General features: G+C 67.3%; 43 protein-coding genes and 1 riboswitch (1 of these 44 running past the window's edge). Of the genes, 24 read left to right on the forward strand and 19 right to left on the reverse strand.

The window, feature by feature from the left end; all coding sequences use genetic code 11:
* Positions 1-897 precede the first annotated feature (897 nt).
* The gene (def, locus tag BDW41_RS12665; RefSeq protein ID WP_074552298.1) at positions 898-1,437 is read right to left on the reverse strand and encodes a peptide deformylase; all 540 of its coding nucleotides are present in this window, start codon (positions 1,435-1,437) and stop codon (positions 898-900) included.
* Between the two features lie 294 nt (positions 1,438-1,731).
* Here def and BDW41_RS12670 point away from each other — a divergent pair, with 294 nt between their 5' ends.
* The 4 genes from BDW41_RS12670 to BDW41_RS12685 all read left to right on the forward strand — a co-directional run bounded on the left by BDW41_RS12670 (position 1,732) and on the right by BDW41_RS12685 (position 8,534).
* Positions 1,732-5,241: a hybrid sensor histidine kinase/response regulator gene (locus tag BDW41_RS12670; RefSeq protein WP_074552297.1), complete on the forward strand. Its 3,510-nt coding sequence runs from the start codon at positions 1,732-1,734 to the stop codon at positions 5,239-5,241.
* A 141-nt stretch (positions 5,242-5,382) separates the two neighbouring features.
* Positions 5,383-7,458 (forward strand): carbon starvation CstA family protein, encoded by a 2,076-nt coding sequence (locus BDW41_RS12675; protein ID WP_074552296.1) that lies wholly within the window; start codon positions 5,383-5,385, stop codon positions 7,456-7,458.
* A 10-nt stretch (positions 7,459-7,468) separates the two neighbouring features.
* Entirely contained in the window at positions 7,469-7,663 is a 195-nt protein-coding gene (locus BDW41_RS12680) for a YbdD/YjiX family protein (RefSeq protein WP_074552301.1), read from the forward strand.
* Between the two features lie 355 nt (positions 7,664-8,018).
* Positions 8,019-8,534: a DUF2127 domain-containing protein gene (locus BDW41_RS12685; protein WP_199535334.1), complete on the forward strand. Its 516-nt coding sequence runs from the start codon at positions 8,019-8,021 to the stop codon at positions 8,532-8,534.
* A 3-nt stretch (positions 8,535-8,537) separates the two neighbouring features.
* Here the strand turns inward: BDW41_RS12685 and BDW41_RS12690 are convergent, their stop codons facing one another.
* From BDW41_RS12690 to xerD, 6 genes are all read right to left on the reverse strand, one after another.
* Positions 8,538-9,431 (reverse strand): DMT family transporter, encoded by an 894-nt coding sequence (locus BDW41_RS12690; protein WP_074552295.1) that lies wholly within the window; start codon positions 9,429-9,431, stop codon positions 8,538-8,540.
* On the reverse strand, positions 9,428-10,336 hold the full coding sequence (locus BDW41_RS12695) for a glycosyltransferase family 2 protein (RefSeq protein ID WP_233496864.1): 909 nt from the start codon (positions 10,334-10,336) through the stop codon (positions 9,428-9,430). The genes BDW41_RS12690 and BDW41_RS12695 overlap by 4 nt, the downstream gene beginning before the upstream one ends.
* Positions 10,337-10,383: 47 nt before the next feature.
* Entirely contained in the window at positions 10,384-11,118 is a 735-nt protein-coding gene (locus BDW41_RS12700; RefSeq protein ID WP_074552293.1) for a hypothetical protein, read from the reverse strand.
* 33 nt (positions 11,119-11,151) lie between these two features.
* Complete coding sequence (gene purL, locus BDW41_RS12705; RefSeq protein ID WP_074552292.1) at positions 11,152-15,012, reverse strand: phosphoribosylformylglycinamidine synthase; 3,861 nt, start codon at positions 15,010-15,012, stop codon at positions 11,152-11,154.
* Between the two features lie 179 nt (positions 15,013-15,191).
* On the reverse strand, positions 15,192-15,941 hold the full coding sequence (locus tag BDW41_RS12710) for a DsbC family protein (protein WP_074552291.1): 750 nt from the start codon (positions 15,939-15,941) through the stop codon (positions 15,192-15,194).
* A 106-nt stretch (positions 15,942-16,047) separates the two neighbouring features.
* Positions 16,048-16,959, reverse strand: a complete 912-nt coding sequence (gene xerD / locus BDW41_RS12715; RefSeq protein ID WP_074552290.1) for a site-specific tyrosine recombinase XerD — start codon at positions 16,957-16,959, stop codon at positions 16,048-16,050.
* Between xerD and BDW41_RS12720 the strand changes: the two genes are divergently transcribed.
* From BDW41_RS12720 to phaZ, 3 genes are all read left to right on the forward strand, one after another.
* Positions 16,958-17,524 carry an RDD family protein gene (locus tag BDW41_RS12720; protein ID WP_199535335.1) on the forward strand — a complete coding sequence of 189 codons (567 nt, stop codon included), beginning with the start codon at positions 16,958-16,960 and terminating at the stop codon, positions 17,522-17,524. The two genes, xerD and BDW41_RS12720, sit on opposite strands and share 2 nt — an antisense overlap.
* Positions 17,525-17,567: 43 nt before the next feature.
* Positions 17,568-18,311, forward strand: a complete 744-nt coding sequence (locus tag BDW41_RS12725) for a class I SAM-dependent methyltransferase (RefSeq protein ID WP_074552289.1) — start codon at positions 17,568-17,570, stop codon at positions 18,309-18,311.
* A 95-nt stretch (positions 18,312-18,406) separates the two neighbouring features.
* Positions 18,407-19,660, forward strand: a complete 1,254-nt coding sequence (gene phaZ, locus BDW41_RS12730; protein WP_074552288.1) for a polyhydroxyalkanoate depolymerase — start codon at positions 18,407-18,409, stop codon at positions 19,658-19,660.
* 1,270 nt (positions 19,661-20,930) lie between these two features.
* Here the strand turns inward: phaZ and ltaE are convergent.
* Entirely contained in the window at positions 20,931-21,947 is a 1,017-nt protein-coding gene (ltaE, locus tag BDW41_RS12735) for a low-specificity L-threonine aldolase (RefSeq protein WP_083337632.1), read from the reverse strand.
* A gap of 148 nt (positions 21,948-22,095) precedes the next feature.
* Between ltaE and BDW41_RS12740 the strand changes: the two genes are divergently transcribed.
* A complete protein-coding gene (locus BDW41_RS12740; protein ID WP_074548537.1) occupies positions 22,096-23,862 on the forward strand; it encodes a glucan ABC transporter ATP-binding protein/ permease in 1,767 nt (588 codons plus the stop codon).
* On the opposite strand, the gene BDW41_RS12745 is transcribed toward BDW41_RS12740, so the two are convergent.
* The 3 genes from BDW41_RS12745 to lptF all read right to left on the reverse strand — a co-directional run bounded on the left by BDW41_RS12745 (position 23,848) and on the right by lptF (position 26,531).
* Positions 23,848-24,207 carry a hypothetical protein gene (locus BDW41_RS12745; RefSeq protein WP_074548539.1) on the reverse strand — a complete coding sequence of 120 codons (360 nt, stop codon included), beginning with the start codon at positions 24,205-24,207 and terminating at the stop codon, positions 23,848-23,850. The genes BDW41_RS12740 and BDW41_RS12745 overlap by 15 nt on opposite strands.
* A 126-nt stretch (positions 24,208-24,333) precedes the next feature.
* Entirely contained in the window at positions 24,334-25,434 is a 1,101-nt protein-coding gene (lptG, locus tag BDW41_RS12750; RefSeq protein ID WP_074548541.1) for an LPS export ABC transporter permease LptG, read from the reverse strand.
* Complete coding sequence (gene lptF / locus BDW41_RS12755; protein WP_074548542.1) at positions 25,434-26,531, reverse strand: LPS export ABC transporter permease LptF; 1,098 nt, start codon at positions 26,529-26,531, stop codon at positions 25,434-25,436. Before lptF ends, lptG begins: the two co-directional genes overlap by 1 nt.
* Positions 26,532-26,741: 210 nt before the next feature.
* On the opposite strand from lptF, the gene BDW41_RS12760 reads away from it, so the two are divergent.
* A complete protein-coding gene (locus BDW41_RS12760) occupies positions 26,742-28,238 on the forward strand; it encodes a leucyl aminopeptidase (protein WP_074548543.1) in 1,497 nt (498 codons plus the stop codon).
* A gap of 108 nt (positions 28,239-28,346) precedes the next feature.
* On the forward strand, positions 28,347-28,769 hold the full coding sequence (locus BDW41_RS12765; RefSeq protein WP_074548544.1) for a DNA polymerase III subunit chi: 423 nt from the start codon (positions 28,347-28,349) through the stop codon (positions 28,767-28,769).
* A gap of 220 nt (positions 28,770-28,989) precedes the next feature.
* Here BDW41_RS12765 and BDW41_RS12770 read toward each other — a convergent pair whose 3' ends face one another.
* Positions 28,990-32,571 (reverse strand): hybrid sensor histidine kinase/response regulator, encoded by a 3,582-nt coding sequence (locus BDW41_RS12770; protein WP_074548545.1) that lies wholly within the window; start codon positions 32,569-32,571, stop codon positions 28,990-28,992.
* A gap of 171 nt (positions 32,572-32,742) precedes the next feature.
* On the opposite strand from BDW41_RS12770, the gene BDW41_RS12775 reads away from it, so the two are divergent.
* Genes BDW41_RS12775 through BDW41_RS12785 form a run of 3 tightly spaced genes read left to right on the forward strand, consistent with a single transcriptional unit; the run spans position 32,743 to position 34,492 of the window.
* Positions 32,743-33,363 (forward strand): YceI family protein, encoded by a 621-nt coding sequence (locus BDW41_RS12775; protein WP_074548546.1) that lies wholly within the window; start codon positions 32,743-32,745, stop codon positions 33,361-33,363.
* Entirely contained in the window at positions 33,360-33,932 is a 573-nt protein-coding gene (locus BDW41_RS12780) for a cytochrome b (protein ID WP_074548547.1), read from the forward strand. Before BDW41_RS12775 ends, BDW41_RS12780 begins: the two co-directional genes overlap by 4 nt.
* 11 nt (positions 33,933-33,943) lie before the next feature.
* Entirely contained in the window at positions 33,944-34,492 is a 549-nt protein-coding gene (locus BDW41_RS12785; RefSeq protein ID WP_074548941.1) for a YceI family protein, read from the forward strand.
* Between the two features lie 36 nt (positions 34,493-34,528).
* On the opposite strand, the gene BDW41_RS12790 is transcribed toward BDW41_RS12785, so the two are convergent.
* Positions 34,529-34,768 (reverse strand): glutaredoxin family protein, encoded by a 240-nt coding sequence (locus BDW41_RS12790; RefSeq protein WP_074548548.1) that lies wholly within the window; start codon positions 34,766-34,768, stop codon positions 34,529-34,531.
* 298 nt (positions 34,769-35,066) lie between these two features.
* On the opposite strand from BDW41_RS12790, the gene BDW41_RS12795 reads away from it, so the two are divergent.
* Positions 35,067-37,151: a TonB-dependent siderophore receptor gene (locus tag BDW41_RS12795; protein ID WP_233496865.1), complete on the forward strand. Its 2,085-nt coding sequence runs from the start codon at positions 35,067-35,069 to the stop codon at positions 37,149-37,151.
* 187 nt (positions 37,152-37,338) lie between these two features.
* Positions 37,339-38,721, forward strand: coding sequence for an L-serine ammonia-lyase (locus tag BDW41_RS12800; protein WP_074548550.1), 1,383 nt, complete (start codon positions 37,339-37,341; stop codon positions 38,719-38,721).
* Positions 38,722-38,926: 205 nt separating this feature from the next.
* On the opposite strand, the gene BDW41_RS12805 is transcribed toward BDW41_RS12800, so the two are convergent.
* Positions 38,927-39,925, reverse strand: a complete 999-nt coding sequence (locus BDW41_RS12805) for an SEL1-like repeat protein (RefSeq protein ID WP_074548551.1) — start codon at positions 39,923-39,925, stop codon at positions 38,927-38,929.
* 263 nt (positions 39,926-40,188) lie between these two features.
* Here BDW41_RS12805 and BDW41_RS12810 point away from each other — a divergent pair, with 263 nt between their 5' ends.
* Positions 40,189-41,796: an APC family permease gene (locus BDW41_RS12810; protein WP_074548553.1), complete on the forward strand. Its 1,608-nt coding sequence runs from the start codon at positions 40,189-40,191 to the stop codon at positions 41,794-41,796.
* A gap of 275 nt (positions 41,797-42,071) precedes the next feature.
* Here BDW41_RS12810 and BDW41_RS12815 read toward each other — a convergent pair whose 3' ends face one another.
* Genes BDW41_RS12815 through BDW41_RS12825 form a run of 3 tightly spaced genes read right to left on the reverse strand, consistent with a single transcriptional unit; the run spans position 42,072 to position 45,407 of the window.
* Entirely contained in the window at positions 42,072-43,154 is a 1,083-nt protein-coding gene (locus BDW41_RS12815) for a homoserine dehydrogenase (protein ID WP_074548555.1), read from the reverse strand.
* On the reverse strand, positions 43,151-44,341 hold the full coding sequence (gene metB / locus BDW41_RS12820; RefSeq protein WP_074548557.1) for a cystathionine gamma-synthase: 1,191 nt from the start codon (positions 44,339-44,341) through the stop codon (positions 43,151-43,153). Before metB ends, BDW41_RS12815 begins: the two co-directional genes overlap by 4 nt.
* Positions 44,342-44,378: 37 nt before the next feature.
* A complete protein-coding gene (locus tag BDW41_RS12825) occupies positions 44,379-45,407 on the reverse strand; it encodes a homoserine O-succinyltransferase (RefSeq protein ID WP_074548559.1) in 1,029 nt (342 codons plus the stop codon).
* An 86-nt stretch (positions 45,408-45,493) separates the two neighbouring features.
* Positions 45,494-45,611: riboswitch (SAM riboswitch) on the reverse strand.
* 245 nt (positions 45,612-45,856) lie between these two features.
* Here BDW41_RS12825 and BDW41_RS12830 point away from each other — a divergent pair.
* The 8 genes from BDW41_RS12830 (at position 45,857) to BDW41_RS12865 (ending at position 55,832) form a co-directional block, all read left to right on the forward strand.
* On the forward strand, positions 45,857-46,213 hold the full coding sequence (locus BDW41_RS12830; protein WP_074548561.1) for a DUF1304 domain-containing protein: 357 nt from the start codon (positions 45,857-45,859) through the stop codon (positions 46,211-46,213).
* A gap of 69 nt (positions 46,214-46,282) precedes the next feature.
* Positions 46,283-46,945: a M24 family metallopeptidase gene (locus tag BDW41_RS12835; RefSeq protein WP_074548563.1), complete on the forward strand. Its 663-nt coding sequence runs from the start codon at positions 46,283-46,285 to the stop codon at positions 46,943-46,945.
* Between the two features lie 63 nt (positions 46,946-47,008).
* Positions 47,009-48,610: a peptide chain release factor 3 gene (locus tag BDW41_RS12840; RefSeq protein ID WP_074548565.1), complete on the forward strand. Its 1,602-nt coding sequence runs from the start codon at positions 47,009-47,011 to the stop codon at positions 48,608-48,610.
* A 120-nt stretch (positions 48,611-48,730) separates the two neighbouring features.
* Entirely contained in the window at positions 48,731-49,645 is a 915-nt protein-coding gene (locus tag BDW41_RS12845) for a CPBP family intramembrane glutamic endopeptidase (protein WP_074548567.1), read from the forward strand.
* A 92-nt stretch (positions 49,646-49,737) separates the two neighbouring features.
* Positions 49,738-53,403 (forward strand): response regulator, encoded by a 3,666-nt coding sequence (locus BDW41_RS12850; protein WP_074548569.1) that lies wholly within the window; start codon positions 49,738-49,740, stop codon positions 53,401-53,403.
* Positions 53,400-54,269: a CheR family methyltransferase gene (locus BDW41_RS12855; RefSeq protein ID WP_074548571.1), complete on the forward strand. Its 870-nt coding sequence runs from the start codon at positions 53,400-53,402 to the stop codon at positions 54,267-54,269. The genes BDW41_RS12850 and BDW41_RS12855 overlap by 4 nt, the downstream gene beginning before the upstream one ends.
* Position 54,270: 1 nt before the next feature.
* Positions 54,271-54,840 carry a chemotaxis protein CheB gene (locus tag BDW41_RS12860; RefSeq protein WP_074548574.1) on the forward strand — a complete coding sequence of 190 codons (570 nt, stop codon included), beginning with the start codon at positions 54,271-54,273 and terminating at the stop codon, positions 54,838-54,840.
* Entirely contained in the window at positions 54,837-55,832 is a 996-nt protein-coding gene (locus tag BDW41_RS12865) for a diguanylate cyclase (RefSeq protein WP_074548578.1), read from the forward strand. Before BDW41_RS12860 ends, BDW41_RS12865 begins: the two co-directional genes overlap by 4 nt.
* A gap of 10 nt (positions 55,833-55,842) precedes the next feature.
* Here the strand turns inward: BDW41_RS12865 and BDW41_RS12870 are convergent, their stop codons facing one another.
* On the reverse strand, positions 55,843-56,307 hold the full coding sequence (locus tag BDW41_RS12870; RefSeq protein WP_074548580.1) for a hotdog fold domain-containing protein: 465 nt from the start codon (positions 56,305-56,307) through the stop codon (positions 55,843-55,845).
* Positions 56,308-56,404: 97 nt separating this feature from the next.
* On the reverse strand, positions 56,405-57,671 hold the 3' portion of the coding sequence (locus BDW41_RS12875) for an acyl-CoA dehydrogenase (RefSeq protein WP_074548583.1). Its footprint extends 1,205 nt past the window's final position; the window shows 1,267 of its 2,472 coding nt (coding positions 1,206-2,472); its start codon lies beyond the right edge, outside the window; the stop codon is at positions 56,405-56,407.

Genomic DNA, 57,671 nt, shown 5'->3' on the forward strand with positions numbered 1-57,671 from the left:
TCCAACACGGAACCTCATTCCTGCCTTTGGAGCTGATTCAAATCTCGCGCGTGTGCACATTTCGCCTCACCGTCATCCCCGCGAAAGCGGGGATCCAGCGACTTTACGCGCTGCGAGAAGGTGCAAAGACACTGGATCCCCGCTTTCGCGGGGATGACGGTGAGGGAGCCGGTGTCGCACCGGAGATTTTGAACAGGCTCCAGGACAGACGCTCCGCGCCTGCCACGACGCAATGTGCCGCGCAGCGGCACGAGCCGTCGGCTCTCGCTCTTGATCTTCCGGGTCCCCGTATGAGGCGGCGGGCGGGTGGAGATCAGGCCCCGCAGGGGTGCCTGGCATGGATGCCAGGCACTTTTCGTCGGGGCAGAATGCCCCGTCGAAAAGCCCGGAACCCGTCCGCGTACCTATCGGGCTTCAGCCCGATAGGCGCCGATTCCGGGGGGCCCTTCTCTTTGGTTACTTTCTCTTGGGCAAACAAGAGAAAGTGACCCGGACCGCGGCAGCGGTTCGGAACGCCCGCCGCGTAGGCGGCCAAATCGCGGGAGCGCCAAAAAGTGCCGATGACCTCTATGCGATAACCGACCACTACCGAAACTGGATCCCGGCCTACGCCGGGATGACGGCTCTTTTGAAGTGGCGAGGCAAGAGCGCCCCCTCACCCCAACCCTCTCCCCAGCGGGGAGAGGGAGTCGGCTCGTGGCAAGGTTGCGATAGCCGATCACTCACGAAACTGGATGACCAACTCTTCAGCTATTGAAAAGCGCTCGGCGCCCTTGCCCCTTTTGCGGGGTTCGCAGGAATGACGACTCTTTTGAAGTGATGAGGAAGGACTCATCTCCTCGCCTCTCAAGCCTCAACGACTCACCACCTGCCCCGAAGAAACCAAGACAAAAAGCGCTACTCATCCGCCCCCGGATCCATCCCCGGAAACAACACCTCGGTATACCCAAACTTGCTGAAGTCCGTGATCCGCGACGGATACAGCCGCCCGATCAGGTGATCGCACTCATGCTGCACCACGCGGGCATGAAAACCCTCCGCCGTGCGGTCGATCAGTGCGCCCTTCGGGTCCACGCCCTGATAGCGGATCAAGGTGTAGCGGTTCACCGCGCCGCGCAGGCCTGGCACGGAGAGGCAGCCCTCCCAGCCCTCCTCCATGTCCTGCGAGAGCGGAGTGATCACCGGATTGAGCAGGATGGTGCGCGGCACGGCGGGTGCGTCCGGGTAGCGCTCGGAGCGGTCGAAGCCGAAGATCACCAGTTGCAGGTCCACGCCGATCTGCGGGGCCGCCAGGCCCACGCCGCCGGCGTCGTGCATGGTGTCGAACATGTCGGCGATCAGCGCGTCGAGCTCGACGCTGCCGATCATGGCGTCGGGTACGGGCGGGGCCACGCGCAGCAGGCGCGGGTCGCCCATCTTCAGGATTTCGCGGATCATGCCAACCTCGTCAGGAGCGGGGTGCCGGACGGGCGAATATTCCCGTCCGGCAGATCGGGCGACTTATACCAGCAACGCCGCACATCGCCGGTTAAGCCGCCGGATGATTCCATCGGCGCCCTTGCGCGACGCTGTTCACATCCTGACTGCCGCCCTCTGGGAGAATCCTCCCATTCGCTCCTGCACCGCCCCTGGGGAAATCGACGTGCCGCCATCCACGCCGCCAGCCGCCTTTTTGCGCACGGCCCTGCCGTTTGCGCGGGGCCTTGGCCATGCCAGCCGCGAGGCCGCGCGGTGCTGACGGCTTGGCTGCTGCAGGCGGCGCTGGCCGTGTCCACGCCGGCCACGGCGTGGGCGGAGCCGGGCTTCCGCAACTACGACATGCCCGAAGGGCTGCCCAGCAGCAATATCGACGGGCTGGCGATCGACCACGACGGCTACCTGTGGATTTCCACCGAATCAGGGCTGGTGCGCTACGGCAGCGGCAGCTTCAAGGTCTGGCGGCACGATCCGCGCGATCCGGCCTCGATGTCGTCCGTCGCCCTCGCCACGCTGTACGTGGACCCGATGGGCCGGCTGTGGGGCGGCGGCCAGGAGGGCCTGCTGCGCTACGACCCGGTGCATGACAACTTCCAGCATTGGCGCCACGACCCGGCCGACCCCGCCTCGCCCGGCAGCGACGACGTCACGGCGATCGCACAGAGCCCGAACGGTGGCCCCTTGTGGGTTGGCCATTTCGATGTGGGCGTCGACCGCCTGCACAAGGACGGCCGCGGCTTCGATCACATCCGCAGCAACCCGGCCGACCCCGATAGCCTAGTCTCGGACGTCGTCTATTCGCTGCTGGCCGACCCTGACGGCAGCGTGTGGGTGGGCGCGCGCGGCGGCGTGGATCACATCCTGCCGGACGGCCGCATCCAGCACGTGCCGATCGAGCGGCCCGACGATGCCTATCGCGACAAGCCGCTGCGTCCGTTCCGGCTGCGGCGCGAGGGCGACATGCTGATGATGTCCACGAACTTCGGGCTCTATGGCCTGGGTTCCAGCGGCGTGGCGAGGCTGGTGGCGCCGGATCAGCTGCCGCGGCAGAGCGTGTTCGCCACCGCCACCGACCACAAGGGTCAATTGTGGGTGGCGACCAATATCGGGCTGTACCTGCGCCATGCGGATGGCCGCTTCCAGCACGTGCAGTCGCAGCCGCTGCTGCGGCACGGGCTGCCCGATACCGACGTCAACGACATGGTGGTCGACCACGAGGGCGGCCTGTGGGCCGGCACCCTGAACGGGCTGAGCTATCTGCCGCCGGACTGGAGCGATATGCGCTTCTTCACGCATATTCCGGAGAGTCCCGACAGCCTCGGCCCCGGCTACTACAGCGCCGTGGCCGCCAGCGGCGACGACCACCTGTGGGTGGGCGTGAAGAACGGCGCGCTGGACCGGCTGGACCTCGCCACCGGTAAGGCCGAGCACATCCCCTTCAGCATGCCGCTGGGCCGCGACATCTACAGCATGGCCGAGGACGCGCGGGGCCGCCTGTGGTTCGGCTCGATGGACGGCACCTACATCTACGACCACGGCAAGCTCACCGAAGTCCCCGTGCATCGGCCCGAGCGCATCGAGTTCGGCGACGACGGCACGGCGTATTTCCAGAACGAGGACGGCGTGATCGTGCTGGACCCCAACGGCAAGCCCGTGCGGCCGCTGCTGTTCGAGGCCAAGGCCGGCGAGGCCGGCGTCAACGACATGCGCTGGTACGACCACGCCCTGTGGATCGCCACCAACCTGGGCATGCTGCGCTGGGTGCCGGGCGATGCGCAGGCGCGCTTTGTCGAGGGCGTGCAGCGGGGCGCGGCGACCCAGGTCGACCTGCGCGATCGCCAGCTGTGGGTGCTCGACGGCGAGAACCTCAACCACTACCAGCTGGACGGTGGCCAGGCGAAGCGCCTGGGCAACTACCCGCTGTACCTGCAGCACCCGGTCTCCGACATGCTCAGCATCCGCGGGGACAAGGCGGGCCGCGTGTGGTTCTTCGCGCGCAGCGGCTTGTGGCGTTACGACACGCGCACCGGCAAGGTGCGCGAGTTCGGGCTGGACCAGGGCCTGGTCGAGGGGCAGTTCACCAACGTCCGCATTGCCGACACGCCGGACGGCCACGTCTACGCGGCCACCAAGGGCGGCGTGGTCGGCTTCGCGCCCGACGACATCAACGAATCGGCGCGCACGCCGCACGTGATCCTCGAAAGCGTGACCGTGCGGCGCGGCGACCGCGTGGAGAATCTCGGCGAAACCGGCGGCACCTGGAACCTGGCCTGGGACGATCGCGAGTTCACCGTCACCGCGCGCGCGATCTCCTACATCGCCCCCGAGCGCAACACCTATCGCTTCCGCCTCGACGACCTCGACAAGGGCTGGGTCAACACCGGCCACCGCGCCGATCGCAGCTTCACCCAGCTGCCCAGCGGTGATTACGAACTGCGCGTACAGGCGGCGGGCCCGGATGGCCTCTGGGGCGAGCTGCCCGAACCGCTGCATGTGCATGTCGATACGGCGCCGTGGCTGCGCTGGTGGGCGTGGCTGACCTATGCGCTGCTGATCGGCCTGGTCCTCACCGCCGTGCTGCTCGCGCTGCGTCGCCGCCAGCGCCAGCGCATGCAGCTGGAACTGGTCACGCAGCAACATCGCCTGGCGCAGACCGCGAGCGAAGCGAAGACGCGCTTCCTCGCCGAGCTGGGCCACGAGATCCGCACGCCGATGACCGGCGTGCTCGGCATGGCGGAGTTGTTGCTGAGCCGTCCGCTGGGCTCGACCGAAAAGCACTACGTGCAGACCATCCAGCGCTCCGGCGAAGTGCTGCTGACCCTGGTCAACGATGCGCTGGACCTGGCGCGCATCGAAGCCGGCCGCCTGCAGCTCACGCCGGCGCCGTTCGATCCGCGCTCGCTGCTGCGCGACGTGGCCGAACTGCAGCGCGGCCGCGCCGTGAACAAGGGGCTGGCGCTGCGCGTGGAGGTCGCCGACGACGTGCCATCGCAAGTGCTGGGCGACGCGGTGCGCATCAAGCAGATTCTGCTCAACCTGAGCGGCAACGCGCTGAAGTTCACCGAACACGGCGAAGTGCGGCTGGCCCTGGACATGTCCTCAGGGATGCTGCGCTACACCGTGAGCGATACCGGCCCCGGCATCTCGGCCGCCGACCAGGCGCGCCTGTTCAAGCGCTTCGAGCAGCTGGACAGCCCGCAGCGCGGCTCCGGCAGCGGCCTGGGCCTGGCCATCTGCCGCGAGCTCACCGCCCTCATGGGTGGCCAGATCAGCCTGGAGTCCACCCTGGGCAAGGGCAGCACGTTCCGGGTGGAACTGCCCTTGCCGGCCGTGGAGGGCCACGTGGACATGCCATCGGCCGACGCCACGGCGGTGAGCGGCCCCAGCCTGCAGCTGTTGCTGCTGGAAGACGACCTGACGGTGGCGGCCGTGATCACCGGCCTGCTCGAAGCCCAGGGCCACCGGATCGACCACGTGCCCAACGGCCTGCGCGCGCTGCAGGCGATGGAACACCAGTTGTACGACGCCGCCCTGGTGGACCTGGACCTGCCCGGCGTCGACGGCTTCAAGTGGGCGCGCCTGGTGCGCTCGCGCGAGCAGGAGGGCGAGCATCTGCCGATGATCGCCATCACCGCGCGCTCCGGCGGCGACGAAGAAGCGCGGGCGCGCGAGGCCGGCATGGACGGCTTCCTGCGCAAGCCCTTGCATGGCGACCAGCTGGCCAAGGCGCTGGCCGCGGCCGTACGCCCGCCGCAACCGGCCTGAGCGGCGCGCATCGCCGCATTGCAGCACGGGCGCGCGCCACGCGCATTCGACCAATAGCTAATGCGCGCGGGTCCACAATGGCGTTGACCCCCGCCGCGGGGCGGACGACTCTTGAGAGGGATCTCCCAGGAGCCAACGCGAATGTCTACTGTCGTCGTCAAACCAAGCCCCGCGGGAAAGATCCTGTGGGCCGCCATCGCCATCGTCGGCGCCTGGTGTCTGGGCGTGGTCGCGCTGCGCCGTGGTGAACCGATCAACGCCATCTGGCTGGTGGCCGCGGCCATCGCGGTGTTCGTGATCGGCTATCGCTTCTACGGCAAGTTCATCAACGACAGAGTGCTGCGCATGGACCCCAGCCGGGCCACGCCGGCCGTGTTGCGCAACGACGGCCTGGACTACGTGCCGACCGACAAGTGGGTGGTGTTCGGCCACCACTTCGCCGCCATCGCCGGCGCAGGCCCGCTGGTGGGCCCCGTGCTCGCGGCGCAGATGGGTTATCTGCCCGGCACCTTGTGGATCCTGTTCGGCGTGGTGTTCGCCGGCGCGGTGCAGGACTTCATGATTCTTGGCCTCTCGGTGCGCCGCGACGGCCGCTCGCTCGGCAACATGCTGCGCGACGAGCTGGGCCCGGTGGCCGGCGTGGTCGCCATGTTCGGCGTGCTGGTGCTGATGATGATCGTGCTGGCGGTGCTCGCGCTGGTGGTGGTCAAGGCACTGACGCACAGCCCCTGGGGCACCTTCACCGTGGCGGCGACGATCCCGATCGCGCTGCTGATGGGCGTCTATCTGCGCTGGCTGCGGCCGGGGCGGATTCTGGAGGTGTCGATCATCGGCCTGATCCTGCTGCTCGCCTCGATCTGGTTCGGCTCGCACGTCGCCGCCTCGCCGACGTGGTCCGCGGTGTTCGACTTTGATGCCAAGGCGTTGGCCTGGCTGCTGATCGCCTACGGTTTCTGCGCCTCGGTGCTGCCGGTGTGGCTGCTGCTCGCGCCGCGCGATTACCTCAGCACCTTCCTCAAGATCGGCACCATCCTGCTGCTGGCGCTGGCCATCTTCCTCGCCGCGCCGACGCTGCAGATGCCGGCGGTGACCAAGTTCATCGACGGCACCGGCCCGGTGTTCCAGGGCAACCTGTTCCCGTTCCTGTTCATCACCATCGCCTGCGGCGCGGTGTCGGGCTGGCATTCGATCATCGCCTCGGGCACCACGCCCAAGCTCATCGCCAATGAAGGCGAGGCGCGCATGATCGGCTACGGCGGCATGCTGATGGAGGCCTTCGTGGCCATCATGGCGCTGGTCGCGGCGGCCTCGCTGCATCCGGGCGTGTACTTCGCGATGAATTCGCCCGGCGCGCTGATCGGCACCACGGCGGAACATGCCGCCACCGTCATCAGCCAATGGGGCTTCGTGGTGACGCCGGACGAACTGCTCAACACCGCGCAGAACATCGGCGAGAAGAGCATCCTCAGCCGCGCCGGTGGCGCGCCGACGCTGGCGGTAGGCATGGCCCAGCTGCTGCACGGCATCATCCCGGGCGAAGGCATGATGGCGTTCTGGTACCACTACGCCATCCTGTTCGAAGCGCTGTTCATCCTGACCACGGTGGATGCCGGCACGCGCGTGGGTCGCTTCATGATCCAGGAGATCGCCGGCCTCATCCACAAGCCGCTGCAGCACACCGAGTCGTGGACAGGCAATCTGCTCGCCACCGCGATCTGCGTGGGGCTGTGGGGCTACTTCCTGTACCAGGGCGCGGTCGATCCGCTCGGCGGCATCAATACCTTGTGGCCGCTGTTCGGCATCGCCAACCAGATGCTGGCGGCCGTGGCGCTGATGCTGGCCACCGTGGTCACGGTGAAGCTCAAGCGCGAACGCTACGTGCTGGTACCGGGCATTCCGGCGATCTGGCTGGTGGTGTGCACACTCACCGCGGGCTGGGAAAAGCTCACCGGCCCGATCAGCTTCACCGCCGCCGCGCAGAAGTACGCGCAGGCCGCTGCCGACGGCAAGCTGCTGGCGCCGGCCAAGTCGGTGGAGGAGATGCAGCGCATCGTCACCAACAACTATGTCGACGCCGCGCTGACCGGCATCTTCATGCTGCTGATCCTGACCATGCTGGGCTTCGCCATCCGCGCGATCGTCAAGGCATGGGGCATCAACCATCCCACCGCGCACGAAGAGCCGTACGTGGCGCTGGGCACCGTGAGCACCCACTGAGGGCATGAGCATGAACGCAAGGCTGCAGGCGATCCGGAAGTGGGCGGTGCAGACCGCCCGCCTCTGCTGCGGCGTTCCCGATTACGACGTGTACGTGAAGCATCTGCGCGAGCACCACCCCGAGCGCCCGGTGCCCAGCTACAAGGAGTTCTTCAGGGAACGCCAGATCGCCCGCTACAAGGGGACGGGTGGGCGCTGCTGCTGAAAAGCTGCTGCCGAAACCCTCTATGGTCCCTCACCGTCGTCCCCGCGAAGGCGGGAGGCGCTTCATCAACAGCCGAAGGCTGGTCATCCAGTGCCTTTCTGGGTCCCCTCGGCCAGAGCCTTAAAGTCGCTGGATCCCCGCTTTCGCGGGGATGACGGTGAGGGGAATTGAAGCGTTACGGCGGACTCCCGCCCCTGGGCGGTGGCATCGGCTTAATAGCCGAACTGCCCAAAGGTCATGCCCCACGGCATGGCCTTTGTTGTTTCTGAACAACGTGCCATGCCTTAGGCTGTGGGTTCCCCAGGGCTTCATCATCCCGCGGCGATCATGGCCGCTCGTCACCCCGCGACTTCCGATGACCGAACACCATCACCACCCGCACTTGCAGCCCTCCTCGGAGATCGAGGCCCAGCACAGCCTGGGCTTGCGCATCATCGCCATCTACAAGGCGGTGAAGACGGTCTGCCTGATCCTGGTGGCGGCGTTCGCCTTCCATCTGGACCGCGAGCAGAACTTCGAAAAGCTGGTGCACTGGCTGGAACACCTGTCGCTGACCGACAGCAACGGCCTGCGCTGGCGACTGGTGGAACTGCTGCAATCGCTGGGCCCGAGCAAGTTCGTCGCCATCGGCCTAGTGGCGCTCGCGTATGCGGCCATCTTCGCCACCGAAGGCACGGGCCTGTGGCTGCGCAAGCACTGGGCCGAATGGTTCACGGTGATCGCCACCGGCTCGCTGATTCCGCTGGAGCTCTACGAGACCGTGCACAAGTTTGGATGGCTCAAGCTGGGCGCGCTGGTCGCCAACGTGGCCATCGTGATCTACCTGGTACGCATCGCGATGCAGCCGCATCCACCCAAGCGCAAGGACTGAACCTCAGACCTCGTGGTGCAGCCCTTCCGCCTGCACCGCGCTGCTGCGTGGCGCCAGCTCCACCAGGTACATCGCCGCCAGCACCAGCGCGCCGCCCGCCAGCATGCGCCAGGTCAGCGCGTCATGCCCGAAGGTGACGGCGAAGCCGGCGGCGAACACGGGCTCCAGCGTCATCACGATGGCGGCGCGCGTGGGCGACAGGTGCGCCTGCGCCCAGGTTTGCACCAGCATGGCGCCCGCGCCCGCCACCAGCGCCATATAGACCACGGCGGCCCAGGCGCCTGCGTCAGGCGGCAGTGAGGGGCCTTTGGGCAAGGTCGCCAGCAGGCAGGTGATGGCGATCACCATCATCTGCACGGTGGAGAGGGCAAACGCGCTGCCCGGGCGCGACCACGCGCCCAGGCCCACGATATGCAGGCCGTACAACGCGGCCGACGCCAGCGTGAGCCACACGCCGTAGCCGATGCTGAAACCGTGCAGCGCCAGCAAACCAAGACCGCCCACCGCCAGCAGCACGGCGATCCACGTCACCGGCGGCAGGCGCTGGCGCAGCAGCACGGTGCCGAGCAGGGGCGTGACCACGACATACATGCCGGTGACAAAGCCGCTGATGCTGGCCGAGGTGTGCTCCAGGCCCGAGGTCTGCAGCAATTGCGCAATGCCATACACCGCGCCCAGCGCGATGCCCTGCCACCACTCGCGCCGGCTCAGGCGCAGCAGCGGCCGGTGAAACAGCAGCGCCATCGACAGCGCGGCGATAAGGAAGCGCACGGCCAGGAAATCGGCCACCGCCATGCGATCCACCAGATCCTTGATCAGGAAGAAGGTGGAACCCCAAACCGCGGTGACGGCGATCAGCCCAAGCGTGGCCGGAACCGATGCCTTCGCCCGGTTCATGCGGCGTCCTTCGTGCGCTTGCGCGTGGCGAGCCGCCACAGCTGGCCGGGAATCTGCAACAGGAAATGCGACCAGATGCCCAGCCACACGACGGCCGCCACCCATGGCTTGCGCGCATCGGGATCGAACTTGCGGAACCAGCGCCACATGCCGCGATGCTTGTGCCGGCTCACGAACACCGGCCGATGCCGGCTGGAGCTGCCCTTGCCGTGCAGCACGCGCACGTCGCCGGCCAGCAACACCTTGTAGCCTGCGTCGCGCACGCGGCGGCACAGGTCCAGGTCTTCGCAATGCAGGAAATAGTCTTCGTCAAAACCGGCGAGGTACTCGAACACGCGGCGCGGCATCAGCATCAAGGCGCCGGACACGGCCTCGGCCTCGATCAGCGCATGCGGTATCGGCCCTTCGATGTTGATCCCTTCGCCCTTGCGGTTGAGCAGCGTATTCAGCGCGCGGCGCATCAGCGGATCGCGCCGTCGCGAGGCCGGATCCGGCACGCCGTTCTCATCGCACACCACCGCGCCGATCACGCCTGCGCGCGGGTTGGCGGCCAATTGTGCGAGCAGGCGATTGAGGATGTCGCTGTCGATCAGGCAGTCGGGGTTGAGGATGAGCAACGACTTGCCGTGCGATTGCGCCGCGCCGCGATTCATCGCGGGGCCGAAGCCGAGATTGGCGTGGTTGTAGATCACGCGCAGCCGCGCATCGTTTTCGTGCGCGCGGGCGATCGCCTGCGGGATGCCATCGGCCGAGGCGTTGTCGACCAGGATCATTTCCAGCGGCACGTCGCAGGCCAGCACGCGGCGCACGCAGTCGCGCAGGCTGGGGCCGCTGTCGGCCGCCACCACGATCACGCTGACCGGCAACACGGAAGACAAGGAGGAAGAAGATGCGTCGGTATTCACAGCCACTCGTATGCGTTGTCCAGTACGTCGAGGGATGATGCCGGTCCCTACCGCCGTCGCCCCTGCCCCAGCACTTCGTGCAGGGCGGTCGGCACGCCGTTGCTACCTCGCGCCAACCATGGCTGTTCGCCTTCCCAACCGCTGAGCTGCCAACCCATCAATCGATGCGTGTGGCCGCTGTGCGAATCCCACAACACCTCGCCACGTCCGCCTGGCAGGTCCGCGGCAAACCAGCGGCCGCCAGGGCTGAAACAGTAGCGCGGGCTGGCCTTGTCGATGACCTGCCCCTGGTCGAAGACATAACGCCCACGTCCCTCGCCGGTCGACTCGAAGCGCATGCGCTCCTCATCGCCCGGTGCTTCGCGCCACTGCGCCCGCGCCAGCTCGATGATGTGCGCCGGCGGCCCGACGGGCGCCATCGCCAGCTCGCTCCACTCGGGCGACACCTTGGCCTGCGCCGTGCGCCGCACGCGGTGATCGAGCAGCGACTCCATCAACACCACCAGCGAGAAACCCACCAGCGCACCGAGCAGGGCCGCACCCCAGGCGATCAGGTCACCCCCCAGGGCACGCTGCACCGCGAACAACAAACCGGGCAGACCCGAGCGCAATGCGCGACGGCACAACGCCGCGTAGTGCACGATGCGCCGGTCGAACAGCACCGCGCCCAGCACCGACAGCAACACCAGCGACAAGCCCATCCACCACGGCAACAGCGCGACCACCACGGTCCACGCCGCCGCCGGCAAGGTGCGCACCAGCCAGCGCGCGAAGGCAGCCACGCTAGACTCTCAGGCCAGCGTGACCGCACTGCATCAGCCGCACCAGGCCCGCGCGTTGCGGAACATGCGCATCCACGGCGAATCCTCGCCCCACTTCTCCGGATGCCAACTCATCTGCACGCTGCGGAACACGCGTTCCGGGTGCGGCATCATGATCGTCACGCGGCCATCGGCGGCGGTGAAGCCGGTGAGGCCGCCCGGCGAACCGTTGGGGTTCAGCGGGTAGTCCTCGGTCGGCTTGCCGCGGTTGTCCACGTAGCGCAGCGCGGCGCCGGCCTTCGACGGGCTGCAGCTGTACGGGAAGCTCACGCGGCCTTCGCCGTGCGCCACGGCCACCGGAATGCGCGAACCAGCCATGCCCTTGAAGAAGATGCTCGGCGAGTCGAGCACTTCCAGCGTCGCCACGCGCGCCTCGTACTGCTCCGACGCGTTGCGCAGGAACTTCGGCCAGTGCGCGGCGCCGGGGATGATGTCCTTCAGCTGGCTCATCATCTGGCAGCCGTTGCACACGCCCAGCGCGAAACGCAGGTTGTTGTCGAAGAACGCGCTGAACTCCGCGCGCAGGTATTCGTTGTAGAGGATGGACGTGGCCCAGCCGCGGCCCGCGCCGAGCACGTCGCCGTAGGAGAAGCCGCCGCACGCCGCAAAGCCGTTGAAGTCGGCCAGCTTGATGCGCCCGCTGGCGAGATCGGACATATGGACGTCCACGGCATCGAAGCCGGCGCGGGTGAACGCGGCGGCCATTTCCACCTGGCCGTTCACGCCCTGCTCGCGCAGCACCGCCACGCGCGGCTTGGCGCCACGGCTGACGTAGGGCGCGGCGATGTCTTCATGCGGATCGAAGGTGAGCTTGGGGCTGATGCCCGGATCGGCATCGTCCAGGCGCCATTCGTTTTCCGCATCGGCGGACACCGGGTTGTCGCGCAGGCGCTGCATGGCGTGGCTGGTTTCGTTCCAGGCCTGGAACAGCGTGCGCCAGTTCCACTTGAACAGTGTGTCGCCGTTCTGGAACAGCTTGATGCCGAGTTTTTCCTTCGGGCGACCGATGCGGTACGCCATGCTGGTCAGGCCGTGCTTGACCAGCAGCGACTCGAACGCTTCGCGGTTGGCCGTGGCCACCTGCACAACGGCGCCGAGTTCTTCGTTGAACAGCGCGCGCAGCGTGGCTTCCGCCCAGCCGTCCAGATGGATTTCCAGGCCGCAGTGCCCAGCGAAGGCCATCTCCAGCAGGGTCACGATGGCGCCGCCGTCGGAACGGTCGTGATAGGCCAGCAGCAGGCCGTTCGCGTTCGCTTCCTGCACCAGCTCGAAGAAGGACTTCAGGCGCTTGGGATCGTCCAGGTCCGGTGGCACGCCGCCGCCGCGGTTGAACACCTGCGTCAGCGAGGAACCGCCGAGACGGTCGCGGCAGGCGCCCAGGTCGAGCAGCCACAATTCGGAATCGCCGTGATCCAGGCGCAGCTGCGGCGTCAGCGTGCGGCGCACGTCGGTGACGCGGGCAAAGCCGGTGATGACCAGCGACACCGGCGAGACGGTGCGCTGCGTGGTGTCGCCGTCCTTCCACACGGTCTGCATGGACAGCGAGTCCTTGCCGACCGGAATGGAGATGCCCAGCTCCGGACACAGCTCCATGCCCACCGCCTTGACGGCGTCGAACAGCGCGGCGTCCTCGCCCGGGAAATTCACCGCGGCCTGCCAGTTGGCCGACAGGCGCACTTCGCCCAGCGAGGCGATGGGCGCGGCGGCCAGGTTGGTGATGGCCTCGCCCACGGCGAGGCGCGCGGCGTCGGGGCTGCTGAGCAGCGCCACCGGCGCGCGTTCGGCCATCGCCATCGCCTCGCCGGTGTAGCTGTCGAAGTCGGTGATGGTGACGGCGCAATCGGCCACCGGCACCTGCCACGGGCCTACCATGGGATCGCGCGCATTCAGGCCGCCGACGGTGCGGTCGCCGATGGTGATGAGGAAGCTCTTGCTGCCCACGGTAGGCAGGCGCAGCACGCGCATCAGCGCCTCGTCCATGCTGATGCCGGCGAGATCGGGCACCAGGTCGACGCGCGGCTTCAGGCGCTTGGCATCGCGATGCATGCGCGGCGGCTTGCCGAACAGCACGTCCATCGGCAGGTCGATCACCTGCGTGTCGGTGCGCGGATCGTGCACCACCAGGCGACGCTCGGCGGTGGCCTCGCCCACCACGGCGTACGGGCAGCGCTCGCGCTTGCAGTATGCCTCGAACTCGGCGAGATCCTCGGCGCCGATCGCGAGCACGTAGCGCTCCTGCGATTCGTTGCTCCACACCTGCATCGGCGACAGCGAGGGGTCGTCGCACGGCACGCGGGAAAGATCGATGCGGCCGCCCACGCCGGCGTCGTTCAACAACTCCGGAATGGCGTTGGACAGGCCGCCCGCGCCCACGTCGTGCACGCTGACGATGGGGTTCTCGTCGCCGCGCGCCCAGCAGCTGTCGATGACCTGCTGCGCGCGGCGCTCCATCTCGGCGTTGTCGCGCTGCACGGAGGCGAAGTCGAGTTCCTTGCTGGAAGTGCCCGAGGCCACCGACGAGGCGGCGCCGCCGCCCAGGCCGATCAGCATGGCCGGGCCGCCCAGCACGATCACCTTGTTGCCAGGCTGCACGTCGCGCTTCTGCACGTGGCCGGCGCGGATGTTGGCCAGGCCGCCGGCGATCATGATCGGCTTGTCGTAGCCGCGGCGCACGCCGGCTTCGCCGGTTTCGTGCTCGTAGGTGCGGAAATAGCCGCCCAGCGCGGGGCGGCCGAATTCGTTGTTGAACGCGGCGGCGCCCAGCGGGCCGTCGCGCATGATCTCGAACGCGGTGGCCATGTGCGGCGGCAGCGGGCGATCCACTTCCCACGGACGCGGCAGGCCCGGAATGCGCAGGTCCGACACCGAGAAACCGGTGAGGCCGGCCTTCGGCTTGGCGCCGCGGCCGGTGGCGCCTTCGTCGCGGATCTCGCCGCCGGCGCCGGTCGCGGCGCCCGGCCACGGGGCGATGGCGGTCGGGTGGTTATGCGTTTCCACCTTGATCGCGTATTCGATGCGCTCCGGATGCGCGCGCCATACGCCGTCGCGATCGGGGAAGAAGCGCTTGCCCTCGAAGCCCTCGATCACGGCCGCGTTGTCCTTGTAGGCGGACAGCGTGTAGGCCGGCGAATGCTGGTGGGTGTTCTTGATCATGCCGAACAGGCTCTTGTCCTGAGCCTCGCCGTCCAGCGTCCAGCTGGCGTTGAACACCTTGTGGCGGCAGTGCTCGGAGTTGGCCTGCGCGAACATGAAGAGTTCGGCGTCGGTCGGGTCGCGGCCCAGCTCGGCGTAGCGGGCGACGAGGTAGTCGATCTCGTCGTCGGCCAGCGCCAGGCCCAGGTCCTTGTTGGCCTTGTCCAACGCGGCCTTGGCGTCGCCGCCCAGCGCAATATGGACAATCGGGCCGGGCTGGCCACCGAGGAATAGGCCCTTGGCCTGGTCCAGGCTGGTCAGCACCGACTGCGTCATCGCATCGTGCAGCACGGCCAGCACGGCGTCGTACTGGGCGGTGCCGGCGATCGGCAGGCCGGCGACCTGCCAGGCGATGCCGCGCTCCACGCGACGCACGTCGAAGCCGGCGCCATGCAGGATGTCCGTGGCCTTGCTGGACCAGGGCGAGATCGTGCCCAGGCGCGGAACCACCCACAGGGACGCGGCCTCCGGCGCACCTTCCTTGGCTTCCAGCACTTCCAGCAGGCGACGGTGCTGCTCGCCCTCCGGCGCGCGGTCGGCATCGATGAAGTAGACGAACCACGACGCCTGCACACGCGTGCCACGGTGAATGGCCTCCAGGCGTGCGTTCAGGCGTTCAAGGCGAAAAGGCGAGAGGGCGCTCTGCCCGTCGAGTGCGATCATGCGGGGAACGGGAGGTAGGCGAAAACGCCTATTGTACCCCAAGCGGCATCAAGACTGCCGCGACGCAGCATCCGGTGGATTCATCAGCCAAGGCTTGCGGCCGGCCACCCGAACGCTCCAACCGCTTGTTTTTGCTGGTGACTGCGCGAACCGGGGCGCAATGCCCCGGCTCGACGGGCTCAGCTTCCGCTCTTGAGCGCGCGCAGCAGCTCGTCCGGCGTCACGTAGCCGCCGAGCATGCTGCCGTCCTCGCCGATGATGGTCGGCGTGCCGGTGACGCCCAGCTTCACGCCCAGGTCGAACTCGTCCTTGACCGGGTTCGGGCAATTGGTGGCCTTGGGGGCCTTGCCCAGCTTGGCGGCGGTGAAGGCCGCCTTGCGGTCGCTGGCGCACCAGACCGAGACCATCTCGTTGTAGGTCGGGGTGGTCTTGCCCGCTTCGTTGGTCACGCCTTCGCGCGGCCAGGCGATGTACTCCACCGCGATGCCCGCCTTGTTGAAATCGGCGATGTGCTCATGCAGCTGGCGGCAATAGGCGCAGTTGACGTCGGTGAAGACGGTGACGCGATAGCGCGGATTGGCCGGCGCGAACACGATGCGGTCGGCGGCTGGCACCTTGGCCAGCTCGGCCCTGCGGAAATCCGCCCAGCCGTCCTCGGTGATGTTCTTCTTCTTGCTCAGGTCGATCAGGTCGCCATTGAGCATGTACTTGCCGTCGTTGGACACGTACACCAGGTGGCCCGAGGCGATGACCTGGTAGAAGCCCTGCATCGGCGCCGGGCGCACCGAGTCGATGTTCGCGTTGGGCACCAGCGAAAGCACCGCCTTGCGGATGGTGGCTTCGGGGCCGGACGCCGCGCTGTCCGTCGCCGCGCAGGCATTCAGTGCCAAACCGCCGACGCACAGGGCCAGCAAGTATTTCTTGAACATCTTAAGACCTCATCGACGTGCGGCCCCGTCGGGGCGCAGGGGAAAAGCCATTCTCGCACAGGCACCTGAATGCGTATGTGGGCCGTTTGACACAACGGCGCCGCCCTTACCCCCGCGGATGGTGCTGGGCGTGCAGGCGCTTGAGGCCTTCCTTCGCCACCAGGGTGTAGATCTGGGTGGTGCTGAGCGCGCTGTGCCCCAGCAGCATCTGAAGCGCGCGCAGGTCTGCCCCGTGGTTGAGCAGGTGGGTGGCGAAGGAGTGGCGCAGCACATGCGGCGAGATGCGCTTGGGCACGATGCCCACGGTCAGCGCGTAGCGCTTCACCAGCGTCCAGAACATCTGCCGGGTCATGCCCTCCCCGCGGTTGTTCAGGAACAGGGCCGCCGGTTGGCGTCCCTTGGCCAGCACAGGGCGCGCGGTGGCGAGATAGGCCTCGATATGCTCGGCCGCCACCTCGCCGATGGGTACCAGGCGGTCCTTGCCGCCCTTGCCGGTGACGCGCACCACGCCCTGGCGCAGATTGAGCGAAGCCAGCGGCAGTTCCACCAGTTCGGACACGCGCAGGCCCGACGCGTACATCAGCTCGAGCATGGCGCGATCGCGCAGCCCCAGCGTGCTGCCGAGGTCGGGCGCATTCAGCAGGCCCTCGATCTCGCGCTCCGCCAGCGCCTTGGGCAGGCTGCGCGGCGCCTTGGGGCGTTCGATCAGCAAGGTGGGATCTTCAAAGCCCGGCTCGGTGCGTGCGAGGTGCGCGTAGTAGCGCCGGAACGCCGACTGCCGCCGCGCCAGCGAACGCACCGCCACCGGCTGGCTGCCGTGGTACGCGGAAAGGTGATGCCGGCGGGCGCTGCGCAGGTTCTCCCCTTGCGTGCCCAGCCAGCGGGCCAGGCCTTCGAGGTCGCGGCGATAGGCGTCGAGCGTGCGGTCGGACAGGCCATCTTCGGACCAGACGCGCTCGATGAAGGCATCGATGCTGCGGCGGTCGGCTTCGGCGATACTGGATTCTTCGTGCTGCATGCAGGCGATGCTCGCCGCCCGCCCCGCCATGCGCAAGCACTCCACGCCCAAGACCTTCGTTTCGATGAACGCCATCACCGCAACCGACGTGTATTGCCCGCTGTGGCGCCGCCTGCTCGCCCTGCTCTACGACCTGCTCGCCGTGCTGGCGATCGTGATGGTGGTGGGCTACGTGTGCCAGCGCGTCACCGGCGGAACCGCCGTCAGCGGTGATGGCCACGCGCACATCGCCTGGTGGTATCAGCCCTTGCAGGCCCTGGTGGTGTCGGCCTATTTCCTCGCCTCCTGGCTGCGCGGCGGACAGACGCTGGGCATGCGCCCGTGGCGCATCCGCGTCAGCGGCGCCAACGGACAGCGCATCACGCCCACGCAGGCGATTATTCGGCTACTCGTGGCGGCGCTGCCGATGCTGCTGCTCGCGCTGGCGCCGCTGGTCGGCGCGCGGGGGGCGGCGTGGGCAGTGGTCATCGCGTGGATCGCATGGTTTGGCGTCGCAGCGTTCGATTCGCGAAAACGTGCGGTGCACGACATGCTGGCAGGCACGGAACTACGCAGAATCGCCTGAGTTTTCACTCTGCGCTCAGGTGTTATCTGACAACACTTGGCGCATGCCGACCCTTGCCATCCCCCGCCCTTCTGAGGCAGAGCTGAAGCGCACCAACCAGGTGTTCTACGACGGCCTGTGGTCGGGCGCGCGGTTGGTGGATCCCGCCCGTTTCAACACCTGGCCGATGGTGCGCGATCTGGCCATGGCCTTGCCGCGGCGCCTGGAAATCGCGCCGGGCCTGCGCCCGCGGCTGCCGCTGGACGGCACCTATTTCGTCGATATCAGCCAGGCCGCGCTGCACGCCTTGCGCGAACACGGCGTCAGCGCCGTGCGCGCCAGCATCAGCGCACTGCCCTGCCCCGACGCCAGTTTCGATCTGGTCTGCGCGCTGGACATCCTCGAGCACGTGCGCGACGACGAAGGCGCGCTGCGCGAACTCACGCGCGTGGCGGCCCCGCAGGCGCGGCTGCTGCTGTCTGTACCGCTGCACGAATCGGCATGGACGGCCTTCGACGAGTTCGTCGGTCACTACCGCCGTTATGAACCCGCGCAGATCGTCGAACGGCTGGCCGCCCATGGTTGGATGGTCGAGCAAAGCGCCATCTACGGCATGCAACCCACCTCCACCACGTTGCTCAACCTGGGCCAGTGGTATCTGTCGCACCAGCGTGAACGCGCCATGTGGTGGTACAACCGAGTGATCATGCCGCTGGGCCTGCGCCTGCAGAAGCCGCTGCGATGGCAGCCGGGCCTGCCATCCAGCGAAGGCGTGGACGAAGTGCTACTGCTTTGTCGGCGCGCGTAAGCGCCTGATTCAGCAAGCATGAGACGATGCGGCAGCGCAGCACGGGACAGTGAAAGCGGGTAAGATGTTTCCCCCGACCCCGTCCGGTTCGTCTCATGCTCTATCAGATCCACGAGTGGCAGCGCGCCTTCCTCGGCCCCATGAGCCACTACGCCGAAGCCAGCGCCAAGATGCTGAGCGACGCCACCAGCCCCATGTCCCACCTGCCCGGCGCCCAGCGCCTGGCCGCCGGCTATGAGCTGCTGCACCGCCTGGGCAAGGAATACGAGAAGCCGGCCTTCGGCCTGACCCAGGTCACCTCGCACGGGCAGGACATCGCTGTGATCGAGCGCGTGGTGCTCGACAAGCCGTTCTGCCAGCTCAAGCGCTTCAAGCGCTTCAGCGACGATCCGGACACCATCGAACGGCTGAAGGGCGAACCGACCGTACTGGTCGTGGCGCCGCTGTCCGGCCACCACGCCACGTTGCTGCGCGATACCGTGCGCACCCTGCTGCAGGACCACAAGGTGTACATCACCGACTGGGTCGACGCACGCATGGTGCCGGCCAGCGAGGGCGCGTTCCATCTCGATGACTACGTGGCGTACATCGAGGAATTCATCCGCCACATCGGCGCCGAGAAGCTGCACGTCATTTCCGTGTGCCAACCCACCGTGCCGGTGCTGGCCGCCGTCTCGCTGATGGCCGCGCGCGGCGAAACCACCCCACTCAGCATGACCATGATGGGCGGCCCGATCGAACCGCGCAGCAACCCCACCGGCGTGAACAACCTCGCCACCACCCGCCCGCTCAGCTGGTTCCGCGGCAACGTGATCCACACCGTGCCGCCGAACTATCCCGGCAGCGGCCGCGAGGTCTACCCCGGCTTCCTGCAGCACGCCGGCTTCATTGCCATGAACCCGGGCCGCCACCTCAATTCCCACTGGGATTTCTACGAGAACCTGCTGCGCGGCGACCAGGACGACGCCGAAGCGCACCGCAAGTTCTACGACGAATACAACGCCGTGCTCGACATGCCCGCCGAGTACTACCTCGACACCATCTCCACCGTGTTCCAGCAGTTCCTGCTGCCGCGCGGCCTGTGGGATGTGTCAGGCGAACGCGTGAAGCCCTCCGCCATCAAGACCACCGCCCTGCTCACCGTCGAAGGCGAACTGGACGACATCTCCGGCATCGGCCAGACCGAAGCCGCCCACGACCTGTGCAGCGGCATCGCCCCGGATCGCCGCCAACACCTTGTGGTCGACGGTGCCGGTCACTACGGCATCTTCAGCGGGCGACGCTGGCGGCAGATGGTGTATCCGCAGGTGCGGGAGTTCATTCGCAGGTTTGATGCGAAGGTGGGGTGAGGGGTTTGGGGTTCTGCTTTGCGGTGGCGAGGGAGCAACCCGCCACATGCTTTCATAAGAGCCGTCATTCCTGCGAAGGCAGGAATCCAGTGACTTTGCTTTTGGTTGTCGCGTTACGGTGATGGGCGCCTTCGTGCGTTCCCGCGACCGGGCCGCCTACGCGGCGGGCGTTTCGATCGTCTGCCGACGCTCGAGTCACTTTTCTTTTGCTGGCCCAAAAGAAAAGTAACCCAAAGAAAATGGCCTTCAAGGCCAACGCCCGTAGCATTCCGTAGGGATAAGCCCGAACGGGTGAGGTGCGTTGTGGCTTGGCAACCTTCGCCGCTACACAGCGGGTAGTTCGGAGCGCTTCGCAACGCGCCGGGGCGCAGAGGGCTTAGAGCAGCGTGCGCTACGCTTTCCGATCGCTGAGGCTAGGTAAAGTGGACGCTACGCTTCCCTACCCGCGAGGAGAACTCGCCGCCTTGCGGCAAGCCATTTCCGTAGCGTGCCGCTTAACTTCCTCAGCACGTTCCAACACGGCACCTCACTCCTGCCTTTGGAGCTGATTCAAATTTCGCGTGTATGCACATTTTCCCTCACCGTCATCCCCGCGAAAGCGGGAGGCGCTTGATCAACAGCCGAATGGCTGGTCATCCAGCGACTTTACGCGCTACGAGATGGCTTAAAGGCACTGGATCCCCGCCTTCGCGGGGATGACGGTGAGGGAATGGAGCTGCTTCGGAGATTTTGAATGCGCTTCAACGCAGGCGCTCCGCGCCTGCCGCGACGCAATGTGCCGCGCAGCGGCACGAGCCGTCGGCTCTCGCTCTTGATCTTCCGGGTCCCCGTATGAGGCGGCGGGCGGGTGGAGATCAGGCCCCGCAGGGGTGCCTGGCATGGATGCCAGGCACTTTTCGTCGGGGCAGGATGCCCCGTCGAAAAGCCCGGAACCCGTCCGCGTACCTATCGGGCTTCAGCCCGATAGGCGCCGATTCCGGGGGGCCCTTCTCTTTGGTTACTTTCTCTTGGGCAAACAAGAGAAAGTGACCCGGACCGCGGCAGCGGTTCGGAACGCCCGCCGCGTAGGCGGCCAAATCGCGGGAGCGCCAAAAAGTGCCGATGACCTCTATGCGATAACCGACCACTACCGAAACTGGATCCCGGCCTGCGCCGGGATGACAGCTAAAGCGGGATGACGGCTAAAGGATGAAACCCAGAGGCGAGTACCCGCCCCTCACCCCAACCCTCTCCCCAGAAGGGAGAGGGAGAAAGCCAGCCCCCGCCGAACTCACCCCACAAAAAACTCCCGAAACGCCCCCACCACCCGCGCCACGCCCTCATCATCCACATCCAGATGCGTCACCAACCTCAACGTCGGCAAATACCCGATGCTGATGCGAATGCCCGCCCCCCGCAAATGGACGTCCAATTCGCGCAGCCGATCCGCCGGCACGCCGATGAATACCATGTTGGTGTACTGCCCCAGCAGCTTAACGCCGGGCACATCGCTCAAGCCCGCCGCCAACGTCGCCGCGCGCGCGTGGTCCTCCGCCAGGCGATCGACGTGATGATCCAGCGCGTACTGCGCCGCCGCGGCGAGCATGCCGGCCTGTCGCCAGCCGCCGCCGGCGACTTTTTTCCAGCGGCGGGCCTTTTCGATCAAGGCCGACGAGCCCACCAGCACCGAGCCCACCGGCGCGCCCAACCCCTTGGACAGGCACACCGACACGCTGTCGAAGTATTGGGTGATCTCGCGTGCAGGCACGCCGCAGGCGACGGCGGCGTTGAACAGGCGCGCGCCATCGAGGTGCAGCCCGAGCCCGCGTTCGCGCGCGAAGTCCCGTGCGGCGCTCAGGTAATCCAGAGGCAGCACCCGGCCGTGCCAGGTGTTTTCCAGCGCCAGCAGGCGCGTGCGGGCGAAATGCGGGTCCACCGGCTTGATCGCGGCGGCCACCTTGTCCAGCGGCAGGGTGCCGTCCACGTCGTGCGGAATCGGCTGCGGCTGGATGGACCCCAGCACGGCCGCGCCGCCGCCCTCGAACTTGTACGTGTGCGCATCGGCGCCGACCAGATATTCATCGCCGCGTTCGCAATGCGACATCAGCGCCACCAGGTTCGACTGCGTGCCCGTGGGCACGAACAGGCCGGCCTCGAAACCGAGGTCGGCGGCGAGGCGTTCCTGCAGGGCGTTCACGGTGGGATCTTCGCCGTACACGTCGTCGCCCACGGCGGCATCGAGCATGGCGGCGCGCATGGCTGGCGTGGGGCGGGTGACGGTGTCGCTGCGCAGGTCGATCAGGTCCACAGGTAGAGTCCGCTGGAAGAAACAGAACGGAAGCTTGATCGCTGGCCACGTCCCAGACAAGACCCGCTGACGCGCCACGCCAGCATGGGCTAGCCTTGCCGAACGGTCTCCGCGCGGCGCGGGGACGCGAGCCGACCGGAGCTGCGGCATGTCGTTTCTGCGTCTCTATCTTCGCGTCATCGGCCTGCTGGCGCCGGAACGGAAGCTGGCCATTACGCTGGCGCTGGCCAACCTGGCGCTGGCGGGCGTGTTTTTTCTCGAACCCGTGCTGTTCGGCCGCGTGGTGGATGCGCTGGGCAGCACGCACGCCGGCGACGCGCCTCGCCTGATCGCCCTGTGGGCCGGCGTGGGTTTTGCCGGCGTGCTGGCGAACGTGTGGGTATCGCTGCATGCGGATCGCCTGGCGCATCGGCGCCGGCTGGCCGCCATTGCGCTGTTCTTCGAGCACGCCGCGTCCATGCCGATGTCTTTCCACGGCGAATATCACACCGGGCGGCTCTCGCGCATCATGAATGTCGGCGTGAGCAACCTGTTCAACCTGTGGCTGAGCTTCTTCCGCGAACACCTGGCGACGCTGCTGTCGATCATCGTGATGGTGCCGGTGGCCTTGTGGCTCAACTGGAAGCTGGCGCTGCTGATGATCGCCTTGCTGTTGTGCTTTTCCGTGTTCAATGCCATCGCCGTGCAGCGCACGCACAAGGCGCAGGGCGAGGTGGAAGAGCTGCATCACGAGATCGCCACGCGCGCGGGCGATGTGTTCGGCAACGTGACGGTGGTGCAGAGCTTCACCCGGCTCGCCGCGGAATCGCGCGCGCTGCACGAGCTGATGACGCGCACGCTCAATGCGCAGTATCCCGTGCTGCGCGGCTGGGCGATCCTGTCGGTGCTCAACCGCGCGGCGAGCACGCTGACCATCGTGGCGATCTTTGCCGTGGGCGCGGCGCTGCATGCGCGTGGCGAGATCAGCGTGGGCGGCATCGTGAGCTTCGTCGGCTTCTCGATGCTGCTGATCGGGCGGCTGGAGCAGTTCGCCACCTTCCTGTCGAACCTGTTCTTCCAGTCGCAATCGCTGCGTGATTTCTTCACCGTGCTGGATCGCCAGTCGGAGATCGCGGATCGTCCCGGCGCACTCGCCCTGCCCCGCGTCACGGGCGAGGTTGTGTTCGAGCACGTGAGCTTCGGCTACGACCCGGTGCAGCCGGCGCTGCACGACCTGAACTTCCGCGCGCCGCCGGGCAGCACGATCGCCCTGGTGGGACCGACCGGCGCGGGCAAGAGCACGGCGCTCAGCCTGCTGTATCGCGCCTACGACCCGAGCGCCGGGCGCGTCACCGTGGACGGCCACGACGTGCGCGATGTCACGCTGGAATCGCTGCGCAGGAACATCGGCGTGGTGTTCCAGGATGCGGGCATGTTCTATCGCTCGATCCTGGACAACCTGCGCGTGGGCAACCCCGAAGCCGATCCCGGCCAGATCGAAGCCGCCGTCGCGGCGGCCGAGGCCGCCACCTTCATCGCGCGCAAGCCCGAGGGGCTGGAAACATTGGTAGCCGAACGCGGCCGCTCGCTGTCCGGCGGCGAGCGTCAGCGACTGGCAATTGCGCGCGCGATGCTCAAGGACGCGCCCATCCTGATACTCGACGAGGCGACCAGCGCATTGGACAACGCCACCGAGGCGCGCATCCAGCGCGCGCTGGACCGGCTTACCGTGGGTCGCACCACTTTCGTGATCGCGCATCGATTGTCCACCGTGCGCAATGCGGACCTGATCCTCGTGCTCGACCAGGGCCGGCTGGTGGAACAAGGGCGCTACAGCGAACTGATCGCACAGGACGGCTTGTTCGCGCGGCTGGCGCAGGAGGGCCAGTTCGCGGCGGATGCCTCGCCGCAGGACGAACCTTCAGACGGCGAGTGATGGACCCGTCGGCACGCCGGGGCGCAAGCGATCCCTTCTCGCGTTGACCGCCCGGAACAGCTGCGCGGCCTCGTCGCGTGAATGGATTTCCCTGCCGTCCGACAGGCGCACGTGCGCGCGTATGCCATTGCCGCCGGATACATCCACCACTTCGCGGATGTCGCTGATGATGACGACCGACACGAAATGCTTGCGGCCGGCGTGGTCCGTAATTTTTATCATCGTGATTCCCGAGGGCCGCGCGTGCGTGACGCGCTCCAGGCCCATGCCATTGATCCAGGACACTGACGGGAAAATCACCGGAACGATGCGGAACGAGCGCTGCCGGATGCGCTTCCACTCCACACGTAACGGCCCCAGCCAAACGCCAGGGCGAATCTAACTACACACGATGGCCGCCCTGCCACGGCAATTGTCTTACTTCGTTGTGGGCAGGCGCGCCATTCGCCGCCGCATGCAACGCGGCGGCGCTTATCCGTGCTTGCGGAAGTAGACCCAGGCGATGACCGCAAGGATGACCGCGGGTAGCAGGTTGGCCACCAGCGGCGGCACGCCGTACACGGTGCCGAAGTTGACCATGGCCTTTTGCAGGAAATACCAGCCGATGGCCAGCAGCATACCGATGAACATGCGCTTGCCCAGACCGCCGGAACGCAGCGTGCCGAACGAGAACGGCATGGCCAGCAGCACCAGCACCAGCACGTTGACCGGATACAGCGCGCGCGTCCAGAACGCGGAGGCATACACGCCCGGGTTCTGGCCGTTCTGCTCCAGGTAGGCGATGTTGCGCCGCAGGTCGCGCATGGGCAGGTATTGCGGCTGGATCACCGACTGCTCCAGCACCTGCGGATTGAGCCTGGAATCCCACGTCTGGCTGTCCGCCGTGTGGGAGTGCGTGCCCGCTTCGTCGAGCGTGGTGCTGCGCACCTTGCTCATCACCCACTGGTGGCCGTCGTGCTCGGCGGTCTGCGCCCAGTCGAAGCGCGTCACCTGTCCATCCGGCGTGAGCGTGAACACGCGCACGTCGAGCAATTGCACGGTGGTGTGCGTGGCGGTGCGCTTGGCCACCCAGCCCTTTGCGTTGATCACGCGCTCGCCATCGCGCGCCCATAGGCCCGATGCGCCGCCCAGGCCCACGTTGTTCGACTTCAGGCGCAGTTGCATGGCCTGCGCCTGCTGGTCGCCCCACGGCGCCGCGGTTTCGCCCAGGATCACCACGCCGGCCACGAGGATCGCCACCACGCCCACCGCCGACGCCGCGATGCGCAGCTTGGACAAACCGCAGGCGCGCAGCGCGGTCAGTTCGTTGGTGGCGGCCAGGCCGCCCAGGCCGAGCAGTCCGCCGATGAGCGCGGCATTGCCGAACATTTCGTACAGGCGGCGCGGGAACGTGACCAGCACGTACACCACGGCGTTGGTCACCGTGTAGCCGTTCTTGCCCACGTTGCCGAGCTGGCGCAGGAACTGGAACACCGCGTCCAGGCCGGTGATGACCAGCCACACGGTAAGCAGCGAGCCCAGCACCGTGGTGCCGACCAGCCAGTCGACGCGACGAATGCGCAAGGAAGCCATCACGCACCTGCCTTGCGCGGTTTGCGCGCGGAGTACTGGTTCTGGAACATGCGCGCGGCGACAAGGAACACGATCACCGTGATCACCCACATGGGGAACGAGTGATGCCAGTGGCCCTTGATGATCTGACCGCGGCAGATCGCCAGCAGCAGGTAGTAGAAGTAGAACGTGAGGATGGCCAGGAACAGGCGGCCGAAGCGCGGCTCGCGCGGGCTCTGGCGCGATAGCGGCAAGGCCAGCGCCAGCAGCACCAGGGTCATGAACGGCGCGATGGTGCGCCAGGCGAACTCCGCGCGCGTGTCCGGGTTTTCGGTGCGCAGCAGCTGGCCCAGCGTCATCGAATGGGCGGGATCTTCTTCGTCGGTGTCGGACTGGATGCTGTCCAGCGAGGCGTCGTTGCGCTCGTATTTCATCTTGCGCCAGTTGTCCGCGCCCAGCGGAATGTCGTACTGGAAGCCGTTCCACAGCGCCAGGAAGCGGCCGCTGCCGTCGGTTTCCTGATAGAGCTGGCCGTGCTTGCCCGTCACCAGCTTGATGTGCGGCACGTTGTCCCGGCCGGTGCGCTCGGTGGCGATGAAGGTGTTGCCCAGCGTGCTGCCGTCGCGGCTCAGTTCATCCACGAAGATGATGCCGCCCTTGCCCGGTAGCGAGGTGAAGCGGCCCGCGTCCAGGCCCGCGGCGATCACCGAGCGGTTGGCCGCGGCCACCAGCTGGTCGGAGGTACGCGCCGCCCAGGGACCGAGCCACATCGACACCGTGCCCACCGTGATCGCCACGATCACCGCCAGGATGCTGATCGGGCGCAGCAGGCCCTTGGCGCCCATGCCGGACGAGGCCAGCACGTGCATCTCGCTCTCGCGGTACATGCGGCCCAGGCCGTTGAGCACGCCCAGGAAGGCCGCCAGCGGCAGCAGCGTGGAGAGGCCGTCCAGCATGTTCAGGCCCAGCACCTGGAACATCACGCTGGCCGGAAAGCTGCCGTTCGCCACCTGCTGCAGCACGTGCGCAAACGAGGTGCCGGCCATGACGGCCAGCAGCACGATGGCGGTGGCGGCGATGGTTTGCGCCAGCTCACGCAGGAAATAACGATCGAGGATGCTCAGAACCGGTCCTCACGCACGGGCAGGCCCGCGCGGGCGCGCAGGCGGGGAAACAGCAGTGAAGTGTACGGGCTGGCGGCCTGTTCTTGGGGACTGTTTCTCGACATGCGATAAGATGAAGGGCTTGGCGCCGCCCCGACCCTGGGCGCGGCAAACCCCAAGTCTAGCCTGTCCGACCCTTTCCGGACCTTTCTGCAGGACATCTCCATGACTCTCCAGTTCAGCCTTGGCTCCGCCGCACCCGAATCCGTCGAAACTCCCTGCGTGATCGTGGGCGTCTACGAGAACGGCTTGCTCACCAGCGCCGCCGCCCGCGTGGACACCGCCGCCCATGGCGCCATCAAGCGCCAGGTGGAAAGCGGGGACATCAACGGCAAGGCCGGCACCACGGCTGTGCTGTACGCCCCGGAAGGCGTCGCCGCCAAGCGCGTGCTGGTGGTGGGACTGGGAACGCAGAAGAGCTTCGACGGTGCACGCTATCAGAAGGTGAACATCGAGGCCGCCCGCGCGGTGGGCCGCCTGCCGGTGGACAGCGCGGTGTCCTACCTCACCGAGGTGGACGTGCCGGGCCACGATGCCGCATGGCGCGTGCGCACCGCCGCCCTTGCCGCCGACTTCGCCGCGTATCGCTACACGGCCACCTTCAAGCCGCGCGAGAAATCCGCGCAGCCGGAGCTGGGCAGCGTGACCTTCGCCGGCGGCGATGACGCCAAGGCCGGGCTGGAACAGGCCAACGCCATCGCCCAGGGCGTGCGCTTCGCGCGCGAACTGGCCAACCTGCCGCCGAACATCTGCAACCCCGCCTACATCGCCTCGCAGGCGGAACAGTTCGCCGCGCAGCACGACAAGGTCGACTGCACCGTGCTCGACCACGAAAAGATGGGCGAACTGGGCTTCGGCTCGCTGCTGGCCGTGGGTCGCGGCTCGTCCAACAAGCCCAAGCTGGTCATCCTCAACTACAAGGGCGGCGTGGAAGACGACAAGCCGTATGCCTTCGTCGGCAAGGGCATCACCTTCGACACCGGCGGCATCAGCCTCAAGCCGGGCCCGGGCATGGAGGAAATGAAGTTCGACATGGGCGGCGCCGCCGGCGTGCTCGGCAGCTTCGTGGCCGCCGTGAAGCTCGGCTTGCCGGTGAACCTGGTGTGCGTGGTGCCTGCCGTGGAAAACATGCCCGACGGCGACAGCTACCGCCCGAGCGACGTGCTCACCAGCCTGTCGGGCCTGACCATCGAAGTGCTCAACACTGATGCGGAAGGCCGCCTGATCCTGTGCGACGCGCTCACCTACACGGCCCGCACGTTCGAGCCGAAGGTGCTGATCGACGCGGCCACGCTCACCGGCGCCTGCGTGATCGCGCTGGGCAAGCATGCGAGCGGCCTGATGAGCAAGCACGACGACCTGGCCGCCGAACTGGTCGCCGCAGGCGAAGCCACGCTGGACCGCGCATGGCGCCTGCCGCTGTGGGACGACTACCAGGTGCAGCTGGAATCGGGCTTCGCCGACGTCGCCAACATCGGCGGCAAGAACGCCGGCGCCATCACCGCCGGCTGCTTCCTGTCGCGCTTCACCGAAGGCCAGCGCTGGGCGCACCTGGACATCGCCGGCACCGCATGGGACGAAGGCCGCAAGGGCCTCGCCACCGGCCGCCCGGTGCCGCTGCTGGTGCAGTGGTTGATCGACAGGGCGGAAAACAGGAACTGAGAGTGCAAGCACGCACTCTCACCATGAACTACGATCGATAGCGCAGAAAGTGAGAGTAGCCGTTACGCCTGCTCTCACTTCTCACTCCTCTTCACTCAATCCTCGCCTATGCCCCGCGCCGACTTCTACCTGATCGACAAGCCGCGCTTTCGCGAGCAGCCGCTGCTGCTGGTGTGCGAGCTGGCGAAGCGTGCCTACGCGGCGCAGCAGCCCACGCTGGTGCTGGCCCGCGATTTCGCGCAGGCCGAAGCCATCGACGCCCTGCTTTGGGATTTCGACGAGGACGGCTTCATCACGCACCAGCTTGCCGGCGACGACGATGACGACATCACCGCCGTGCTGATCGTGCCGCCCGGCATTGAAACGGCGGACCGCCCGCTGCTGATCAACCTGCGCGAGGACTGCGCGCCCGGCCGCTACGACCGCGTGCTGGAAGTGGTGGCGGCCGATCCGGCCGAGCGTGATGGCTCGCGTGCGCGCTGGATGGAGTACAAGCGTCGCGGGTTTGAGGTGAACAAGTACGACATGTAGGAAGCTGTTCAAGATTCTTGAGCAGCTCCCAATGTCCTCACCGTCATTCCGGCGAAAGCCGGAATCCAGTGCCTTTAGGCTTTTCTCGCAGTGCGTAAAAAGTCGCTGGATTCCGGCTTTCGCCGGAATGACGGTGAGGGATATAGGCGCTCATGCGAGATGTTGAACACGCTCCAGGCGCCCGTTCACGATCACCCACGCAGCCATCGATCAAACCAACTCAACCGCTGACCGGCTCCCGCGCCATCGCCATCTGCGCCTGGATGGCCTCGCTCAACTGGTCGCCCGTAAGCGGCTTGCGCAGGAAACCGTCCATGCCCGCGTCGCGCGCACGCGCTTCCTCGTCGCCGCCGGAGCGCGCCGTGATCGCCACGATGGGGATGCGTGAGCCGGGCTCTTCGCGTTGCCGGATCAGGCGTGCGATCTGGAAGCCATCGATGCCGGGCAGATCCAGATCGAGCAGGATCACATCGCAGGTGGCCTGCGCCAGTTCCGCCAGCGCGGCCAGTCCGTTGCTGACGTAGCGCACCTCGTGGCCCGCGCGTTCCAGCAGGCCGCGCACCACCGCCGCCACGATGGCGTCGTCTTCCACCAGCAGGATGCGCAGCGGCTGGGCGTCGGCGCCTTCGGCCAGCTGCGCCGAGCCGGTGACCGGTTCCTGCGTCAGCGGCAAGGGCAGCCGCACGTGGAAGGTGCTGCCGAAGGCGACCTTCGATTCCAGCTCGATGCTGCCGCCCATCATCGCCACCAGCTCGCGGCAGATGGCCAGGCCCAGTCCGCTGCCGGTGCGGCGCTGTGGTCCCGTGACCTGCTCGAAGCGCTGGAACAGGCGCGTCTGGCTGGCCTCGGGAATGCCGGGGCCGGTGTCCATCACGCTGAAGCGCAGGCCATCGTCGGTGCGCCGCACGCGCAGGGTCACGCTGCCGCGCTCGGTGAACTTCAAGGCGTTGTTGGCGAGATTGAGCAGCACCTGCTTGATGCGCAGTGCATCGCCGATCATGCGCGCCGGCAGGTCGCGCGGCAGGTCCAACTCGAAACGCAGGCCCTTGGCGTGGGCCTGGCCCTGCGCAAGCTGCGCCACGTCATCGATCAAGGCGCGCGGATCGAACGGCGCATGTTCCAGGTCCAGCTTGCCGGCCTCGATGCGCGCGAGATCCAGCGCGTCATTGACCAGCTTGAGCAGCATGCCGCCGGAACGCTGCATGGCTTCGGCGTATTCGCGCTGCGTGCGGTTGAGCGGCGTGCTGAGCAACAGTTCGGCCATGCCCATCACACCGGTCATCGGCGTGCGGATTTCGTGGCTGAGCGTGGCGAGAAACTGCGTCTTCGCCGCGCTGGCCTGCTCGGCCAGCCGGCTGCGCTGTTCCGCCAGCAGGATCTGCTGGCGTTCGGCAAGACGGCGACGCCATGCCTGCAAGGCCAGCCAGGTGAGCAGCACGATCATCACCACGTACACGCACCACGCCCACCAGCGCGTCCACGGCGGCGCGTCGACGTGGATGTGCAGCGGCTGCGGCAACTGCGTCCACACGCCGTCCGCGCTGGCCGCCATCACGTCGAGCGTGTAGTCGCCGTGCGCCAGCCCGGTCAGGTCGCGCTCGCCGCGGCTGCCGGTGTCGACCCAGGCGTTGTCCAATCCGGCGAGGCGGAAGCGGTAGCGGTTCGCCGCGGGATCGACATACGAAAACACGCGCGAATCGATGGTGAGGCCCGAGTCGTTCCAGCCGACGGTGAGCTTTCCATCCACCGGTATCGGCAGATCGCGCATCTCGCCGCCGCGGCGCACGCGGATGCGCGTGATCGCCACGCGCGGCGGGCCGACCGGCGACGATGGCCGGTTGGGGTTGAAGCCCAGCACGCCGCCGAAGGTGGGCGAATAGATCATGCCGTCGGGCATGCGGGCGAAGCCGCGCATGAATTCGCCGTTGCTCACGCCGTCCTGCAGGCCCATCTCGCGGAACTGCCCGGTGGCGGTGTCGAAACGCCACAGGCCGTCGCGGCCGAAGATCCACACGCGGCGGCGCTGGTCCACGGCCAGGTCCACCACGTTGATGGAAGGCCAGCCGCGCGCCGCGTCGATCTTGCGGTCGAGCGCGAGGCCGTCGTCGGTGTAGCGGTAATGCTCCAGGCCATCGGGCCGGGCCAGCCACATACCGTCTTCGGTGAAATCGAAAGCATCCACCGGCTGGCCGTTGTCCACGCCCGGCACCGGTTCGAAATGATCGTGGGTGCGATCGAGTCGCAGCATGCCGCCATCGCTCGCGTACCAGAACGTGCCGTTCTTCAGCGTGAGCTGGCTGCCCCAGCGCGCCTTTTCCTGCGCGGGCACCACCGCCACCGGCGTCACTTCCAGGGTGTCCTGGTCGATGCGGAACAGACCTTCGCCAAAGCTGCGCGCGTAGAGCTTGCCGTCCGGGCCCAGCTCCACCTCGAGCGGATGCTTCATGCCGCGCGGGTAGCCGTCCACGGCGTCCAGCTTGCCGTTCGCGTAGCGGAACAGGCCGCCGCGCACGGTGACCCACAGCCGCGAGGGCGCGTCTTCCGTCAGGGCGAGCACGTCGCCGCGCAGGCCGGAGATCACGTGATCCACGCGGCCCGTGTCCGGCCACAGCCGGTCGACGCGGCCGTCGCGCTCGCCGACCCATATGGCGCCTTCGCGCCCGCGCGCCACGGCATAGGCCACCGAATCGCGCAGGCTGTTGTCGTCATCGGGAATGTGGGTGAAGCGGCTGACGCTGTCCCAGCCCGGCGAGAGGTAACCCACGCCGCCGTCGAACAGGGCAATCCACAGGCCGCCTTCGCTGTCGGCGCAGATATCCCACACCCAGGTGCCCGGCAAATTGCCGTTGAGCACGGGCTGGTTGGTGATGGCCTGGATGCCGGCGTCGCGGCCATTCTTCAGGAACAGCCCGCGCTGCGTGCCGATCCACAGCCGGCCCGCGCGATCGCGCACGCTGCTGAGGATGTTCGTCTCGGGCAGCTCGCCGCTGCCGAGCTGGCGGGCTACGTCGTCGCTGCCGACCACGTAGAGCCCGTGCGAGGAGGACACGCGAATCTCGTCGCCCGTGCCTTCGATGCGCCACGCATCCAGCGATTTGCCCGGCGGTTCCACCACGATGGGATGAAACACGCCCGCCGCATCGCGCCGGAACACGCCGTTGTCCGAACCCACCCAGAGCTGGTCGCGCGCATCCACGAACAGCGAGCCGGCCGTGCCCAGGGCCTCGGGCGCATGCCCCGTCACCACCACGTGGTCGAAATCCTGTCCGTCCGGGCGCATGCGATCCAGGCCCTGCGCGGTGCCCACCCAGAGGGTGCCGTCGCCGGTCTGCGCGATCGACCACACCTTGTCGCTGGCCAGGCTCGCCGGATCGCTGGCGACGTGCCCCCAATGGCGGAACGTGCCCGACTTCTCGTCGTAGCGGTTGAGGCCGGCCTCAAGCCCGGCCGCCCACAGGCGGCCCGCGTGATCGACCAGAAGCCAGGAAATGCCGTTGTTGAACAATGAGCCGGGATCCCCCGCCACATGGCGGAACACCTGGAAACTCACTCCGTCGTAGCGCGCGATGCCGCTCTTGGTGCCGAACCACATGGTGCCGTCCGGCGCCTGCAGCACGGTGTAGACGGTGCTGCTGGGCAGGCCTTCGGCGGTGCCGAAGCGGCGGAACTGCGGGGTGGCGAGGGCGCGGTTGTCCGAGGACAGCGTGGGCGCCGGGGTCTGCGCATCCGCCGACACGACCGCGTCCACCGGCGTGGACGCGCCCATGGCCAGGACGACGCTGAGCAGCAAGGACGGCAACATGCACTTCCCCCAGAATATTCCGATGATGCCAGACCCGCCCTGCGGGAACGAGCATGGCTTTCGGCCGACCCGCTCCTGCCGCAGGCGACGGCGGGACGTTGCCCGCGGGGAAACAATCCGTTCCGGGGCGGCGGCTGGCGCCGTTCCGGAGGATCGTCCAGACTCCCGCCCATGCCACGGTCACGCCTTTTCAGCCACCTGCTGCTCGTCCTGTCGTGCGCCCTGGCGCCGCTGCCGGCCGCGCACGCCGCGCCCGTCAACTACACCTACGACACCACGCACAGCCAGATCCTTTTCAGCATCGACCACAACGGGTTTTCCCGCCCGTTCGGCCGCCTGCACATCGCCAAGGGCTGGCTGCGGTTCGATGCCGACGACTGGAGCCAGTCCGCCACGGAACTCGACATCGACCTCGGCAGCCTGGACATGGGCGACGCCGAGTGGAACGCCGCGGTGCTCAAGCCGGCCTACCTCGATGCGGCGAAGGAGCGCTATGCGCACTTCGCCAGCACCTCGGTGGAACGCAAGGACGACACGCACGGCGTGCTGCACGGCAACCTGACCCTGCGTGGCGTGACGCACGCGGTCGATATCCCCTTCACAGTCAACCGCGTCGGCACCACCATCTACGGCATGCACACCGTCGCGGGGTTTTCCGGCACGGCGATGCTGCAGCGTGAGGACTACGGCATCACCGCGACGCCCAACTCCATCGGCCACGGCGTCAGCGTGTGGCTGGAGCTGGAAGCCATCCAGGAAGACAACCACCGCAGCAACAAGGAATCACCATGAGTTTGCGCAACACGGACCGCCAATGGGGATCGGTCGCGAAGTTCTTCCACTGGACCATCGCCCTGCTGATCATCGGCAACGGCATCTTCGGCCTGTGCATGGACCTGGCCCACAACCCGATGCAGAAGATCAACTGGCTGGCGCTGCACAAGTCCATCGGGCTGACCGTGCTGGCGCTGTTCCTGCTGCGCGTGCTGTGGCGCCTCTTCAACCGCCAGCCCAAGGACGAGCCCGCGCCGCGCTGGCAGCAGCTCGCTGCGCACGCCATGCACATCACGCTTTACGCGCTGGTGGCGCTGCTGCCGCTGAGCGGCTGGTGGTTCAACTCCGTCGTCGGCAAGCCGCTGCAGTTCTTCAAGCTGTTCAACCTGCCGGCGCTCACCGCCGCCAATACCGACGCAAGCGACCTCTGGCACGCGGTGCACGAATACCTGTTCTGGTTCCTGGTGCTGCTGCTCGTGCTGCATATCGCCGGCGCGCTCAAGCATCACCTGATCGATCGCGACAACACCCTGCGGCGCATGCTCCCCTTTGCACGCCTGCGCCAGACTTCCCAAGGAGAACGCTGATGAACCGCTCCATGCTTCGCTTTGCGCCCCTGCTGCTCGCCCTTGCCCTGCCCGGCCTCGCCAGCGCCGCCGACTATGCCGTGCAACCGGCCGGCAGCAAGCTCGGTTTTAGCGGCAGCTTCCAGGGCCAGTCGTTCGACGGCACGTTCGGCAAGTGGACCGCCGCCATCAGCTACGACCCGGCCAAGGTCGCCGGCTCGAAGTTCGACGTGGAGGTGGACCTTGCCAGCGTGAAGACCGGCGACAAGGACCGCGACGGCGCCCTGCCCGGCTCGGATTTCTTCAACGTGGCCAAGTTTCCCAAGGCGCACTTCGTCACCACCGGCTTCCGCCAGAACGGCGCGCAGGTGATCGCCGACGGCAACCTCACGCTGCGCGGCGTGACCAAGCCGGTGAGTCTCAACGTGGTGTTCAAGCCGCAGGGCACGGGCGCCATCCTGGACGTCAGCGGCGCGGTGAAGCGCCTGGACTTCGGCGTGGGCGGCGGCGACTACGCCGACACCTCGGTGATCGCCAACGACGTGAAGATCAACGCGCACCTCGTGCTGACCGCGAAGTAAGCCACGGCATCCGCGTGGCAGCGCGCCACGGCGCTGCTACGCGGATGCCTGCACGAAACACCGCACGGCCTGCGCGTCGAACGGCCAGTCCAGTTCGCGCCCATCCAGGCTGTCGCGCAGCACCGGCACGCGCGTGCCGTAGCGCGCTTCCAGCGCCTCGTCGTCGTCCACCCACTGGCTGTCGAAATCCGGCGCGTGCGCCTCGGCCATCACGGCCAGCGCCTGGTCGCACAGGTGGCAGTAGTCCCGCTGGAAAAGCACGTATCGCATCGGCATAGGCGCCGGAAGATAACCCGGCGGCGTCGGTTCCAGCGATACCCATCGGCCGCCCAGGGCGCGCCATCAGCCTCCTGGGGCATCTCTGCCCGACGGGAGACTGGTAAACTCAAATGATAATAACTATCATTTGCGCAAACAGGGCCCCGCGGGCCCGCCCCGACGCCATACCGCCCGGGCCTTCCCTACCTACAAGACATCCAAGGCCACCCCGATGCCGCCCATCGCTTCGCCTGCGCGACGCCCGTTGCCGCTCCACCGTCTCGCTTTAGCGCTATCACTGGCGCTGAGTGTTCCCGTGCTCCACGCCGAAGACACGCCCACCGCGCCGGACACCGCGCAGGTGAAGAACCTGGAAAGTGTGCAGGCCACGGCAACGGTGACGGGCGATGGCGACTCCTACACCACCAAGGCGGCCTCGGGCGCCACGCGCCTGCCGCTGTCGCTGCGCGAGACGCCGCAGTCGGTGAGCGTGGTCACCGATCAGCAGATGAAGGATTTCAACCTCACCAACGTCAACGCCGTGCTGGACACCACTACCGGCGTGAACGTGGAGCGCGTGGAAACCGACCGCACGTACTACAGCGCGCGCGGCTTCGACGTCACCAACTTCCTCGTCGACGGCGTGGGCTTGCCGTTTGCCAACGGCCAGCAGGAAGGCGACCTCGACACGGCGCTGTACCAGCGCGTCGAAGTGCTGCGCGGCGCCAACGGCCTGTTGTCGTTCACCGGCAATCCGTCCGCCACGATCAACTTCGTGCGCAAGCGCCCGACGGCCGACTTCCAGGGCAGCGTGGGCCTGAGCGTAGGCAGCTGGGACAACCGCCGCCTGGATGTGGACATGTCCGGGCCGCTGAACGATGCGCACAGCGTGCGCGGCCGCTTTATCGCCGCCGGCCAGGACACCGACAGCTACCTGGACCGCTACAACCTGCGCAAGCAGGTGTTGGGCGGCATCGTGGAAGCGGACCTGGGCAGCAGCACCCTGCTCACCGCCGGCGTGACCTATCAGAAGAACAAGACCCACGGCGGCATGTGGGGCGCGCTGCCGCTCTACAACACCGACGGCACGCCGACCGATTACGGCCGCGACACCAGCACCTCGGCCGACTGGTCGCGCTGGAACATCGCCGATACGCGCACGTTCGTGGAGCTCACGCAGCAGCTGGGCAACGACTGGAGCATCAAGGGCTCACTTAACTACCGGCGCATCGCGGAGAACAGCAACCTGTTCTACGTCTACGGCACACCGGACGCGCAGACGGGCCTGAGCCTTTACTCCTACCCCTCGGCGTACACCAGCAACGAAAAGCAGTACGTCGCCGACCTGTACGCCACCGGCCCGTTCGAGCTCGCCGGCCGCAGGCACGAACTGGTGCTGGGCGCGAACTGGGCGAAGGACGACGTGCACCAGCTGTCCAGCTATGGCGAAGGCATCGGCACGCCGCTGCCGCCGCTGACCGAGTGGACGGGCGACTATCCACAGCCGCCGTTCGACGCCTCCTACGGCCACGGCGATTTCCATATCAAGCGCAAGTCGCTCTACGCCACCGCGCGCTGGAGCCTGGCCGACCCGGTCACCCTGATCACCGGCGCCAGCCTCGTGCACATCGAGCAATACGGCTCCAACTATGGCGTGCCGAGCAATTACGAGAAGACGGAAAGCACGCCCTTCGTCGGCCTGGTCTACGACTTCGCCAAAAACTATTCGGCTTATGTGAGCTACGCCAAGCTGTTCAATCCGCAGACGCAGACGGATGCCAACAACAAGGTGCTCGACCCCGTCACCGGCGCCAACCTCGAAGTCGGCGTGAAGGGCGAGTGGTACGACGGCCGCCTCAACGCCACCTTCGCGCTGTTCCGTTCGCGGCAGGACGGCCTGGCCGAATACGCCGGCCACAACATGGCGACCAATCAGGACTACTACAGCGGCATCAACGCCGTTTCCAAGGGCTACGAATTCGACGTGAGCGGCCAGATCACGGACCACTGGCAGGTCAGCGGCGGCTATACACAGCTCGGCCTGGTCGATCCGGAAGGCCACAACGTGCGCACCTACGTGCCGCGCCGCATGTTCCGCCTCAACACCAGCTACCGTTTCGACGCCGTGCCCGGCCTGCGCGTGGGCGGCACGCTGCGCTGGCAGGACCGCATCTACCGCGACCAGCAGGCCGTGGCGCTGGACGGCAGCGAAATCTTCACCACCCAGGGCTCCTACGCCGTGCTCGGCCTGATGGCCGGCTACGACTTCGGCCAGCACTGGAGCACCACGCTCAACATCGACAACGTGACCAACCGCAAGTACATCACCAGCCTGTACTGGGCGCAGGGTTTCTATTCGGCGCCGCGCAGTGTCATGTTGAATGTTCGGTATAGCTTCTAGAAGTGAGTTAAGAGGAGTGAGAAGTGAGAGAGAGCAAGAGCGCCGGCTCTTCTCTCACTACTCACTCCTCTTGACTGTTTTCTCGCTCCATACGCCGGCGCACCGACCGCATCGCTGCGCCGCGTCAACGAAGCCCTCGCGGCACGCGTAGAATAGGCCGTTCTCCCCGCCCACTCCGCGTGTCTCCATGGCTGTCAGCGTTTTCGACCTGTTCAAGATCGGCATTGGTCCGTCCTCCTCGCACACCGTTGGCCCCATGCGCGCCGCCGCCCGCTTCGCCGAGCGCTGGCTGGAGGAGAAGGGCGTGCTCGATCGCGTGGTGCGCGTGCGCGCCGAGCTCTATGGCTCGCTGGCGATGACCGGCCGCGGCCACGGCACCGACAAGGCCGTGCTGCTGGGCTTCGAGGGCGCGCATCCGGACACGGTCGATCCCGACCACATTCCCGAGACGCTGCACCGCATCCGCACCACGCACCGCCTGCGCGTGCTGGGCAAGCACGAGATCGAGTTCGACGAGAAGCGCGACCTGGTGTTCAACAAGCGCCAGAAGCTGCCGTTCCACACCAACGGCATGCGCTTCTCCGCGTATGACGCCGAAGGCCATGAACTGGCCACGCGCGATTACTACTCCGTGGGCGGCGGCTTCGTGGTCAACCACGACGAGGCGGCCGAAGACCGCATCGTCGCCGACACCACCGAACAGCCTTACCCGTTCTCCACCGGCGACCAGCTGCTGGAGCTGTGCGAGAAGAACAAGCTCACCATCGCGCAGCTGATGATGGAAAACGAGAAGGTGTGGCGACCCGAGGCGGAAACCCGCGCGGGCCTGCTCACCATCTGGAAGGCCATGCAGGATTGCGTCAACCGCGGCCTGCGCTCGCCCGGCACCTTGCCCGGCGGCCTGAAGGTGACGCGCCGCGCGCCGCAGATGGCGGAAGACCTGCGCTCGCAGCCGGAAGCCTCGCTGAAGGATCCGCTGACCATCCTCGACTGGGTGAACCTCTACGCGCTGGCCGTGAACGAGGAGAACGCCGCGGGCGGCCGCGTGGTCACGGCGCCGACCAACGGCGCGGCCGGCATCGTGCCGGCGGTGCTGCACTACTACCACCGCTTTATTCCCAAGGCCGACGAAAACGGCATCGTCGACTTCATGCTCACCGCGGGCGCCATCGGCATCCTCTACAAGGAAAACGCCTCGATTTCCGGCGCGGAAGTGGGCTGCCAGGGCGAAGTGGGCGTGGCCTGCTCGATGGCCGCCGGCGGCCTCACCGCCGCGCTCGGCGGCAACGTGCTGCAGGTGGAGAACGCCGCCGAGATCGGCATGGAACACAACCTGGGCCTCACCTGCGACCCGATCGGCGGCCTCGTGCAGATTCCCTGCATCGAGCGCAACGCCATGGCCTCGGTGAAGGCGATCAACGCCAGCCGCATGGCGCTCAAGAGCGACGGCAAGCATCGCGTGTCGCTGGACAAGGTAATCGCCACCATGCGCGACACCGGCCGCGACATGAAGGACAAGTACAAGGAAACCTCGCGCGGTGGGTTGGCGGTGAATGTGATCGAGTGTTGAGTGTTGCCGCTCGACAGCGAGCCGCTGCCTTCGCCTGGCTACGCCCTCTCCGAGTCGTCATCCCAACGAAAGCTGGGATCCAGTGACTTTCTCTCGCCGCGCAAGGAAATCAAAGACACTGGATGACCAGCCTTCGGCTGTTATCGAGCGCCTCCAGCTTTCGCTGGGATGATGGCACTAATGCAGGCGTATCGCGAGTGACCTCTCACGACCCCGGCGCCACCTTCGCCGCATCGGCATCCACGCGCACCTTCAGCTCCGTCAGCTGCGCCGTGTTCAACTTGGCTTCCGCCTTCGCCAGGTAATCCGCAGCGCTCTTGAGCTGCTGCTGGCTGTCCATGCGTTGCGCCAGCGAGATCTGGTACCAGCCTTCCGCCGGGTTCTCGGCGATGCCGGCGCCCATCACATAGGCCACGCCCATCGCGTAGTGCCCCAGCATTTCGTTGCCCGCCATCGCCTTGCGCGCCAGCGCGACGCCGCGCGCGGCATCCACCGGCACGCCGCCTTTGCCGGTGATCAGGAAGTAGGCCAGCGTGCCCTGGGCCCGGGCGTTGCCCGCATCGGCGGCGGCCTGCAGCCAGCGCACGCCGGCCGCCGGGTCGCTGCGGCCGAACAGGCCGGTGATGTAGAACTGGCCCAGCGACAGCTGCGCGTCGACGTCGCCCTTCTGCGCCGCTGCGTTCATCAGCTTCTCGGCCAGCGCGGGGTCCTTGGGCAAGCCCATTTCGCCGGAAAGATGCGCCATCGCCAGCACTTCCATGCCCTTGGAGGAACCCTTGTCGGCAGCCTTCTGCGCCCATTGCAGGGCTTCCTGCTTGCCGCCGGTGGAGAGCAGCGCCACGGCGAGCACCGCCATGTGGTCGCCGTTCTGGTCGATGGCCACGCTCTTGCGCATCCAGTCGATGGCCGCGGGCACGTCGCGCGTCACGCCGACGCCGGCCATGGTGGTCGAGCCGAGCATCCAGGCGCCTTCCGCGCTGCCGGCCATGGCGGCCTTGCGGTACCACTCGGCGCCGGCCGCCTTGTCGGCGGGCGCGCCGTCGTCCTGCAGCGCCCGGCCCAGCGCGACCTGCGCCTGCGCGTCGCCGGCCTCCGCACGCTTCTGGAGCGCGTCGCGCGAGGCATCCCCGGGCGGCGTCGCCGCGGACACGGGAGACACGGCAACCGCCGCGGCCATCACCACCAGCAACGCCGCACGGATCATGGTGCGCCTACCTTTGTGGGAGGCCCCGATGGTAGCCGCCCGCCCGCGCCCCGCCAATTCACCGCCCGGCCGACATATCCACGTCAATTCGGTCGCGTATTCAATGACCTGCGTGTTGCGTCGCGCCACGACCCGTGACTCCCGACGGGCTGACAGCCGCGGGACGGGTCTGTCATCATCGCCCCCTTGTGTCGCCCGGGAAGGCGGCTGCCACATGTGTCGCCCAGGGGGCGGCCCGTCGATTCACTGACCTGGGGACCTGCATGTCTCAATCTCCGATCCGCCGCGACGTCGGCCCGTTCGCCCTCATGCTTACCGGCCTGGGCTCCATCATCGGCTCCGGCTGGCTGTTCGGCGCATGGCGCGCGGCAGGCCTCGCCGGCCCCGGCGCCATCTGGGCCTGGGTGCTGGGCGCGGCCATCATCATGACCATCGCGCTGACCTACGCGGAACTGGGCGCCATGTTCCCCGAGTCCGGCGGCATGGTGCGCTACAGCCACTACTCGCACGGCTCGCTGGTGGGCTTCATCGGCGCGTGGGCCAACTGGATCGCCATCGTCTCGGTGATCCCGGTGGAGGCGGAAGCCTCGGTGCAGTACATGGCCTCGTGGCCGTGGCAGTGGGCGCAGGATCTCTACGTGCACATGCCCGACGGCCACGGCGAGCTGACCATGCCGGGCCTGAGCATCGCGGCCGTGCTGGTCATCATCTACTTCCTGGTCAACTTCTGGAGCGTGAAGCTGTTCGCGCGCTCCAACACGCTGATCACCACTTTCAAGCTGATCGTGCCGGCGGCCACGGGCCTGGCGCTGATCGCCAGCGGCTTCCACAGCGAGAACCTCTCGGTGGGCGTGCATGGCGACGCGCACGCCATCGACTTCGCCGCCGTGCTTACCGCGGTGGCGACAGCCGGCATCGTGTTCTCCTTCAACGGCTTCCAGAGCCCGGTGAACCTGGCCGGCGAAGCGCACAACCCCGGCAAGAGCATCCCCTTCGCGGTGATCGGCTCGATCCTGCTGGCCACGGTGGTGTACGTGATCCTGCAGATCGCCTACCTGGGCGCGGTGCCGCCGGACATGCTGGCCAAGGCCGGCTGGCACGGCATCGATTTCCGCTCGCCGTTCGCGGAGCTGGCGATCATCGTCAACCTGCACTGGCTGGCGATGCTGCTGTACGTGGATGCCTTCATCAGCCCCAGCGGCACGGGCATGACCTACACCGCCACCACGGCGCGCATGATCTACGGCATGGAGCGCAACGGCACGATGCCGAAGATCCTCGGCCGCATCCATCCGAAGTGGGGCGTGCCGCGTCCGGCGATGTGGTTCAACCTGGCGGTGTCGTTCCTGTTCCTGTTCTTCTTCCGCGGCTGGGGCACGCTGGCGGCGGTGATCTCGGTGGCAACGATCATCTCCTACCTCACCGGCCCGGTCAGCGCGATGACGCTGCGCCGCACCGCGCCCAACCTGCATCGCCCGCTGCGCATCGCGGGCCTGCCGATCCTCGCCGGCGTGGCCTTCATCATGGCGACGGAGCTGCTGTACTGGGCGCGCTGGCCGCTGACCGGCGAGATCATCCTGCTGATGGTGGTGGCGCTGCCGGTGTACCTGTTCTACCAGTTCAAGGCGAACTGGCACGATTTCGGCCGCCAGATGAAGGGCGCATGGTGGCTGATCTTCTACCTGCCGACGCTCGCGCTGGTGTCGTGGCTGGGCAGCACGGACTTCGGCGGCCAGGGCTACCTGAGCTACGGCGTGGACCTGGCCGTGGTGGCCATCGTGGGCCTGGTGTTCTACGTGTGGGGCGTGAAGTCGGGCTGGCGCACGCCGTCGGTGGAAGAGGCCGAGGCCAATCCGCACGTGCACGACTGAGCGGCACGCGCATTCGGATGAAACGGAAAACGCGCGGTGATGAGCCGCGCGTTTTTTGTTTCTGCGATCGCAGCAGGAAAAGCGAAGAGCAACAGCTCGAGCCAAACCTCTCCTACTCGTCATTCCGGCGCAGGCCGGAATCCAGTAGCGGCAAGGATGGGTTTTCGCTGGGTAGCCCATGAACGTAGTCGCGACAACCCATCGCGACCGTCACTGGATTCCGGCCTGCGCCGGAATGACGAGCAAAAGCGTGGGCACCTGGCATCCATGCGGATTTACGCCAGCGCCAGCACATCCCCCAGCAACGCCTGAGCCGTCACCTCCGGCCCCGCGCCCGGTCCCTGGATCACCAGCGGCTGGGTGTTGTAGCGCGTGGTGCTGAGCGCGAACTGGTTGTCGGTGCCGTAGAGGCGCGTGGCGGGATGGTTGGCCGGGACTTCGACCAGGCCCACGCGCGCGCGGCCGCGCTGGTTGAGGCGGGCGAGGAAGCGCAGCGCGCCGCCGCGCGCCTTTGCCTCGGCGAAGCGCGTGGCGAGCGGTTCGTCCAGTTCCTCCAGGCGCGACAGGAAGGTTTCCACGTCGACGCCGCGCAGGCTCTCGGGCACCAGGCTTTCCACTTCCACCTCGTCCGGGCGCAGCGCGAAACCGGCGCAGCGGGCCAGGATGAGCAGCTTGCGCGCCACGTCCTCGCCCGAAAGATCGCTGCGCGGATCGGGCTCGGTGTAGCCCAGTTCGCGCGCGCGGCGCAGCAGGGCGGAGAACGGCTGGCTGCCGTCGTACTGGTTGAACAGGTAGGACAGCGAGCCGGAAAACACGCCTTCCAGCGTCAGCAGCGCATCGCCGCACTGGCGCAGGCGACGCAGCGTGGAAATCACCGGCAGGCCCGCGCCGACCGTTGCCGAATCGCCATAGCGGCCGCCCTTCGCCAGCGCCGCCTGCAGCGCACGCCAGCCCGGCAGGTCGCCGCCCGCCAGCGACTTGTTGGCGGTGACCACGTGATAGCCGCGCGCCAGCCAATCCGCATGGCATTGCGCCAGCGCGCCGCTGGCGGTGGCGTCGATGATCACTTTCACCGGGGCATCGTTGGCATCCAGCGCACCCAGCAGGCTGGCGTCGTTGCGCACGTCGCCATGCGTCTTGAGCTTGTCGCGCAGTGCGCGGTCGGCGAGGTGTTCCGCCTGCGTCTGCTGGCGGCGCGAGTTGGCCGCACCCACCAGCCGGATCGACGCGGCGGCCGGCGTATTGAGCAGCTTGAGGAAGGCACCGCCCACCACGCCCGTGCCCAGCAGCACGACGGCGATGGACGATGCCTGCGGTTTCGATGCGCTTGCGGCCTCCGCCGCCAGCACCGCGCTCATGCGCTCACCCGGCGTTTGGCGTGCGCGGCGGCCTCGGCGCGCAGCAGCGCGGCGTCGATATCGCGCAGCAGGTCGTCGCCATCCTCGATGCCCACCGACAGGCGCAGCAGCGTGTCGGCGATGCCGGCGGCGCGGCGCGCTTCGGGCGCCATGGAGGCATGCGTCATCGAGGCGGGATGGGCGACCAGGCTTTCCACGCCGCCGAGCGACTCCGCGAGCGAGAAGTAGCGCACGCCATCGACGAAGGCAGCGACCTGATCTTCGCCGCCTTCCAGTTCAAAACTCAGCATGGCGCCGAAACCCGACTGCTGGCGCGCCGCCAGTGCATGACCCACATGATGCTGCAGGCCCGGGTAGTAGACCTTGCGCACGGCCGTATGGCCGTCCAGACGCTCGGCGATGCGCGCGGCGTTTTCCTGGTGCTGGCGCAGGCGCACGCCCAGCGTGCGCAGGCCGCGCAGGGTAAGGAAGCTGTCGAACGGCGCGCCGGTGAGGCCGTTGCAGTTGCCCCACCACTTGAGCTGTTCGGCCACCGCCGCGTCGCGCGCCACCACGGCGCCGCCCACCACGTCGCTGTGGCCGTTGATGTACTTGGTGGTGGAATGCACCACCACGTCGGCGCCCAGCGTCAGCGGCTGCTGCAGGGCGGGCGAAAGGAAGGTGTTGTCCACCACCACCAGCGCGCCCACGGCGTGCGCGGCCTGCGCCACGTGGCGGATGTCGGTAATGCGAAGCAGCGGGTTCGACGGCGTTTCCACCCACACCAGCGACGGCTTGAGCGCCAGGCCCTCGGCCAGCGTGTGGCTGTTGGTGAGGTCGACGAACTTCATCTGGAAGCGGCCCTTCTTCGCCCACGCGTCGAGCAGGCGCCAGGTGCCGCCGTAGCAGTCGTGCGCGGCGAGCACCAGCGAGCCGGCCGGCACCAGTTCCAGCGCCAGCGCCACCGCCGCCATGCCGCTGGCCGTCACCACGGCGCCCGCGCCCTGTTCCAGTTCGGCCAGCGCTTCGCCCAGCAGGTCGCGCGTGGGGTTGCCGCTGCGCGAGTAGTCGTAGGCGCGCTTCTTGCCGAAGCCCTCGAACGCGTAGTTGGTGGACAGATGCAGCGCGGGCACCACGGCGCCGTGCTGGGTGTCCGATTCGATGCCGGCGCGCACGGCGCGGGTGGCGGGGGCGGGGGTGTCGCTCATGGTGGATCTCCGTGCGTGTCGCTTTACAGGTATCGGGTCAACAACCGGCCAGCGCGTCGCGCAGCAGGGGCGCGAGGCGGTCGGTTTCCTTGAGGAAGGCATCGTGGCCGTAGGGCGACTCGACCACTTCGAGCGTGGCCGGGCCATGCAGGCGGCGCTGCAGCTCGCACAGGTCGGCCAGCGGCACTAGGCGATCGGACGGAAAGCCGATCAGCGTGGCGGGCGCGGCCACCTGTTCGGGCGTCACGTCGTGCAGGTCGATGGATTCGGACAGCGCGAGGAAACGCTCCACGTCGAAGCGCTCGACGAAGCGGCGGCCGGCGTGTTCGAGGTAATCCTCGACCGGGAAATGGAAGCGGCCGTCGCGGAATTCCGGCGCGGCAGTGAAGCGCTTGGCGAATTCCTCGCTGCCGCGATAGGTGGTCATGGCCAGCTGGCGGGCCAGCGCCAGCGCCTGCTCGGCCTGCCCGTTCTCCAGCCCCAGCCGCACGATGCCGCGCTGCACGGAGCGCTGCGCCGTGGCCAGCGGATGCGGGCGGTGCGTGCCGGCCAACAGCACCAGCCGGCCCAGGGCGTAGGGGTGCCTGGCCGCGAAGGCCAGCGCCACCATGGCGCCGTAGGACGAACCGATGAAGGCGTGCACGCGGTTGATGCCCAGCGCCTCCACCAGGGCGGCGAGCGCGTCCGCCTGGTCTTCGCTGGAAACGGCCTGGATGCCGGCGAGGTTGGCCGGGGTGATCCAGTCGATGGAGAGCACGCGGTAGCGATCCAGGTCCAGCGGCAGGCCACTGCCCACCTGGGCCTGCCACCAGCCGGGGGCGGCCTCGCCGTCCAGCGCCACCACGTCGCGGGTGGCGGAGATGCCGCCCTGCACGATCACCGTGGGGGCATCGGGGGCGCCGCACCACAGGTAGCTCACTTCCACCTCGCACGGCGCGCTGCCGTACTTGGGCGTGATGGCGAGGCGGCGGGTGCAACGCTGCGTGGTGAGGTCCGGCCGCATGCCGCCGATGGCCGCGAGGGTGGCGGGCGCGACGGTCGGTACGGTTTGCGGTTGGCTGGACATCTGGCTCTTCTCCGGTCGGCATCGACCTGCGGACCGGAGAGGCGGGCAACGCACGGCCGGCACGGGAGCGCGGCGGTGCGGTTCTGCCCTCATCTCGCGGCATGCGCCCTTCGGCGCTACCGCAGGAATTGGCACCGTTGCGGAAGGGTTCCGCAGGTTGCCCCGGCTTCAAAGGGCCTGTCCCTCCGCCGGTCTCGATGAGTAAGGGGGAATCTACCGGCCGTGGATGGTCGTGTCAATAGACGTCTAAACGTCTATGCATCTAGCCATCGACTTTGCATCCATCGCATCGAATGTTTCGCCTGAAACCAGCGCCTTTCCGCGCCCAGCCAGGCGCGAGGCATGCACTCGCCGCTTCATGGCCGTGAAAGGCGCCCGCAACCAGGATTTGCGAGCCCCGGACCGGGCTGCAACACTGCGCGCCCAGCCCTTCCACCTTATGGATACCCATGTCACTCGCCGCCCATCTCGTCGTTGCCCTCGTCGCCCTGCTCCACGTGTGGTTCCTGGTGCTGGAGATGTTCCTGTGGACGCGCCCCTCGGGCCGGCGCGCCTTCGGCCTGAGCAAGGAGTTCGCCGAGCAGACGAAGGTGCTGGCGGCCAACCAGGGCCTCTACAACGGCTTCCTGGCCGCGGGCCTGCTGTGGGGCCTGTGGCTCGGCGATGCCGGCCGTGCGGTCACGCTGTTCTTCCTGGGCTGCGTGCTCGTGGCCGGCCTGTTCGGTGGGCTGACGGCCACGCGCAAGGTGCTGTGGATCCAGGGCCTGCCGGCCCTGCTCGGCCTGGTGCTGGTCCTGCTTGCCTGAGCAATTGGCCCTGTGCCGGCCGCCACGCTGTGCCATGCTTTTCGCCCCCACCCGCGACCACCAGCCCCGATGACCACCCTGCCCCAGGAAGCCGTAGGCACCCGTTTCGATCCCCAACGCATGCTCCATGCGCGTGAACGCAGCTGGGCCGCGCTGCGCGGCATCCGCGAGCGCATGCGTCCGGGCATCACCGAGGACGAGGCGAAGGCCGAGGCCATGCAGGTGTTCCAGGCGCTGGGCATGGAGCGGCTGTGGCATCCGGTGATCGTCCGCATCGGCAGCAACACCACCAAGACCTACCGTGAGCGCTCCGACCCGGTGCGGCTGGGCGATGACGACATCTACTTCATCGACCTGGGCCTGGTCTTCGAAGGCCACGAGGGCGACGTGGGCGATACCTTTGTGATCGGCCATGCACCGGAAAAACAGGCCTGCGCCGATGCGGCGCGCGAACTGTTCCAGCTCACCGCCGATGCGTGGCGGCAGCGGAATCTCACCGGCGAGGCGCTGTATGCCTTTGCCGAGGAGCGCGCCCAGGCCATGGGCTGGCGGCTGAACCACGAGATCAAGGGCCATCGCGTCAGCGACTTCCCGCACTCGGTGCACAAGGCGGGCGACCTGGGCGAGTACGGCGAGCGCCCATCCGGCGGGCTGTGGATCCTGGAGATCCAGATCGCCCACCCCACCGAACCCTACGGCGCGTTCTACGAGGACCTGCTGACCCGCGACTGAGCCCGCCCGGCACCCTGGCGCCACCCTTGGTAGAATGGCCGGTTCGCGAGCCCAGATACCGCCATGTCCACGCATCTCACCGAAACCCGCCGCCGCCGCACCTTCGCCATCGTCAGCCACCCTGACGCCGGCAAGACCACGCTGACCGAAAAGCTGCTGCTGTTCGGCGGCGCCATCCAGATGGCCGGCTCGGTGAAGGGCCGCAAGGCCGCCCGCCACGCCACCTCCGACTGGATGGCGCTGGAAAAGGAGCGCGGCATTTCGGTGACCTCCTCGGTGATGCAGTTCCCCTACGAGGGCCGCATCGTCAACCTGCTCGACACGCCGGGCCACGCGGACTTCTCCGAGGACACCTACCGCGTGCTCACCGCGGTGGACTCCGCGCTGATGGTGATCGACTGCGCCAAGGGCGTGGAAGAACGCACCATCAAGCTGATGGAGGTGTGCCGCCTGCGCGACACGCCCATCATGACCTTCATCAACAAGCTCGACCGCGAGGGCCGCTCGCCCATCGAACTGCTGGACGAAGTGGAATCCGTGCTGGGCATCGCCTGCGCGCCGCTGACCTGGCCCATCGGCATGGGCAAGCGCCTGAAAGGCGTGTACCACCTGCTGCTCGACGAAGTGCACGTGTTCGAGCAGGGCAAGAATTTCACGCGGCAGGATTCGACCATCTTCAAGGGCCTGGATGCGCCGGGCCTGGAAGCGATGATCGGCGCCGAAGCATTGGCCGAACTGCGCGACGAGCTCGAGCTGGTGCAGGGCGCCTCGCATCCGTTCGACCTCGAGCAATACCTGGCCGGCAAGCTCACGCCGGTGTTCTTCGGCTCGGCGGTGAACAACTTCGGCGTGCAGCTGCTGCTGGATTTCTTCGTGGAGCACGCGCCGCACCCGCGTTCGCGCGCCACGCTCACGCGCGAGGTGAAGCCGGAAGAGGAAGCCCTCACCGGTTTCGTGTTCAAGATCCAGGCCAACATGGATCCGGCGCATCGCGACCGCATCGCCTTCATGCGCGTGTGCTCGGGCACGTACAGCGCGGGCATGAAGATGATGCAGACGCGCACCGGCAAGGACGTGCGCATCGCCAACGCGCTCACCTTCATGGCGAGCGATCGCGAAATCGTGGAGAACGCCTATCCTGGCGACGTGATCGGCCTGCACAACCACGGCACCATCGGCATCGGCGATACCTTCACCGAGGGCGAGATGGTCAGCTTCACCGGCATTCCCAACTTCGCGCCGGAACTGTTCCGCCGCGCGCGCCTGCGCGATCCGCTGAAGATGAAGGCGCTGCAGAAGGGCCTGGCCCAGCTTTCCGAGGAAGGCGCCACGCAGTTCTTCCGCCCGCTGATGAGCAACGACCTGATCCTCGGCGCCGTCGGCATGCTGCAGTTCGACGTGGTGGCCTACCGCCTGAAGGACGAATACGGCGTGGACGCCACCTTCGAGCCGGTCACCGTCGCCACCGCCCGCTGGATCCACTGCGACGACGCGAAGAAGCTCGAGGAATTCCGCGAGAAGAACGCCAACAACCTCGCCATCGACGCGGCGGGCGAGCTGGTGTACCTGGCGCCTTCGCGCGTGAACCTGCAGCTGGCGCAGGAGCGTTCGCCGGCCGTGCGCTTCTCGGCCACGCGCGAACACGCGACGTCGGTCGACCTGTAAGGCCCCCGCTCACGCAGCCTCTCCGTCATCCCGGCGCAAGCCGCCGGATGACGGCCGGCACGCGTGCCGCGCGGCGTGCCACTGTTAGCCTTGCTTGCACACCACGGGATATCCAGCCGCATGCCAGCCAGCCCCATCGCCTTCACCACGCCCGCCACCGCCACGCCGTGGCAGCGCTGGGTGGTGTTCTCGCCCTTCGCCCGCATCGCCTTCTTCGCGGCGCTGTACATCGTGCTGATCAAGCTGGTCTCGGCGGGCGTCGATGCGATGGACATCGTGGGGCCCGGCGCGCCCAGGCTGTCGCGTGCTTTCGGCATCCTCGCCATGCAGCTGATTCCCGCCGTGGCGGCATACACCGTGCTGGTAAAGGCCATCGAACGACGGCCGATGCGCGAACTCGCCGCGGCCGACGCACCCACGGGCGGGCTTGCCGGCGTAGTGCTCGGCGCGCTGATCATGAGCGCGGTGGTGCTCGTGCTGTGGCTGGCCGGCAGCTATCACGTCACCGGCACCAACCCGTCGGTGAACTGGCTGCCCGCCGTGCTCACCACCGGCCTGGGCGCCGGCATCGGCGAGGAAATCGTCACGCGCGGCGTGCTGTTCCGCGCCGTGGAGGAAGGCCTGGGCACCTGGTGGGCCCTCGCCATCTCGGCCCTGTTCTTTGGCGCCGCCCACATCTTCAATCCCGGCGCCACGCCGTGGATCTCGCTGGCCATCGCCATCGAGGCCGGCCTGCTGCTGGCCCTGCTCTACCACGTGACGCGCTCGCTGTGGCCGTGCATCGGCCTGCACGCGGCTTGGAACGTCATGCAGGGCTCGGTCTACGGCATCCCGGTATCGGGCACCGAGGTGCACGGCTGGCTCGTTTCCACCCGCAGCGGCCCGGAGTGGCTGAGCGGCGGCGCGTTCGGCGCGGAGGCCTCGGTGGTGACGGTGATCCTCTGCTCCGGCTGCTCGGCGTTGTTGCTGATCGTGGCGCTGCGGCGCGGCACCATCATCCCGCCGGTGTGGCGGCGCAGGCACGCCGCCGCCTGAGGTCCGCTATCGCCTTCACGGATCTGCGGCTACCCTGATGGGAACCGCCCCGGCCCGGCCGCAATGCCAGGCCCCGCTACCTGTGAAGACGTATGGCCGCCCCGAAATCACGCTATTCCTGGCTGGCCCACCAGCCGATGCAGCAGAAGATCCTCGTTGCCATCGGCACCCTGGTGCTGCTGTTCATCATCTGCGGCAGCTTCACGCTGCGCTCGCTGGCCCGGCAGGATGTCAGCGCGCACTGGTCGCGCCACACCTACGACGTGCGCGCGAAGATCGACGACGTCTTCGAACACCTGCAGGAGAGCCAGGTCGCCGTGCGTGGCTACCTGCTCTATCCCCAGGGCACTGAACTGGCCGACTACCACAAGGCCAACGTCAGCCTGGCCAAGGACATCGCCGACCTGCGCAGCCTGACCAGCGACAACCCGGTGCAGCAGACCCGCATCGACCATCTGGAGTCGATGGTGGAGCAATGGCAGAAGGAGGCCCAGCACAACGGCATCGACGCGATCCAGGCGATCCACGCCAGCGACGACGCCAGCGCCGCCATCGAACGCAGCCGCGCGCAGCTCCAGTACATGAGCCGCCGCACGGTTTCCGTCGATGACATCCTCGGCGTACTCGACACCATGGACGACATGGAGCGCAACCTGCTCGACCAGCGCGAGGCCACGCAGCATCGCGACGTTAGCGTCGTCCGGGCGAGCATCTGGATCACGTTGTTGCTCTCCATCCTGCTGGGCGGGTCGGTGGTCTACATGACCTACCGCCTCATCACCCGCCCGATCCGCCGCATGACCGATCTGATGACGCGCCTGGCGAACCACGATCACACCGTGGAAATCCGGCAACTGGAACGCCGCGACGAAATCGGCGAGATCGCGCGTGGCCTGCAGGTGTTCAAGCAGATGGCGATCGAAACCGCCGCGCAGACCTGGGTGAAGACGCAGGTGTCCGAGATCGCCAGCGACCTGCAGAAGGCGGAGACCGAACGCGAGTTCGCCGAACGGCTCACCGGCACGCTGGCGCCCCTGCTCGATTGCGGCGTGGGCGTGTTCTATCGCTTCGACGAGGAGCGGCGCCAGCTGCACCTCACGGGCAGCTACGGCTATCAGCAGCGCAGGCACCTGAGCACGGACTATGCGCTGGGCGAGGGCCTGGTCGGCCAGTGCGCGCTGGAACAGAAACCGATCACCCTGCAGGACGTGCCCGACGACTACGTGCGCATCCATTCGGGCACCGGCGAAGGCTCGCCCAAGGCCATCGCGGTGATGCCGCTGGCCTTGCGCGGCAAGCTGCTCGGCGTACTCGAACTGGCGAGCTTCCACCACCTCACCGAACCGCAGCAGCGCCTGCTCAACGAACTGCTGCCCATCGCCGCGCTGTCGCTGGAGAACCTCGGCCGCGCCATCCGCACGCAGGACCTGCTTCGCCGCACCAGCGAGCAGGCCGACGAACTGCGCGCGTCCGAGGAAGCGCTGCGCCGCCAGCAGCATGACCTGCAGGCGACCAACGAAGAGCTCAACGCCAAGACGCACGAACTGCAGGAGCAGTCGCAGCGCCTGCTCGCCTCGGAAGAGGAACTGCGCGTGCAGACCGAGGAACTGCAGGCTTCCAACGAGGAACTGCGCCAGAAGACCGATACGCTCAACCAGCAGAAGCACGTGCTGGAAACCCTGCAGCGCGAAACGCAGGAGAAGGCCGAGGAACTGGCCCGGGCCAGCCAGTACAAGTCGGAATTTCTCGCCAACATGTCGCACGAGCTGCGCACGCCGCTCAACAGCCTGCTGATCCTTTCGCGCAGCCTGGCCGACAACCGCGAAGGCAACCTGGATGCCGAACAGGTCGAGTCGGCGCGTATCATCCACGACTCCGGCACCAACCTGCTGCGCCTGATCAACGACATCCTCGACCTGTCCAAGGTCGAGGCCGGCAAGATGGACGTGGTGCTGGACGATCTTCCGCTCGCCGACCTGCAGCGCGCGCTCATGCGCACGTTCAACCACGTCGCGCAGGAAAAACAGCTCGGCTTTACCGTGCAGATCGATCCGAGCCTGCCGGCGACGCTGCGCACCGACGGCAACAAGCTGGAACAGATCGCCAACAACCTTGTCGGCAACGCCTTCAAGTTCACGCACCGGGGCTCGGTGACCGTACGCATCGAGCGACCTTCGGCCGCCATCGCGCTGCCGCCGTCGCTGCGCGGCAAGGACGTCGTCGCCATCGCCGTCACCGATACGGGCATCGGCATACCGCCGGAAAAGGCGCAGAAGATCTTCCAGGCCTTCGAGCAGGTCGACGCCAGCACCAGCCGCCAGTACGGCGGCACCGGCCTGGGCCTGACCATTTCCAAGCGCATCGCCGAACTGCTGGACGGCGACATCGTGCTGCACAGCGATATCGGCCACGGCAGCACCTTCACCATCCTGCTGCCGCTGTCCGGACCAGCCAGCCATGCCGAGGCGCCGGCCGACCTTGCCACGCCAACACCTGCGCCCGCGCGCCCGATGGCCACGTCCGCCCTGCTGCCGGAAACCATCGAGGATGACCGCGACAGCATCGCCCCGGGCGACACGGTGATCCTCATCGTGGAAGACGACCCGGTGTTCGCGCGCATCCTCGCCGACATGGTTCGCCGCAAGGGCTATCGCGTGCTCGCGGCGGCCGATGGCGAATCGGGCCTGCAACTGGCCGCACACTATCGCCCCACCGGCATCCTGCTCGACGTGATGCTGCCGGGCATGGACGGCTGGACGGTGATCGAGCGGCTGAAGGAAAACGCCGCGACGCGCCACGTGCCCGTGCACTTCATCTCGGCAGTCGACGAGGCCAACCGCGGCCGCGAACTGGGCGCGGTGGGCTTTCTCACCAAGCCGGTCAGCCGCGAGGCCATCGGCGAAGCCTTCGACCGCCTGCTGCACTTCGCCGAAGGCCACATGCGCCATCTGTTGATCGTCGACGACGATGCCGACTCGCGCGCCGCCATGCGCACCCTGCTGCGCAACGACGACGTTACCATCGACGAAGCCGGCAGCGCAGAGGAAGCGCTGGAGCGCATGGCCGGCGCAACCTACGACTGCATCGTGCTCGACCTGGGCCTGCCCGGCATGTCGGGCATCGAATTCCTGGAACAGCTTTCCTCCAGCGGACGCATTCCTCCGGTGGTGGTGTACTCCGGCCGTGAACTCAGCCGCGAGGAGAGCCTGAAGCTGCGCCAGTACACCGACAGCATCGTGATCAAGGGCGCGCGCTCGCCGGAGCGCCTGCTCGACGAAGTTAGCCTGTTCCTGCACAGCATCCAGGGCGCGCGCACGCAGCGTGCGGTCGTGGGCGCGACGGTTGCCGTACCACCTTCGTCCGGCACACCGGACGCCAGCGCCCTCAAGGACCGCAAGGTGCTGCTGGTGGACGACGACATGCGCAACCTGTTCGCCCTGTCGAAAGTGCTGCGCGGCTGGGGCATGCACGTGACGATGGCGCAGGACGGCCAGAAGGCCCTCAAGGCCCTGGCCGATCACGACGACCTGGAGCTGGTGCTGATGGACGTGATGATGCCGGTGATGGACGGCTACGACACGATCCGCGAAATCCGCGCCCAGCCACGTCTGGCGAACCTGCCGATCATCGCGCTCACCGCCAAGGCCATGCGTGGCGACCGCGAGAAGTGCCTTGACGCGGGCGCGAACGATTACCTGTCCAAGCCCATCGATATCGACAAGCTCTCTTCGATGATGCACGTATGGCTGCACCGATGAACGAACCTGCCGGCAAGCCGGCGACACCGGATGCCTCGCTCGAGGACATCGAGATCGAGCTGTTCGTACGTGCGCTGAAACTGCGGCACGGTTATGACTTCACCCAGTACGCTCCGGCGTCGCTGAAGCGTCGCGTGCTGCAGCTGACGCATGCACAGGGCGCCGACACGGTGAGCGCGCTCACCACCCGCGTGCTGCACGAACCCGGATTCCTGCCGGTGGTGCTGGAAGGGCTGTCGGTGCCGGTGTCGGAAATGTTCCGCGACCCGGACGTGTTCCTCACGCTGCGCGAACAGGTGTTTCCCGTGCTCGCGTCCTATCCGCAGATCAACATCTCGCAAGCGGGCTGCGCGCATGGGCAGGAGGTCTATTCGCTGGCGATCCTGCTGGAAGAAGCCGGCCTGTACGACCGCACGCAGATCTACGCCACCGACTTCAACGAGAGCGCCCTGCAGCACGCCCAGGAGGGCATCTACCCTGCCCGCGAGGCGCAACTGTGGTCGCGCAACTACCTGGCGGCGGGCGGGCGTCACACGCTGGCCGACTACTACAGCGCGCGCTACGAACTCATCAAGCTCGACCAGCGCCTGCGGCGCAACGTGATCTTCGCCAACCACAACCTGGTGACGGACGAAGTGTTCTGCGAAGCGCATCTGGTGCTGTGCCGCAACGTGCTCATCTATTTCTCCGATCCACTGCAAGACCGCACGCTGGCGCTGTTCCGCGACAGCCTGGTGCGCGGCGGCTTTCTCTGCCTGGGCACGCGCGAAAGCCTGGACTTCGCATCGTCCGCGCAGGACTTCACGCCGGTGGATGCGGCGCGACGCATCTACCGCCTCGCCTCGCGCCACACGGGAACGGATTGACGTGGCGACGCCGCAGGCCATCGTGATCGGCTGTTCGGCGGGCGGGCTGACCGCATTGGAGAGCCTGTTCGCCGACATCGACCCGGCGCTACGCCAGCCGATCGCCGTGTGCTGCCACACGGGCTCGGCCACCGTCGACCTGCTGTGCGAACTGCTGGCCCGGCACGCCACCTTGCCGGTGGAGGAAGCTCGCGAGCGGGCAGCCATGCAAGGCGGCACCATTTACGTGGCACCCAGCGGCTACCACCTGCTGATCGAGCATAGCCACCGCTTTGCCTTGTCGGTGGACCAGCGCGTGAGCTTCGCGCGACCGTCGATCGACGTGCTGTTCGAATCCGCCGCGGAAGCCTGGGGCGACGGCCTGATCGGCGTATTGTTGACCGGCGCCAACAGCGACGGCGCCAACGGCCTGCAACGGATACGGGCCTGCGGCGGGCTGGCCATCGTGCAGGACCCCGCCGATGCGGAATCCCCGGCGATGCCCATCGCGGCGCTCGAACGCGCGGGCGCCGACCATTGCCTTCCACTCACGGCCATCGCGCCGCTGATCAACCGCCTGTGCCTGCAATGAACACTCCTCTTCCTAAGATCCTCGTCGTCGACGACACGCCCGCCAACCTGGTGGCCATGCGGCATCTGCTGGCCGACAGTGGCGCGCAACTGTTCGAGGCGGGCAGTGGCAACGAAGCGCTCGCGCTGTGCCTGGATCACGAATTCGCGCTGATCCTGCTCGACGTGAACATGCCGGAGATGGACGGCTTCGAGGTCGCCTTCCTGATCGGCGAAACCGAGCAGCTGCGGGAGACGCCGATCATCTTCGTCACCGCCGCCTACGCCGACGACATCAACCGCATCCGCGGCTACCACTTCGGCGCGGTCGACTACATCGCCAAGCCGATCAACGACATGATCCTGCAGTCGAAGGTGCGCGTGTTCCTGGAGCTGTACAAGGCACGGGCCGAGCTGAGGTCCGCGCTCGCCACGCTGGAAGAACGCAATGCGCAGCTGAAGGTGGAGATCGCCGAGCGTCTGCGCATCGAGGAGCGCATCCGCCACCAGGCGACGCACGACATGCTCACCGGCCTGCCCAACCGCGTGCTGTTCCACGACCGCCTGCTCACCGCGATGCAGCGCGTGCCGCGACACGGCCCCGGCTTTGCACTCGCCCTGCTGGATATCGACGGCTTCAAGGGCGTCAACGACAACCACGGACACCCCGCGGGCGATGCCCTGCTGCAGGCCATCGCCGGACGGCTGATCGTCGGCCTGCGCTCGAACGACACGGTGGCCCGGCTGGGCGGCGACGAGTTCGCGCTGATCCTGGAAGACGTCGACGATGAGGATTCGCTGCTGCACCGTTGCCAAGAGGTCTGCACCATGATCGCCGAGCCCTACCAGCTCCAAGGCAGCAAAGGGCCGTTCGAGGCGAAGGTGAGCGCGAGCATCGGCATTGCCTTGTGGCGCGAATCGCGGCAGAGCGACGAAGACCTGATCCAGGCCGCCGACCGCGCGCTCTATCGCGCCAAGGACGAAGGCAAGAACCGCTGCGTGATGAGCGTCTGACGCGGCGCGCTTATTTACGCGGCGACACCCACATGTCGATGCGTGCGCGGAATACGGCGTCCCCCGCCTGGTTGCGCACGACCACCGTCACCGGCCACGCATAGCCGCCCTGCGCTTCGATGGCGGGCGATTCCGGGGTCGCCTGCGCGACCAGCGTGCCCTTCGCCTTGGCGAGGTATTCCACCGTCATGCCCTTGGGTATCCAGCGCATCGAGGAAGGAATGGTGACGTCGGTCATCATGCCGGCGGTAAGTTCCGCCGCGTTGCACAGCGCGATCGCATGCACGGTGCCGATATGGTTGTGCACGCGGCGGCGGTCGCGAATGGCCACGTCGCAGCGGCCCGGCTCAAGCGCCAGGAAGCGCGGCGCGATGGTGGCGAAGTAAGGCGCCTTGAAGCAGATCAGGCGGCCATACAACCAGCGTCCACCGGGCAGGGAAACGAGTCGACGGTACAGCGACAAGGCCTGGCTCATGGCAAATCTCCTGCCGGGGCGAGGCGCTCGCCCTGCCCGTTCGTACGTCGATGGGGAACCGCCATGCCGGACGCATCCGGCATGGCGGAGAGAGCGATCAGGCCGCGTCGGCCAGCTTCTTCCTGATGTCCGCGCGGGTGACGGCGGCACGCAGTTCCGACGGGTCGAAATCATCCACCGAGATGAACTCGAACACGCCTTCGCGCACGCGCTTGAGCAGTTCGAACTCGGCCGCGTTGATCACGCCGGCGTGCATGGCCTCGGTCAGCTGGCCCACGTAGTCGTGCGACTTGAATTGGCCGGCCTTCTGCGCCTTGCCGAACTTGCGCTCCACCGGCTCGGCCGCGATCACATCGGGCAGCAGCGCATTCATGCGGCCGATGGTGTTGTTCGCGGTCGGCGTGAGGTACGCCCACTCGGTGAGGCGATCGCGCGCTTCGCCCGGCGCCGTGATGATGGCGGCGACGCGGCGGCCCAGGCGATCGGACGGCGGCACTTCGCGGCGACCGAACGGGAACACGAGCACGCGCAACAGCCACGACACGGGCTTCACCGGGAAGTTGCGGATGGCGCCGTCGAGCGCGGTCTGTATGCGCCACATGCACTCGTGGAACGCCCAGGCCAGCAGCGGACGATCCGCTTCCGGACGGCCGGTGTCCTCGTAGCGCTTGAGCATGGCGCTGGCGATGTACAGGTAGCTCAGCACGTCGCCCAGGCGCGCGGACAATTTTTCCTTGAACTTCAGCTTGCCGCCCAGCACGCCCATGAAGGTATCGGCGCACAGCGCGAGCGCGGCGGAGTAGCGGTTGAGCTTGCGGTAGTAGCGGCGCACGTAGGCGTCGCCCGCGGTGTCGCCGATGCGCGAACCGGTGATGCCCAGCGTGAACGAACGCACCGCATTGGAAATGCCGAAGCCGATGTGGCCGAACAGCGCACGGTCGAAGGCGCGCAGGCGGTCGCCGTAGTCGGGAATGGACAGCGCCTGCATTTCCTTCAGCACGTAAGGATGACAGCGGATGGCGCCCTGGCCGAAGATCATCAGGCTGCGCGTCATGATGTTCGCGCCTTCCACCGTGATGGCGATGGGCACGCCCTGCCACGCGCGGCCGGCGTAGTTCTTCGGACCCAGCTGCACGCCCTTGCCGCCATGCACGTCCAACGCGTCGCCGGCGACGGTGCGGCCCCATTCGGTGGCGTGGTACTTGGCAATGGCCGAAGGCACCGCCGGCTTCTCGCCGCGATCCACCGCCGCAGCGGTGGCACGCGACAGCGCGGCGGTGGCATAGGTCAGGCCGCCGATGCGCGCCAGCGCCTCTTCCACGCCTTCAAAACGCGCGATGGAAAGACCGAACTGCTTGCGCATG

Origin of the sequence: Dyella sp. AtDHG13 (assembly GCF_003201105.1) — a bacterium.
Classification (GTDB): domain Bacteria; phylum Pseudomonadota; class Gammaproteobacteria; order Xanthomonadales; family Rhodanobacteraceae; genus Dyella; species Dyella jiangningensis_B.

Excerpts from the sequence above, each read along its gene's own strand:
- BDW41_RS12775 (WP_074548546.1), top strand. The coding sequence starts at position 32,743 with ATGCCACGGTCACGCCTTTTCAGCCACCTGCTGCTCGTCCTGTCGTGC.
- BDW41_RS12675 (WP_074552296.1), top strand. The coding sequence starts at position 5,383 with ATGTCTACTGTCGTCGTCAAACCAAGCCCCGCGGGAAAGATCCTGTGG.
- lptG (WP_074548541.1), bottom strand. The coding sequence starts at position 25,434 with ATGGCTTCCTTGCGCATTCGTCGCGTCGACTGGCTGGTCGGCACCACG.
- BDW41_RS12725 (WP_074552289.1), top strand. The coding sequence starts at position 17,568 with ATGCCGACCCTTGCCATCCCCCGCCCTTCTGAGGCAGAGCTGAAGCGC.
- BDW41_RS12845 (WP_074548567.1), top strand. The coding sequence starts at position 48,731 with ATGCCAGCCAGCCCCATCGCCTTCACCACGCCCGCCACCGCCACGCCG.
- BDW41_RS12680 (WP_074552301.1), top strand. The coding sequence starts at position 7,469 with ATGAACGCAAGGCTGCAGGCGATCCGGAAGTGGGCGGTGCAGACCGCC.
- BDW41_RS12720 (WP_199535335.1), top strand. The coding sequence starts at position 16,958 with ATGCAGGCGATGCTCGCCGCCCGCCCCGCCATGCGCAAGCACTCCACG.
- xerD (WP_074552290.1), bottom strand. The coding sequence starts at position 16,959 with ATGCAGCACGAAGAATCCAGTATCGCCGAAGCCGACCGCCGCAGCATC.
- BDW41_RS12850 (WP_074548569.1), top strand. The coding sequence starts at position 49,738 with ATGGCCGCCCCGAAATCACGCTATTCCTGGCTGGCCCACCAGCCGATG.
- metB (WP_074548557.1), bottom strand. The coding sequence starts at position 44,341 with ATGAGCGACACCCCCGCCCCCGCCACCCGCGCCGTGCGCGCCGGCATC.
- BDW41_RS12765 (WP_074548544.1), top strand. The coding sequence starts at position 28,347 with ATGCCCCGCGCCGACTTCTACCTGATCGACAAGCCGCGCTTTCGCGAG.
- BDW41_RS12790 (WP_074548548.1), bottom strand. The coding sequence starts at position 34,768 with ATGCCGATGCGATACGTGCTTTTCCAGCGGGACTACTGCCACCTGTGC.
- BDW41_RS12740 (WP_074548537.1), top strand. The coding sequence starts at position 22,096 with ATGTCGTTTCTGCGTCTCTATCTTCGCGTCATCGGCCTGCTGGCGCCG.
- BDW41_RS12815 (WP_074548555.1), bottom strand. The coding sequence starts at position 43,154 with ATGAGCGCGGTGCTGGCGGCGGAGGCCGCAAGCGCATCGAAACCGCAG.
- BDW41_RS12685 (WP_199535334.1), top strand. The coding sequence starts at position 8,019 with ATGACCGAACACCATCACCACCCGCACTTGCAGCCCTCCTCGGAGATC.
- BDW41_RS12810 (WP_074548553.1), top strand. The coding sequence starts at position 40,189 with ATGTCTCAATCTCCGATCCGCCGCGACGTCGGCCCGTTCGCCCTCATG.
- BDW41_RS12805 (WP_074548551.1), bottom strand. The coding sequence starts at position 39,925 with ATGATCCGTGCGGCGTTGCTGGTGGTGATGGCCGCGGCGGTTGCCGTG.
- BDW41_RS12770 (WP_074548545.1), bottom strand. The coding sequence starts at position 32,571 with ATGTTGCCGTCCTTGCTGCTCAGCGTCGTCCTGGCCATGGGCGCGTCC.
- purL (WP_074552292.1), bottom strand. The coding sequence starts at position 15,012 with ATGATCGCACTCGACGGGCAGAGCGCCCTCTCGCCTTTTCGCCTTGAA.
- BDW41_RS12780 (WP_074548547.1), top strand. The coding sequence starts at position 33,360 with ATGAGTTTGCGCAACACGGACCGCCAATGGGGATCGGTCGCGAAGTTC.
- BDW41_RS12710 (WP_074552291.1), bottom strand. The coding sequence starts at position 15,941 with ATGTTCAAGAAATACTTGCTGGCCCTGTGCGTCGGCGGTTTGGCACTG.
- BDW41_RS12760 (WP_074548543.1), top strand. The coding sequence starts at position 26,742 with ATGACTCTCCAGTTCAGCCTTGGCTCCGCCGCACCCGAATCCGTCGAA.
- BDW41_RS12835 (WP_074548563.1), top strand. The coding sequence starts at position 46,283 with ATGACCACCCTGCCCCAGGAAGCCGTAGGCACCCGTTTCGATCCCCAA.
- BDW41_RS12855 (WP_074548571.1), top strand. The coding sequence starts at position 53,400 with ATGAACGAACCTGCCGGCAAGCCGGCGACACCGGATGCCTCGCTCGAG.
- BDW41_RS12840 (WP_074548565.1), top strand. The coding sequence starts at position 47,009 with ATGTCCACGCATCTCACCGAAACCCGCCGCCGCCGCACCTTCGCCATC.
- BDW41_RS12865 (WP_074548578.1), top strand. The coding sequence starts at position 54,837 with ATGAACACTCCTCTTCCTAAGATCCTCGTCGTCGACGACACGCCCGCC.
- phaZ (WP_074552288.1), top strand. The coding sequence starts at position 18,407 with ATGCTCTATCAGATCCACGAGTGGCAGCGCGCCTTCCTCGGCCCCATG.
- def (WP_074552298.1), bottom strand. The coding sequence starts at position 1,437 with ATGATCCGCGAAATCCTGAAGATGGGCGACCCGCGCCTGCTGCGCGTG.
- BDW41_RS12690 (WP_074552295.1), bottom strand. The coding sequence starts at position 9,431 with ATGAACCGGGCGAAGGCATCGGTTCCGGCCACGCTTGGGCTGATCGCC.
- BDW41_RS12800 (WP_074548550.1), top strand. The coding sequence starts at position 37,339 with ATGGCTGTCAGCGTTTTCGACCTGTTCAAGATCGGCATTGGTCCGTCC.
- BDW41_RS12825 (WP_074548559.1), bottom strand. The coding sequence starts at position 45,407 with ATGTCCAGCCAACCGCAAACCGTACCGACCGTCGCGCCCGCCACCCTC.
- BDW41_RS12870 (WP_074548580.1), bottom strand. The coding sequence starts at position 56,307 with ATGAGCCAGGCCTTGTCGCTGTACCGTCGACTCGTTTCCCTGCCCGGT.
- BDW41_RS12830 (WP_074548561.1), top strand. The coding sequence starts at position 45,857 with ATGTCACTCGCCGCCCATCTCGTCGTTGCCCTCGTCGCCCTGCTCCAC.
- BDW41_RS12785 (WP_074548941.1), top strand. The coding sequence starts at position 33,944 with ATGCTTCGCTTTGCGCCCCTGCTGCTCGCCCTTGCCCTGCCCGGCCTC.